45 protein-coding genes (1 of these 45 running past the window's edge) are annotated in these 57,671 nt (G+C 72.3%); 14 read left to right on the top strand and 31 right to left on the bottom strand.

Features of this window, described 5'->3' with window-relative positions; all coding sequences use genetic code 11:
* Window positions 1-1,086 carry the 3' portion of a DUF349 domain-containing protein gene (locus tag KBX34_RS16455; protein WP_099851371.1) on the top strand. It extends 123 nt beyond the left edge of the window, so the window shows 1,086 of its 1,209 coding nt (coding positions 124-1,209); its start codon lies beyond the left edge, outside the window; the stop codon is at window positions 1,084-1,086.
* 505 nt (window positions 1,087-1,591) lie between these two features.
* Window positions 1,592-3,181 carry a cellulase family glycosylhydrolase gene (locus KBX34_RS16450; RefSeq protein ID WP_210925703.1) on the top strand — a complete coding sequence of 530 codons (1,590 nt, stop codon included), beginning with the start codon at window positions 1,592-1,594 and terminating at the stop codon, window positions 3,179-3,181.
* Window positions 3,182-3,292: 111 nt separating this feature from the next.
* On the opposite strand, the gene miaB is transcribed toward KBX34_RS16450, so the two are convergent.
* Complete coding sequence (miaB, locus tag KBX34_RS16445) at window positions 3,293-4,786, bottom strand: tRNA (N6-isopentenyl adenosine(37)-C2)-methylthiotransferase MiaB (protein WP_210925701.1); 1,494 nt, start codon at window positions 4,784-4,786, stop codon at window positions 3,293-3,295.
* Between the two features lie 220 nt (window positions 4,787-5,006).
* Here miaB and KBX34_RS16440 point away from each other — a divergent pair, with 220 nt between their 5' ends.
* Window positions 5,007-5,915, top strand: a complete 909-nt coding sequence (locus tag KBX34_RS16440) for an alpha/beta hydrolase (RefSeq protein ID WP_307871417.1) — start codon at window positions 5,007-5,009, stop codon at window positions 5,913-5,915.
* A 65-nt stretch (window positions 5,916-5,980) separates the two neighbouring features.
* On the opposite strand, the gene fxsT is transcribed toward KBX34_RS16440, so the two are convergent.
* From fxsT to KBX34_RS16415, 5 genes are read right to left on the bottom strand one after another with little or no spacing between them, the layout of a single operon-like run.
* Window positions 5,981-9,850 carry an FxSxx-COOH system tetratricopeptide repeat protein gene (gene fxsT / locus KBX34_RS16435; protein ID WP_210925699.1) on the bottom strand — a complete coding sequence of 1,290 codons (3,870 nt, stop codon included), beginning with the start codon at window positions 9,848-9,850 and terminating at the stop codon, window positions 5,981-5,983.
* Window positions 9,847-11,118, bottom strand: a complete 1,272-nt coding sequence (locus KBX34_RS16430; protein ID WP_210925698.1) for a TIR-like protein FxsC — start codon at window positions 11,116-11,118, stop codon at window positions 9,847-9,849. Before KBX34_RS16430 ends, fxsT begins: the two co-directional genes overlap by 4 nt.
* The gene (locus tag KBX34_RS16425; RefSeq protein WP_158240881.1) at window positions 11,115-11,774 is read right to left on the bottom strand and encodes a TIR-like protein FxsC; all 660 of its coding nucleotides are present in this window, start codon (window positions 11,772-11,774) and stop codon (window positions 11,115-11,117) included. Before KBX34_RS16425 ends, KBX34_RS16430 begins: the two co-directional genes overlap by 4 nt.
* Before the next feature lie 46 nt (window positions 11,775-11,820).
* Window positions 11,821-12,645, bottom strand: a complete 825-nt coding sequence (locus tag KBX34_RS16420; protein ID WP_307871416.1) for an AAC(3) family N-acetyltransferase — start codon at window positions 12,643-12,645, stop codon at window positions 11,821-11,823.
* Complete coding sequence (locus tag KBX34_RS16415; protein WP_307871415.1) at window positions 12,629-14,902, bottom strand: FxsB family cyclophane-forming radical SAM/SPASM peptide maturase; 2,274 nt, start codon at window positions 14,900-14,902, stop codon at window positions 12,629-12,631. The genes KBX34_RS16420 and KBX34_RS16415 overlap by 17 nt, the downstream gene beginning before the upstream one ends.
* A gap of 404 nt (window positions 14,903-15,306) precedes the next feature.
* Here KBX34_RS16415 and KBX34_RS16410 point away from each other — a divergent pair, with 404 nt between their 5' ends.
* Entirely contained in the window at window positions 15,307-15,555 is a 249-nt protein-coding gene (locus KBX34_RS16410; protein WP_088946765.1) for a DUF2277 family protein, read from the top strand.
* Window positions 15,556-15,620: 65 nt separating this feature from the next.
* Here the strand turns inward: KBX34_RS16410 and KBX34_RS16405 are convergent, their stop codons facing one another.
* Window positions 15,621-16,100 carry a hypothetical protein gene (locus KBX34_RS16405; protein ID WP_088946764.1) on the bottom strand — a complete coding sequence of 160 codons (480 nt, stop codon included), beginning with the start codon at window positions 16,098-16,100 and terminating at the stop codon, window positions 15,621-15,623.
* A gap of 251 nt (window positions 16,101-16,351) precedes the next feature.
* Window positions 16,352-17,341, bottom strand: coding sequence for a selenide, water dikinase SelD (gene selD, locus KBX34_RS16400; RefSeq protein WP_210792261.1), 990 nt, complete (start codon window positions 17,339-17,341; stop codon window positions 16,352-16,354).
* A gap of 195 nt (window positions 17,342-17,536) precedes the next feature.
* Here selD and KBX34_RS16395 point away from each other — a divergent pair, with 195 nt between their 5' ends.
* The 4 genes from KBX34_RS16395 to KBX34_RS16380 all read left to right on the top strand — a co-directional run bounded on the left by KBX34_RS16395 (window position 17,537) and on the right by KBX34_RS16380 (window position 20,937).
* On the top strand, window positions 17,537-18,292 hold the full coding sequence (locus KBX34_RS16395; protein ID WP_210792259.1) for an amino acid ABC transporter ATP-binding protein: 756 nt from the start codon (window positions 17,537-17,539) through the stop codon (window positions 18,290-18,292).
* Between the two features lie 57 nt (window positions 18,293-18,349).
* Entirely contained in the window at window positions 18,350-19,285 is a 936-nt protein-coding gene (locus tag KBX34_RS16390) for a glutamate ABC transporter substrate-binding protein (protein ID WP_099851352.1), read from the top strand.
* A gap of 79 nt (window positions 19,286-19,364) precedes the next feature.
* Entirely contained in the window at window positions 19,365-20,021 is a 657-nt protein-coding gene (locus KBX34_RS16385) for an amino acid ABC transporter permease (protein ID WP_099851350.1), read from the top strand.
* Between the two features lie 43 nt (window positions 20,022-20,064).
* A complete protein-coding gene (locus KBX34_RS16380) occupies window positions 20,065-20,937 on the top strand; it encodes an amino acid ABC transporter permease (RefSeq protein WP_099857129.1) in 873 nt (290 codons plus the stop codon).
* Window positions 20,938-21,316: 379 nt separating this feature from the next.
* Here the strand turns inward: KBX34_RS16380 and rny are convergent, their stop codons facing one another.
* From rny to KBX34_RS16340, 8 genes are all read right to left on the bottom strand, one after another.
* Window positions 21,317-23,083 carry a ribonuclease Y gene (gene rny, locus KBX34_RS16375; protein ID WP_210792257.1) on the bottom strand — a complete coding sequence of 589 codons (1,767 nt, stop codon included), beginning with the start codon at window positions 23,081-23,083 and terminating at the stop codon, window positions 21,317-21,319.
* A gap of 570 nt (window positions 23,084-23,653) precedes the next feature.
* On the bottom strand, window positions 23,654-24,412 hold the full coding sequence (locus tag KBX34_RS16370) for a 3-keto-5-aminohexanoate cleavage protein (RefSeq protein ID WP_210925696.1): 759 nt from the start codon (window positions 24,410-24,412) through the stop codon (window positions 23,654-23,656).
* Between the two features lie 30 nt (window positions 24,413-24,442).
* The gene (locus tag KBX34_RS16365) at window positions 24,443-25,132 is read right to left on the bottom strand and encodes a regulatory protein RecX (RefSeq protein ID WP_210792250.1); all 690 of its coding nucleotides are present in this window, start codon (window positions 25,130-25,132) and stop codon (window positions 24,443-24,445) included.
* A 14-nt stretch (window positions 25,133-25,146) separates the two neighbouring features.
* The gene (gene recA, locus KBX34_RS16360) at window positions 25,147-26,193 is read right to left on the bottom strand and encodes a recombinase RecA (RefSeq protein ID WP_053656326.1); all 1,047 of its coding nucleotides are present in this window, start codon (window positions 26,191-26,193) and stop codon (window positions 25,147-25,149) included.
* A gap of 183 nt (window positions 26,194-26,376) precedes the next feature.
* Window positions 26,377-26,577 carry a DUF3046 domain-containing protein gene (locus tag KBX34_RS16355; RefSeq protein WP_030489422.1) on the bottom strand — a complete coding sequence of 67 codons (201 nt, stop codon included), beginning with the start codon at window positions 26,575-26,577 and terminating at the stop codon, window positions 26,377-26,379.
* Window positions 26,578-26,582: 5 nt separating this feature from the next.
* Complete coding sequence (locus KBX34_RS16350; RefSeq protein ID WP_210925695.1) at window positions 26,583-27,974, bottom strand: MFS transporter; 1,392 nt, start codon at window positions 27,972-27,974, stop codon at window positions 26,583-26,585.
* Between the two features lie 228 nt (window positions 27,975-28,202).
* Window positions 28,203-28,907, bottom strand: a complete 705-nt coding sequence (locus KBX34_RS16345; RefSeq protein ID WP_210925693.1) for a UdgX family uracil-DNA binding protein — start codon at window positions 28,905-28,907, stop codon at window positions 28,203-28,205.
* A gap of 298 nt (window positions 28,908-29,205) precedes the next feature.
* Window positions 29,206-30,546 carry an aminotransferase class I/II-fold pyridoxal phosphate-dependent enzyme gene (locus KBX34_RS16340; RefSeq protein ID WP_210925691.1) on the bottom strand — a complete coding sequence of 447 codons (1,341 nt, stop codon included), beginning with the start codon at window positions 30,544-30,546 and terminating at the stop codon, window positions 29,206-29,208.
* A gap of 36 nt (window positions 30,547-30,582) precedes the next feature.
* Here KBX34_RS16340 and KBX34_RS16335 point away from each other — a divergent pair, with 36 nt between their 5' ends.
* Window positions 30,583-31,824, top strand: coding sequence for a bifunctional pyridoxamine 5'-phosphate oxidase family protein/GNAT family N-acetyltransferase (locus KBX34_RS16335; RefSeq protein ID WP_210925689.1), 1,242 nt, complete (start codon window positions 30,583-30,585; stop codon window positions 31,822-31,824).
* Window positions 31,824-32,495: a leucine efflux protein LeuE gene (gene leuE, locus KBX34_RS16330; RefSeq protein ID WP_210925688.1), complete on the top strand. Its 672-nt coding sequence runs from the start codon at window positions 31,824-31,826 to the stop codon at window positions 32,493-32,495. Before KBX34_RS16335 ends, leuE begins: the two co-directional genes overlap by 1 nt.
* 13 nt (window positions 32,496-32,508) lie before the next feature.
* Here the strand turns inward: leuE and KBX34_RS16325 are convergent, their stop codons facing one another.
* The 10 genes from KBX34_RS16325 to KBX34_RS16280 form a co-directional block, all read right to left on the bottom strand.
* A complete protein-coding gene (locus tag KBX34_RS16325) occupies window positions 32,509-33,441 on the bottom strand; it encodes a sporulation protein (RefSeq protein WP_210925686.1) in 933 nt (310 codons plus the stop codon).
* Window positions 33,442-33,573: 132 nt separating this feature from the next.
* Window positions 33,574-34,638, bottom strand: a complete 1,065-nt coding sequence (locus tag KBX34_RS16320) for a hemolysin family protein (protein WP_088946749.1) — start codon at window positions 34,636-34,638, stop codon at window positions 33,574-33,576.
* Between the two features lie 52 nt (window positions 34,639-34,690).
* Window positions 34,691-36,046 (bottom strand): hemolysin family protein, encoded by a 1,356-nt coding sequence (locus KBX34_RS16315; RefSeq protein ID WP_088946748.1) that lies wholly within the window; start codon window positions 36,044-36,046, stop codon window positions 34,691-34,693.
* A 230-nt stretch (window positions 36,047-36,276) separates the two neighbouring features.
* Window positions 36,277-36,636, bottom strand: coding sequence for a monovalent cation/H(+) antiporter subunit G (gene mnhG / locus KBX34_RS16310; RefSeq protein ID WP_141912432.1), 360 nt, complete (start codon window positions 36,634-36,636; stop codon window positions 36,277-36,279).
* Complete coding sequence (locus KBX34_RS16305; protein WP_088946747.1) at window positions 36,636-36,899, bottom strand: monovalent cation/H+ antiporter complex subunit F; 264 nt, start codon at window positions 36,897-36,899, stop codon at window positions 36,636-36,638. Before KBX34_RS16305 ends, mnhG begins: the two co-directional genes overlap by 1 nt.
* Window positions 36,896-37,507, bottom strand: coding sequence for a Na+/H+ antiporter subunit E (locus KBX34_RS16300; protein WP_210792242.1), 612 nt, complete (start codon window positions 37,505-37,507; stop codon window positions 36,896-36,898). Before KBX34_RS16300 ends, KBX34_RS16305 begins: the two co-directional genes overlap by 4 nt.
* Window positions 37,504-39,009, bottom strand: a complete 1,506-nt coding sequence (locus KBX34_RS16295) for a Na+/H+ antiporter subunit D (protein ID WP_141908297.1) — start codon at window positions 39,007-39,009, stop codon at window positions 37,504-37,506. Before KBX34_RS16295 ends, KBX34_RS16300 begins: the two co-directional genes overlap by 4 nt.
* Complete coding sequence (locus KBX34_RS16290; RefSeq protein WP_210925684.1) at window positions 39,009-39,488, bottom strand: Na(+)/H(+) antiporter subunit C; 480 nt, start codon at window positions 39,486-39,488, stop codon at window positions 39,009-39,011. The genes KBX34_RS16295 and KBX34_RS16290 overlap by 1 nt, the downstream gene beginning before the upstream one ends.
* On the bottom strand, window positions 39,485-42,319 hold the full coding sequence (locus KBX34_RS16285) for a Na+/H+ antiporter subunit A (RefSeq protein ID WP_210925682.1): 2,835 nt from the start codon (window positions 42,317-42,319) through the stop codon (window positions 39,485-39,487). Before KBX34_RS16285 ends, KBX34_RS16290 begins: the two co-directional genes overlap by 4 nt.
* A gap of 100 nt (window positions 42,320-42,419) precedes the next feature.
* The gene (locus tag KBX34_RS16280) at window positions 42,420-42,806 is read right to left on the bottom strand and encodes a hypothetical protein (RefSeq protein ID WP_088946742.1); all 387 of its coding nucleotides are present in this window, start codon (window positions 42,804-42,806) and stop codon (window positions 42,420-42,422) included.
* A 177-nt stretch (window positions 42,807-42,983) separates the two neighbouring features.
* Between KBX34_RS16280 and KBX34_RS16275 the strand changes: the two genes are divergently transcribed.
* Window positions 42,984-47,630, top strand: a complete 4,647-nt coding sequence (locus KBX34_RS16275; RefSeq protein ID WP_210925680.1) for an ATP-dependent helicase — start codon at window positions 42,984-42,986, stop codon at window positions 47,628-47,630.
* Window positions 47,631-47,784: 154 nt separating this feature from the next.
* Here KBX34_RS16275 and KBX34_RS16270 read toward each other — a convergent pair whose 3' ends face one another.
* On the bottom strand, window positions 47,785-48,351 hold the full coding sequence (locus tag KBX34_RS16270) for a hypothetical protein (protein ID WP_210792232.1): 567 nt from the start codon (window positions 48,349-48,351) through the stop codon (window positions 47,785-47,787).
* A gap of 344 nt (window positions 48,352-48,695) precedes the next feature.
* Here KBX34_RS16270 and KBX34_RS34270 point away from each other — a divergent pair, with 344 nt between their 5' ends.
* Complete coding sequence (locus KBX34_RS34270; protein WP_088946738.1) at window positions 48,696-48,938, top strand: CPCC family cysteine-rich protein; 243 nt, start codon at window positions 48,696-48,698, stop codon at window positions 48,936-48,938.
* 27 nt (window positions 48,939-48,965) lie between these two features.
* On the opposite strand, the gene KBX34_RS16260 is transcribed toward KBX34_RS34270, so the two are convergent.
* Window positions 48,966-50,231, bottom strand: coding sequence for a hypothetical protein (locus tag KBX34_RS16260; protein ID WP_210792229.1), 1,266 nt, complete (start codon window positions 50,229-50,231; stop codon window positions 48,966-48,968).
* A 109-nt stretch (window positions 50,232-50,340) separates the two neighbouring features.
* On the opposite strand from KBX34_RS16260, the gene KBX34_RS16255 reads away from it, so the two are divergent.
* A complete protein-coding gene (locus KBX34_RS16255; protein WP_210792227.1) occupies window positions 50,341-51,177 on the top strand; it encodes a DNA-formamidopyrimidine glycosylase family protein in 837 nt (278 codons plus the stop codon).
* Window positions 51,178-51,343: 166 nt separating this feature from the next.
* Window positions 51,344-54,949 (top strand): hypothetical protein, encoded by a 3,606-nt coding sequence (locus KBX34_RS16250; RefSeq protein ID WP_210925678.1) that lies wholly within the window; start codon window positions 51,344-51,346, stop codon window positions 54,947-54,949.
* A 32-nt stretch (window positions 54,950-54,981) separates the two neighbouring features.
* On the opposite strand, the gene KBX34_RS16245 is transcribed toward KBX34_RS16250, so the two are convergent.
* From KBX34_RS16245 to KBX34_RS16235, 3 genes are all read right to left on the bottom strand, one after another.
* Window positions 54,982-55,770 carry a hypothetical protein gene (locus KBX34_RS16245; RefSeq protein ID WP_088946734.1) on the bottom strand — a complete coding sequence of 263 codons (789 nt, stop codon included), beginning with the start codon at window positions 55,768-55,770 and terminating at the stop codon, window positions 54,982-54,984.
* A gap of 23 nt (window positions 55,771-55,793) precedes the next feature.
* Window positions 55,794-56,666, bottom strand: coding sequence for a PspA/IM30 family protein (locus KBX34_RS16240; RefSeq protein ID WP_088946733.1), 873 nt, complete (start codon window positions 56,664-56,666; stop codon window positions 55,794-55,796).
* 199 nt (window positions 56,667-56,865) lie between these two features.
* Entirely contained in the window at window positions 56,866-57,306 is a 441-nt protein-coding gene (locus tag KBX34_RS16235; protein ID WP_088946732.1) for a helix-turn-helix domain-containing protein, read from the bottom strand.
* Between the last annotated feature and the right edge of the window lie 365 nt (window positions 57,307-57,671).

Below are 57,671 nucleotides of genomic sequence, written 5' to 3'. Positions count from 1 at the left end.
TTCGCGCGCCGCTTCGCCGATCTGGTCACCGAGGTGGATCTGACCGAAGCGCGGCTCAAGTCGGGTGCGGCGGATGCCGGGCACTCGCTGAGCACGATCCGGCGGATCCGCGCCACGCTCCCCGAGGCCAACGTCGTCGGCGACATCGACGCCCTGGCCGCTCGCCTGGACAAGCTGGCGACCCTGGCCGAGGAGAAGGCCGGTGAGGCGCGCGCCGCCCGGGACGCCGCTCGCGGTGAGGCCCTGGCCCGCAAGACCGCACTGGTCGAGGAGGCCGAGAAGCTCGCTGCCGAGTCCACCGGTTGGAAGACCGCCGGGGACCGGCTCAAGGAGATCCTCGACGAGTGGAAGACCATCCGTGGGGTCGACAAGAAGGCCGACGGTGAGCTGTGGAAGCGGTTCGCCGCCGCCCGGGACGGTTTCACCCGACGTCGGGGCGCCCACTTCGCCTCCCTGGACTCGCAGCGCAAGCAGGCGCAGACCGTCAAGGAGGAGCTGGTCGCCGAGGCGGAGAAGCTCCAGGAATCCACCGACTGGGCCGCCACCGCCAACCAGCTCAAGGATCTGATGACCCAGTGGAAGGCCGCGCCGCGCGCCTCCAAGGAGGCCGAGCAGAAGCTCTGGGAACGATTCCGGGGTGCGCAGGACGCCTTCTTCAGCCGGCGCAGTGAGGTCTTCTCCGCCCGGGACAACGAGCAGCGCGGCAACCTGGAGCGCAAGCAGGCCCTGCTCGCCGAGGCCGAGGCGCTGGACATCGACGCCGACCCGAAGGGCGCCCAGGCCAAGCTGCGGGACATCCAGGCACAGTGGCACGAGGCCGGCCGGGTGCCCCGCGAGGCGGCTGCCGGGCTGGAGCGCCGGCTGCGCGCCATCGACGACAAGGTCCGCGACGTGATGGACTCGGCGTGGCGCCGCACCACCAAGGAGGACAACCCGCTGCTCGCCCAGATGCGGGCGCAGGTGGCGGAAGCCGAGGACCGGCTGGCCCGGGCGCAGAGCGCCGGGGACGCACGCCGGATCAAGGAAGCCGAGCAGGCGCTCACCGCCAAGCGGCAGTTCCTCCAACTCGCCGAGCAGGCCGGCTGAGCTGACGTCTTCCGGAGCCCCCGGTCCCTGCGAGGGGACCGGGGGCTCCCGCATGTCCAAGGCCCTCGCGCCTCGCGCCTCGCGCCTCGCCCAAGATCCTCGCAACTTCCCCGAAACTGCTGCCTCAGATGCGCCTGAGGCAGCAGTTTCCCTGAAGTTGCCGGCTTGCCGGGGCGCGGGGCGAGCGCGGGGCGAGCGCGGGGCGGGGCGCGGGGCACGGGCGTGGGACGGTGGGCGGGGCCAGCCGGACGGCTGGTTGACGCATTGAAGACTGCTGATCAGAATGAGCGACAGAGCCAGGTCGGGCATCGACGCGAGGGCGCTGACGGCGGTACGACGTCGTCGGGGATCGTCGGTGTGCGTTACGCGAGTGACCACGTCCGCGTGACATGGGTCGTTCCGCGCTGTGCGCGTACTCCTGAGGGAGCGTGACGGGCGGACGGCCTCCCCCGGTCTTCCGCCCGCGCCGCCGACGGCGGCGTCGGGCATCCGAAGTGGAGCTCGCATGCACCGTCCCACCTCTTTCGGCGGCGCGCTGGCCGCGCTCGCCACCGCCGCGGCTGGCGCGCTCGTCGCCGTCGCGGTCAGCACCGGTCCGGCGGTCGCCGCGCCGGGCGGCACCGGCACCGGTTACCTGCACACCAGCGGCAATCAGATCGTGGACAGCACCGGCGCCACGGTCCGGTTGACCGGTATCAATTGGTTCGGCATGGAGACCGACAACAAGACCTTCCACGGGCTGTGGTCGAACAACCCGTGGCGGGGGCAGCTCGACACGATGGCCCGGCTGGGTTACAACACGTTGCGGGTGCCGTACTCGAACGACGCGCTGAAGCCGGGCGCGACCGCCAGCGGGGTCAACGACTTCGTCAACCCGGATCTGGTCGGGTTGTCGCCGTTGCAGATCCTGGACAAGGTGATCGACTACGCCGGCAGCAAGGGGATGCGGATCATCCTGGACCGGCACCGGCCGACGGCGGCCGGGCAGTCGCCGCTGTGGTACACGTCGACGGTTTCCGAGGCGACCTGGATCAACGACTGGAAGATGCTGGCCCAGCGGTACGCGGGCAACCCCACGGTGATCGGCGCGGACCTGCACAACGAGCCGCACGCCGAGGGCACCAACCCGGCGGCCACCGGCGCGTGCTGGGGTTGCGGCGACACCACCCGGGACTGGCGGCTCGCCGCCGAGCGGGCCGGTAACGCGATCCTCGGCGTCCAGCCCAACTGGTTGATCTTCGTGGAGGGGGTGAGCTGCCCCAGCGGTGGCCTCTCCAACGTGTGGGACGGCGACACCAGCAACGACGAGGACTGTGGTTGGTGGGGTGGCAACCTGTCCAAGGCCGGTCAGTTCCCGGTACGGCTGAACGTGGCGAACCGGCTGGTCTACTCGCCGCACGAGTACGCCACCTCGGTCTACCGGCAGACCTGGTTCGACGCCCCGGACTACCCGGCGAACATGCCGGCCATCTGGGACAAGTACTGGGGTTACCTCTACAAGCAGAACATCGCGCCGATCATGATGGGTGAGTTCGGCAGCACCCTGGCGGACCCGAAGGACAGGGTGTGGCTGGAGAAGTTGATGGCCTACACCGGCACCGGGGTGACCGGGATGTCCTTCACCTACTGGTCGTGGAACCCGAACTCGGGGGACACCGGCGGCATCGCGCTGGACGACTGGACGAACATCAACACCACCAAGCAGGCGATCCTCCAGCCGTACCTGATCGCGCCGACCGGTGGCGGCACCACCACCCCACCGCCCGACGGACCGACGGACCCGCCCACCGGCGCCTGCACTGTGAGTTACCGGCAGGTCAACGCCTGGCAGGGCGGCTTCCAGGGTGAGTTGACAGTGAAGAACACCGGCTCCGCCGCGGTGAACCCGTGGTCGGTCACCTGGACCTGGCCGTCCGGGGTGACGTTGGGCAGTGGTTGGAACGCCACGGTCTCCCAGTCCGGCACGACGGTCACCGCGGCCGCACCGGGGCACACCCCGTCGCTGTCGGCGGGCGGGTCGGTCACCGTGGGCTTCACCGCCAACGGCACCGCCAGCGCGCCGGGCACGGTGAAGCTCAACGGCGCCAGCTGCTGAGTTGTCGGGACGGTCGACGCTTCCCGCGTCGGCCGTCCGCCGGCACCGGTCGGATCACGGTCTGAACGAGGGCCCCTTGTCATCGCGCGACGACAAGGGGCCCTCCCGCGCTCAGTGGGTGGCGCAGCCGGCGGTCGGTGCGGCAGCGAGCGGCGGTGCGCCGATCGTGGGCAGACCGAGCAACACCCCGGGGGTACGCGGGGAACGCCCCGCTTCGGCCGCGTCGCCGGCCCGGGTCCGCCGGTGCGCCACCGGCGCGCCGTCGGCGTTGAGGTGGTGCGGCGCGGCGTACGTGATCGTGGTGTGCACGATGTCGCCCGGGCGGATCTGGCCGGCCAGCGACTGCCCGTCCGCGGTGTCGGTCGCGAAGTGCACGAGCCGGCCGTCGCGGGCCCGACCGGACATCCGGCCGGTGCGCTCGTCCTTGCGGCCCTCGCCGACCGCGACCAGCACCTCGACGGTCTCGCCCACCAGGCGCTTGTTCTCCGCCCAGGTGATCTCCTCGACGGTTTCGATCAGCCGCTCGTAGCGCTCCTGCACGACCTGCTTGGGCAACTGGTCGTCCATGGTCGCTGCGGGGGTGCCGGGGCGCTTCGAGTACTGGAAGGTGAAGGCCGAGGAGAACCGGGCCTCGCGGACCACGTCCAGGGTGCGCTGGAAGTCGGCCTCGGTCTCACCCGGGAAGCCGACGATGATGTCGGTGGTGATCGCCGCGTCCGGCATCGCCGCCCGCACCTTCTCGATGATCCCCAGGTAGCGCTCGGAGCGGTAGGACCGGCGCATCGCCCGGAGCACGTCGTCGGAGCCGGACTGCAACGGCATGTGCAGCGAGTGGCAGACGTTCGGCGTCTCGGCCATCGCGGCGATCACGTCGTCGGTGAAGTCCTTCGGGTGCGGGCTGGTGAACCGGACCCGCTCCAACCCGTCGATGTCACCGCAGGCCCGCAGCAGCTTGCCGAACGCGTACCGGTCGCCGAACTCCACCCCGTAGGAGTTGACGTTCTGCCCGAGCAGGGTCACCTCCAGCACGCCCTCGTCGACCAGCGCGCGCACCTCGGAGAGGATGTCGCCGGGACGGCGGTCCTTCTCCTTGCCGCGCAGCGCGGGCACGATGCAGAACGTGCAGGTGTTGTTGCAGCCCACCGAGATCGACACCCACCCGGCGTACGTGGACTCGCGGCGGGTCGGCAGCGTGGAGGGGAAGACGTCGAGGGACTCCAGGATCTCCACCTCGGCGGCGGCGTTGTGCCGGGCCCGCTCCAGCAGCACCGGCAGCGAGCCGATGTTGTGGGTGCCGAAGACCACGTCCACCCAGGGCGCCTTGCGGACGATCTCGCCTCGGTCCTTCTGGGCCAGGCAGCCGCCGACCGCGATCTGCATCCCGGGGTGCTTGTCCTTCACCGGGCGCAGCCGACCGAGGTTGCCGTAGAGCCGGTTGTCGGCGTTCTCCCGGACGGCGCAGGTGTTGAAGACGACGATGTCCGGGGTGTCGTCGGCGGGCACCGCACGCACGTAGCCGGCCTGTTCGAGCAGGCCGGAGATGCGCTCAGAGTCGTGCACGTTCATCTGGCAGCCGTACGTCACGACGTTGTAGGTCCTAGCCACCCTCTTGGTGCCCCTTCCCCTCGGGCTACCAGGGTAGCGGCCCGCTCGGCGGCCCCAACCCACCGGCATTGACCCGGCGGCCCATAGCGGGCATCCACGACGGGCAGTACGCTGCACAACAAGAATGTGTTCTGGGCGGTTTCGGGGGCTTTGCACTCAGCGCCGACAATGCGCGGCTCCATTCACGGGGGAGCACATGACGACCCGCGGGAGGCCAACCGTGACGCGACAAGATGCGGCACAGCGCACCGTCACCACCCCGGACGGGCGGCACCTCGCGGTGGAGACCTCCGGCTCGCCGGACGGGCCTGCGGTCTTCCTGCTGCACGGCACCCCGGGCAGTCGCAGCGGCCCCCGGCCCCGGGGCATCGTCGTCTACCGCCTCGGCGTGCACCTCGTCTGTTACGACCGGCCCGGTTACGGCGACTCCGACCGGCACGAGGGTCGGCGGGTCGCCGACGCGGCCGCCGACGTGGCGGCGATCGCCGACGACCTCGGCATCGAGCGGTTCGCGGTGGTGGGCCGGTCCGGTGGCGGTCCGCACGCCCTGGCCTGCGCGGCGTTGCTGCCGGACCGGGTCACCCGGGCCGCCGTCCTGGTGGGGCTCGCCCCGGCCGGCGCACCCGACCTGGACTGGTACGCCGGGATGGCCGAGTCGAACGTGGAGGACTACGGGCAGGCCGACGAGGACCTGGCCGAGCTCACGCTCAACCTGAAGGTCCGCGCTGAGGAGGCCCGGCGGGATCCGATGACGCTGCTGGACTTCCTGCGCCCCCAGTTGCCCGACGAGGACATCCGGGTCGTCGACGACGTCGCGATCCGCCGACTGCTGACCGACATGTACTCCGAGGCTTTGCGGCACGGCCCCGAGGGCTGGATCGACGACGTGCTGGCGATACGGCGTGGCTGGGGGTTCGACCTGAGCGCCATCCGCGCGGAGGTCCGGCTCTGGCACGGTGAGCAGGACCGCTTCTCGCCGGTGGAGCACTCCCGCTGGCTCGCGTCGCAGATCTCGCGGGCCGAGGTCCAGGTGCAGCCCGGCGCCGCGCACTTCGGCGCTGTGGAGATCCTGCCGCAGACCCTCAGCTGGCTGGCCACGCCGGACCTCGCGACCACCCCGCGGGTCTGACCGACAGTCGTTCAGTGCTCGGCCCGGCGAGGCGGACCTGACCCACCCCGCCGGACCAACCCCGGTCAGATCGTGTGCGGGTCGATCACCCGGACGACGAACCGCCGCTCACGCAGGGTCTGCACCGTCGGATGCTCCGGGCCGATCACCTCGGCCAGCCGGTCCGCCACCGCGCCGACGTCCTCGGCGGGGGCCTCGCCACCGGCCCGCCTCGACACCAGGGAGAGATCACCGCGGCAGCGCAGCGTGTCGGGGTGATCCGCGCCGATCACCGTGGCCAGGCGATCGGCGGTCTCCCGCAGTCGCTCCCGCGCCGAGTCCCACTCCCCCTCCTCGGCGAGGCACACCGCGTGGTTCACGTCCGCGGCAAGGGTGTGCGGGTGGTCGGGGCCGAGCACCTTGCGCAGCTCGCCGGAGGCCCGGGCCGCCGACGCACGGGCATCCGACCTGCGCCCGAGCGCGCGCTCGGCAGCGGAGATGTTGCTCAGCGTCGCCAGCGTGTGCGGGTGCTCCGCGCCGAGGCGCAGCTGTTCCTCGTACGCCTGGCTCACGGCGGTCATCTCCGTGAACGCCCTGGCCGCGTCGCCTACGGCCAGCAGGTTCGCCGCGCGGCTCGACCGGGACGCCACCGTGTCCGGGTTGTCCGGTCCGAAGCGTTCGTCGAGCTCGCGGTAGGCCGTCTCGAACATCGGCGCGGCCTCGGCTCCCCGGCCGGCGCTGCGCAGGGACACCGCCAGGTTGACCTGCGCGGCGAGACTCTGGCCGTCGTCCGGCCCGAGCACCTCGCAGTACGTGTCGTACACGGTGCGCAGCAGGGTGACCGACCTCTCGTACTCACCGGCTTCCCGCAGGTCGCTGCCCAGACGCACGGCGGAGACCAGGGTGTACGGGTGGGTGGGGCCGAGCACCAGCCGCCGCCGCTGGTGCACCTCGTCGTCCCACCTGCGGGCGGACCGGTAGTCGCCGACCAGCCGGTAGGAGACGGCGAGGTTGTTGGCCGCGCTCAACGTCCGGGGGTGGTCCTCGCCGAACACCTGGAGCCAGGAGGCGTACGTGGACCGGTCCCGTTCCAGCGCCTCGGCGTACCGGCCGAGCGCGCGCAGGTCACCGCCGAGGCTGCCGGCGGTCATCAGACTGTGCGGGTGCATCGGGCCGAGCAGCCGGCGTTGCTCGGCCAGCACCGCCTCGTCCAGGTCCCGGGCCTCGTCGAAGCGGCCCAGGCTGCGAAGGATGTTCGCCCGGTTGAAGCGCAGGTGCAACAACTGTCGACCCAGCGCGGACGCCTCCACCTCTTCGTGCGTGTCGCCGAGCCGGGCGGACCAGGTCTCGTCCACCTCCTGACTGAACCCGTCGGCCTGGTCCAGACCGCCGCGCTGCCACAGGTAGCGAACCCGGTCGATGAGCAGCTGACACACCGACTCGTCGGGGCAGTTCAACGCCTCGGAGACCTCCAGGTGCGGCCAGAGCATCCGCAGCCGGGGCCAGGTGGTCGGGTCGTCCACGTCACCGCGGGGCCGGGACGCCGCCAGCACCAGGTGCACCTGGTGTCGGGCCGCGTCGATCTCGTCATCGGTCATCCGGTCGCGTACGACCGCCTGCAACAACCGGTGCACCTGGACCCGGCCGCCCTGGACGTCGAGTTTGAGCAGGGCGAGCCGGTTGATCTGCTGGACCAGCGCACCGCGGACGAGCCGTTCAGACACCGACGGGTCGAACGGCACGAGGGCCGCCGCCATCTCGTCGCTGTAGATCAGCTCCAGCGCGATCTCCGGGGCCAGCACCGAGCAGAGCTGCAACAGCCGGTACGCGGCGGGCGCCTGGTCGAGCAGCCGGTTCAGCGACAGGTCCCAGGTCGCCTCGACGGAGAGCGCGCTGGGGCCGTGCCGCTCGATCTGTCGCAGGTAGTCGGCGACCGACGTGCCGGTGTCGGCCAACCACGCGCCGGCAGCCGCCACCGCGATCGGCAGGTCGCCGAGCGCCTCGGCCACCCGGTCGGCCTCCTCCGCGCTGATCGTGGGCACCCGCTGGGCGAGGTGCGCGACGCTCTCGGTGCGGTTGAAGACGTCCACCTGGATCGGGTTCGCCCGGTCACCCCAGGCGCGGTTGCGCGAGGTCAGCAGGACGTGCCCCGGGCCCTGGGGCAGGAAGGGCTCGATCTGGTCGAGCTCCTCGGCGTTGTCGAGCACGACGAGCCACCGCTCGTACGGCTCGCCTCGGCCCAGCACCTGCAACACGGACCGGACCGTGTCGGGCACGGTCGGCCCGGCGAGGATGCCGAGGCGGCTGGCGAGGTCGGCCAGGGCGGTGTCGACGAACTGCGGCGGGTCCGCCACGATCCACCAGACCACGTCGTACGCGGTCTTGTAACGGTGCACGTACTCCAGGGCCACCTGTGTCTTTCCGACGCCGCCCATGCCCTGGAGGGCGACCGGCAGCACCACCGCGCTGCCCCCGCTCTGCAGTTGCGCGCGCAGCTGGGCCAGGTCGTCCTCCCGGCCGGTGAACCGGGCATTCCGGTTGGGGGCGTTGAAGATCAACGGTTCGGTGCCGGGAAAACGGGTGCTCCCGCCCGCCGGGCCGTCCGCAGACGACGGCACCGGCCGGCCGACCAGCCGCAACACCCGCTCCACGGCGGTCGCCGCGCTCACATTGACCAGGTTGGTGGAGCTCTGGGAGGGGAACTCCGCCAGCGGGCGCAGGTCGGCGACATACACGGCGAGCGCCGTGGAACCGGTGCTGGTGTCCCGGTCCGGCAGACCGCCGGACGGCGTTGCCACGTAGGCCGGCGAGACCACTGTCAGCGTGCGCGGCGCGGGCGTGCCCGCGGACCCGACGGCGGCGGTGGGCTCCACCACCCGCAACCCGGCCGAACTGAGCACCCGCTCCAGCCACTCGGCCCAGATGGCGTCCTCCGGCGCACACCGGAGCACGATCTGGTCGTCGATCGCCTCGGTGCGTCGACGGAAACGGGCCTTGCCCCGCTCCCGCACCGACTCGTCCATCAGCGGCAGCGCGGTCACCGCGCCGTCGGTGAGGATCCCCGTCAACGTCTCGAACGCGGCCAGCAGAGACGTCGGCGAGCCGGGCGGGTCCCCGAACGTCGCCAGTGTCTCCTCGTACGCGTAGAACGGCCGGTACGGGACCTCGACGGCAGCCCAGTAGCGCCGCCGTTCGGCCTCGGTCATGCCCGCGGGCAACCCGGCGAACCGCCGCATGGCCAGCAGACGACCCGCCTCGGCCCGCTCCTTCTCAGCCTGGTCGACGCGCATCGGCACCGGCAGGACGCGGATGTCGCGCCGCCGGTACCTGTCGCGTACCGAGTGCGCCACCCGGGCCGCGCCGTCGATGCCCTGGTCACTGAGCGTGAAACAGTCGACCAGCGTGTCCGGAAGGTGCAGGGTGCAGATGTCGGCGACGTCGCTCAACCCTGTCCGGCTGTCGATCAGGGTGAAGTCGTACTGGCGCTTCATGTCCGCCCGCAGCGCTTCGAAGAACTGCGCACCGCCCAGCCGGTTGTAGAAGTTGTCCCAGTCCAGCCCGCTCACCGAGACGGCGTAGTCGCTGTTCTGCCGGCCCGCGGAGAGGAAGTCCAGACCCCCGCCGTCGGGGAAGTTCCAGCGCAGCGAGAAGGCGTGCCGCCCGACCCGGGCGTACTGCTCCATCCAGCGGTCCGGCCGGTCGTCGACCCGGGTGGTCTCCCACTCGTAGTCGCGGATCATGTCGATCACACCGCTGGTGCCCTGGATCGCCTCGGCGTCGAGGAACGGGTGGAAGAAGCGGTGCAGGCCGGGTGACTCGAGGTCCCAGTCGGCGACGAGCACCCGCCGGCCACTGGCCGCGAGGATCCAGGCCACATTGGCCAACGCCATCGTCCGGCCCGTCCCACCCTTGAACGAGTAGAAGGTGACGACCTGGCCTTCGCGATCGTTGTTCATCGGTTTTCTCCGTGGGGACGCAATGGTGCCGGATCGTCAGGCGTGGACGTGGGATCGGGGGTGACGGTCGAGCCGGCCGGCGGCAGGCCGTCACGCAGGCTCGGCACCGGCTCCGGTGGCGGTTCGAAGGGAACCACCGGGCCGTACTTGAGGAACTGACGGCGAGCCTCGGTGACCAGCGCCGGCATCAGGTCGACGAACTCCGGCATGCTGCACGCCCGCTTGACCTGGGGCAGGCCGGCGTCGTGCAGCAGTTGCGTCACCTCGGTCGCCCACCGGCTGGCGTCCTGGGTGTCGTCGTCGTCGGTGACCACCAGTGGAACCACCCACTCCCGCAGGCCGTGCAGCTGGCTGGCGAGCATCGCGGCGGCGTCCGGCGAGGCCGCGATCCACGGGTCGACAAGCAGCACGGCCGGTCGGCGATCGAGCAGCCCGGCGGCCTGCGCGAAGTCCGCCGTGCGGGCGGACAGCCCGAGCCGCTCGGCGGTGCTGGCCGCGTACTCGGCGGCGGGCAACTCCTGGCGGCGCCCGTACGGTCGCCACAGCCGGCCGCTGGCCGCGTAGCCGGCGGGGTCGCGATCGGTCGGCAGGTGGTCCCGGGTCGGCGCCAGGACGGCGACGACGAAGTCCGGGTCGGTCGGCCCCGGGCGGACGACCTCGTCGAGGCCCGGCGCGCGGGACGGGCCCAGCGGTCGCCGCTCGGCGGTGTGCACGATCCGGCTGGCCAGGCGGCTCAGCAGAAGCTCGTACTGTGCCCGGTAGGAGGCCAGCATGCAGAACGCCCGCAGGCCGTCCTCGGCGTACGCCGGGACGTCCCGGCCCAGGTCCAGGGCGCCGTCCAGCTCCGGATGCGCCTCCCACGGTGGGAACGGGATCCACAGCACCGGGGTGAGGTGGCCGGCGGTCAGCCGGGCCGACCCGGCGGCGGTCAGCCGGGCCCGGAAGGACTCCTGCTCCCCCAACGCCCACGGGCGACTGAAGTAGCCGGGCGAGTAGAGCGGAACGAAGACCTCGGCGTCGCCCAGCGCCTCCGCGAGAGCCGCCTTCCAGTCGGCACCCAACGGGATGTGCTGGTCGAAGAAGCCGATCCGCATCCCCGCCACCGGTCGCGCCTGGCGCCGCACCTCGTCGGACAGGTCGGCGAAGAACTGGCCGACCCAGACGTCGGCGTCGGCGCGTGCGCCCGGCGGGGGCGCCGAGTGGGCGTAGCTGAGGAAGAAGTACGTCCCGCGCGCTGCCGGTCGGCGCCGGTCCGTCGGCGGGCTCATCCCGGCTCCTCGGTGAACCGGTTGCACAGCTCGTCCACGCTCGCCGGCACCCAGGGCTGCACCACGTACGACCGGTGGATCGCCACGATCCGCTGGGCGAGCCGCCAGACCACCGCCCGGTACGCGTTCTCCCACTGCATGGTCAGCAACCCATAGACCCCATCCCGCTGGTAGTGCACCGCGATGTCGGGATCCGGCACGGCGGTCGGGGTGAACCGTTGGATGTCGCGGAGCACCCGGGGCAGCGCCGTGCCGTTCGTCGGCGACCAGGTGACCGGCACGATGGCCGTCTCGTGGGGCGAGGCGGAGCTGTGCCGCGGGACGATCGTCCGGCGGGAGAACGCGTCCCACTCCCGGCCGCACCAGTCACTGCCGAGCAGCGCGCTGGACACCAGCGGGACGAAGACCTGGCAGGTGCCGGCGGCCTGGAGCAGCTCCGGGCTCCACCGTTCACCGCCGGCGATGGAGCTGTCCAGAAAGCCGGCGTCCACTCCGGTCACCGGGCCGACCAGCTCACTGACGTGGACGGAGAGGTCCTCGAAGAACCGGGAGACGTACTCGGCGGGTTTGCCGGTGGCGCGGCCGACCGGGGCCCGGGAATAGCTGATGAAGAAGAGCGGGGCGCGCAGTCTGGAGGGTGCGTCCACTGTGCTCACCCCTCCGCCCTCCCCACGCGGCCGGAACATCAGCGTAGTCCCCGCGTCAACGCTGCGCCGCCAGGCGATTCGCGGCGAACCAGCCGACCGCGAAGTCCACGGCGGCTCGTGCCGGCAGCAGGCGAGCCTGGGCCCGCCCGACCCGCCCGTGCCGGACGATCGGTGTGCCGTCGAGCGCGGCACCCACCCGGGGAAAGTCGCTGTCGTCCAGGTCGAGCCCGCGGAAGTCGAGGCGTACGCGGCGGCCGTCGACGAGCCGGAAACAGTGGTAGTCGCGCTCCGGCGTCGGCACCGGCAGCCGGTACTCGGCCAGGTGCAGGGCGCTGCACGCCTCGTAACCGAGGCCGAGCAGCAGGATCTGCCCGTCGGCCGCGTACAGGCCACCCACCGGTGAGCGTTCTCCCAGGTGGCAGGTGAGGTCGTGGCCGCCGGTGAGCTGCCGGGCCCGAGGGCCGAGCGCGGCGAACGAGGTCTGCGGATGGTCACTGCGCACCGCACCGGGGGCACAGCGGACGTACTCGGCGAGCACGCCCATCCGCTGCGAGGGCGTGGTCTGGCGGTCCCAGCCCGGCAGCGCCGCCTCGTACCGCTCGCGTTGCGCCCGGTCCATCCCGGCGACGGCCGCCAGGTGGGCCCGGGAGGTGGTCGAGTTGCCGTCGGTCTGGGTGGGCACCAGCAGCGTGCCGGCCGGGCCGAGGACGTCCCGCAGGGCGCCGGCGAGGGTCGCGGGGCCGTGCTCCAGCGGGCCCACCCGGCGCAGACCGCAGTGCACCAGGAGGCACACACCCGGGCGTACGCCCAACGCCCGCAGATCGTCGGCGAGGTGAGGGCGGCCCAGGGCGGGCGGATGACGTTCATCGGGACCCGACACGGGTCTCCTCCAGGGCGTGGCGCAGCTGACCGACGAACCGCTCACCGGCCGCGGTGAGCGACCGGCTGGCCAGCAGCGCGTCGGCGCCGTCCCGGGTCCACGCCAGGTAACGGGCGGCGTGCGCCGACGCTTCCCCGCCCTCGGTCGCCGCCCGGGCCCGCCACACCTGGGTGACGGCCAGGTGGGCGTACACCCCCTGGAGGACCCCCTCGGGTGGCCGCGGGTCGGGGCGCCACGGCACCGTGATCCGGGGGCTGTGCCCGGGTGCCACCAGGTCGTACCGGTCGAGCACGGCACCGAGTTTCGCGTGCTGCCACTCGTGCACGAGCAGCACCGCCATCGTCTCCGGGTCCGGATGGGGGGTGACGGCGACCGCACCGAACGCGTGCCGGGCGGTCGCGCTGCGCAGTGGTCGCGCCGGGTCGGGTGCCAACGGCACGACGGCGCGCAGACCGCCGTCGAGCGCCGCCGCGTGCGCCGGCACGTCCCGGCGCACGATCTGCCAGGCCTCGACCAGGGTACGGCCCAACGCCTGCGCGGCCGGGGTGTCCAGGCGCGATGCCACCGGCTGGCCGTAGCAGTCCCGGTACGGGTCGCCGTCCTCGATGGACAGCCGGCCAGCCGGCGTCGGCACGTCGCGCACCGGTCGCCAGCCGGCCGACGGCTCGACAGTGTCGAGGAGGACGGTCCGGTCCGCCGACCCGCCCCGAACCCGGAACCCACCGGGCAGGACTGTCACCTCGGCGCGCTCCCCCAGGCCGGGCAGCAGCAGGCTGCCGAGCGTGGGCACCGTGATCGCGTCGGCCCGCACCGGGACGTCCACAGTGACGGGGACGCCCACCCGGACGGCCGCGGCGACGGCGAGGGCCGGCAGGGGGTCGGCAGCCGCGCGGGCGCCGGACCGGGCCGACGGGTCGAGGCGGTGCACCAGCCACGGGCGGACGAAGGGGTGCTCCAGGACCGCTCGGACCGCCTCCGGCGCCTTCAGCTCAAGGTCGGCGAGCACCTCCCAGGCGGCCGCACTGTCGGACAACTCCCGACAGGCCGCCAACAGCATCCGGGTGATGGCCAACTGGTCGTCGGCGAGTCGTCTCACGGTCTGCGGCGACCCGTGCCCGGTCGCCAGGTCGTCCAGCAGGTCGTCGACCGGAGAGGCGGCGGACCACAGGCTCGGCGCGGCGCGGCCGGGCGCCGGGTAGGCGTCCACAGTGTCGATCAGGCTGAGCAGGTCGGCGCAGTAGACCGAGGGGTTGTCGAAGCCGGAGCCGGTGCGCCAGCGGTGGGCGTACAGGCCTCCGCCGCACCGGTCGACCACCGGGCAGGCCCGGCAGGTGGCACAGAGCCCCTGCACGCCGTCCTGTCGGATGGCCACCCCGGGATGCCGGGCGGCCTCGTCCACCGAATGGTCGAACACGTCGAACCCGGTGCCGGCCGCGCCATGGTATGCCGTCTTCAGCGAGTCGACCTGCTCCCAGGTGCCGTCGGCCTCGACCACCAGCACGTCGGCCGGCGCGAGGCCGAACGCCTCGGTGCCGCCGCCACCCGGCATCAGCGCCTCGAACAGCCGGATCGACCCGGGGCGCCCGTCATCCACCCACCGCCGGTGGATCCGCCCCAGCCAGTCCGCGTACGGGGTGGAGCCGGGGCCGGGACGCTCCGGTGGGTGGTCCCAGGTGGCGTGGGGCAGCAGCAGGTCGACCCGGGGCGGGCTCTCGGCCAGCAGCGCCTCGTAGACCCGGTCGGGATCGTTGCGGACGTCGACAGTGCAGAGGATGCCGGCGTAGCTGCTGCGGTACGCCGGTCGCCGGAGCAGGGCCAGGGCCCGGCGGACCTGGCCGTGGCTGCTGCCGCCGTGGGCGAAGACCCGGTGGCGGTCGTTGGCGGCACGGTCGCCGTCGAACGACACACCGACCCGCACGTCGTAGTCGACGAGCAGTTGGCACAGCTCCTCGTCGAGCAGCACACCGTTGGTCTGCATGCGCAGGTCGAGCCGCGTCCACGGGGTGATCGCCGCCCGCAGCTCGGCCAGCACCTCGCGCAGCCCGGCGGCACCCAGCAGCAGCGGCTCACCGCCGTGCAGCACCACGTGCACGTCCGGCACCTCGTGCTCGCGGGCGTGCTCGGCGATGCGCTGTGCGGCGGCGCGGACCGTCGCCGGTGGCATCCGCACCGGTCGGCCCCGCCAGGTCTGGTCGGCGTGCTGGTAGACGTAGCAGTGGTCGCAGCTGAGGTCGCACCGACTGTGCACCTTCAGCACGAACTGGCTGATCGGCCGGCAGGATCCGCCCGTTCCGGGCGCACCGCACCGGCAGGCCATCGCTCAGATGGACGAGTTGAAGGCGGCGACGGGCACGCTGCCGGACGGCACCGATTGGCCCGCGACGACGCGCCTGCGGATCGCCTCGATCAGATCGGCGTGCTCGACGGCGATCCGATCCAACGGGGTGTGCAGGCTGCGTGCGAGGTCATCTGGGTCGGGACGGGGTGAGCGGGTGGGGGCATGGTCCACAATGAGTCTCCGGGGGCCCGGGGCGCTGGGGGCGCGAGCGGCGAGAATGGCTCGAAAGGCTCTGGTCCGTGACCAGGATAGACAAATATCGACCCAGTGTCACCGTCGGTACAGCCATCGGCACCACGAGTGGCAACCCGAGAGGAGCGCACATGTGCCGGAGCATCAAGACCTTGCGTGAGCCGTTCACCCCGCAGGTGACCGACGCGGACGTCGAGGCGGCGGCGTTGCAGTACGTCCGGAAGATCTCTGGCTTCCGGGCGCCCGCCGCGCACAACGCCGCCGCGTTCGACGCCGCGGTGGCCACCGTGGCCGAGGCGACCCGCACCCTGCTCGACCAGTTGGTGGTGCGGGGTGCCGGCTCGGGCACCCCGGACCGGCAGGCCACCGCCTCCCACTGATTGCCAGCCCTGTCCGACGGACCGGCGCGGCACCCCGGCCGACCGGGACCTGACCCTGGAGAGGGTCAGGCCGCGGCGAGCGCCGGGGCGACCGTGTCGGGCGCCCAACGTGAGCGGTGACACTGCGACCAGCCCCGGCAGCCCGGGTCGCCCAGCGTGCAGAGCCGCCACCTGCTGAGCACCTCACCGTCATCGGTGTCCCGCACGTCGAAGTGCACCGGACGGACCGTGCCGTCCGGAGCCACGAGCAGGTGCCGGCCCGCGTCGAGCGTGTCGTCGCGCAACAGGCAGTTGCGGCCCAGCAGTCGTGCGAGCGCGGCGATGCTGGCGTGCTCGGGGAGCTGATCGGGCACCCCGTAGCAGTCCACCACCGTCGCGAACTCGCCCGGCGCCTGCCAGACGTCACACACCACCGCGTACGCCGGCAACCGGGCCGGGTCGGCCACCGCCAGCGGCATCACCACCCGGCCAAGCGCCTCGGCCAGCGCCGGGTATACCTCCACGGGTTGAGCCCCGTCGATTCTCCAGTTCCACAGCTCGGTCATTCCGCCTCCTCGCTGCGTTCGTCCCCACCGGCCTCCGAATCGGGCCTTACACACGATGGTGGGGGGCATTTGACCCCAGCCGGGGGCAAGTTACCGGTCTGTGACCATTCCGGGCAAAATTTCCCTGAGCGGCATTGCTCGGAGTAGCGGGAAGGTGACAGTTTATCGGGTATGGTGCCCGATCCGCACCATCGCAGCCGCGTGTCCGACGACCACAACCGCAGGTCGAACGATGTGCCGGCCGGGTTCGGTCAGCGCAGGACGACGAGGTGCTCGCCCCGGGGCAGCAGCTCGCCCACCACTGGCGCGCCGGGCACCTCTCCGGCCACCAGCAGGCCGCCGGAGGTCTGCGCGTCGGCCAGCAGCAGCCGTTCGTCCTCGCCCGCCGCCCCGAAATCGGTCCACGGGGTCACCCACTCCAGGTTGCGCCGGCTGCCGCCGCTGACGTGGCCGTCGCGCAGCGCCTCCCGCGCCCCCGCCAGATAGGGCACCCGGGCCGTGTCGATGGCCACGGTGACCTGGCTGGCCCGGGCCAGTTTCGAGGCGTGCCCGAGCAACCCGAACCCGGTCACGTCGGTGCCACAGCGGATGCCGGCGGCGACCGCCGCACGGGCGGCGTCCCGGTTGAGGGCGCTCATCGTGGCCACCGCCTCCGGGAAGCTCTCACCGGTGGTCTTGTGCCGGGTGTTCAGCACACCGACCCCGAGGGGCTTCGTCAGGGACAACGGCATCCCAGCCCGCCCGGCGTCCAGGGTGATGAGCTCGTCCGGCCGGACCGTGCCGGTAACCGCGAGGCCGTACTTCGGGCCGTCGTCGTCCACGCTGTGCCCACCCGCCAGGTGGCAGCCGGCCTCCCGGGCCACGTCCTGCCCTCCGCGCAGGACCTCGCCGGCCAACTCCATCGGCAGCACGTCGCGCGGCCAGCAGAGCAGGTTGAGCGCGATAAGCGGGGTGCCGCCCATCGCGTACACGTCGGAGAGCGCGTTAGCCGCGGCGATCCGACCCCAGTCGTACGCGTCGTCGACCACCGGGGTGAAGAAGTCGGCGGTGCTGACCAGGCCGGTCCGCTCGTCCAGGCGCACCACCGCCGCGTCGTCGCCGTGATCCAGCCCGACCAGCAACTCGGCGGTGCCGGTTGCCGGGCCGAGACCGGCCACCATGATCTCCAGCTCGCCCGGCGGGATCTTGCAGGCGCAGCCGCCGCCGCGGGCGTAACGGGTCAGCCGTACCGGTTCGGTCATCCACCCATGATCGCGACAAGGCGCCACGATCGCCACCGTTGTGGCCCTTACGGTGACCAGAATCGGACGACCGAGGCCGATCACGGCCGGTGTTACCGCTCCGTGACCCGCTGAGTTGCATTCCGCCACATCAGGCCGCCTACAGTGGCCGCACCGGGGGTCAACCGACCCCGATCCGGGAGATGACAGGGGACGGTGGACGACGTGACGACGGGCGAACCGCTCATCGTGCTGGACGCGGTCAACAAGTGGTTCGGGCCGCTGCACGTGCTGGACGACGTCTCGCTGTCGGTGGGTCGGGGCGAGGTGGTCGTGGTGATCGGCCCGTCCGGCTCCGGCAAGTCGACGCTGTGCCGCGCCATCAACCGACTGGAGCCGATCAGTTCCGGCACCATCACCTTCGACGGCCAGCCGCTTCCGGCCGAGGGCAAGCCCCTCGCGAAGCTGCGCAGCGAGGTGGGGATGGTCTTCCAGTCCTTCAACCTCTTCGCGCACAAGACCATCCTGGAGAACGTCACCCTCGGCCCGATCAAGGTCCGCAAGGAGAAGCCGGCCGCTGCCCGCGAGCGCGGCCTGGCCCTCCTCGACCGGGTCGGCATTGCCAACCAGGCGGACAAGTTCCCCGCCCAGCTCTCCGGCGGTCAGCAGCAGCGGGCGGCCATCGCCCGGGCGCTGGCCATGCAGCCCAAGGCGATGCTCTTCGACGAGCCGACCAGCGCGCTGGACCCGGAGATGGTCGGCGAGGTGCTCGACGTGATGACCTCGCTGGCCAGCGACGGCATGACGATGGTCGTGGTCACGCACGAGATGGGCTTCGCCCGGCACGCGGCGAACCGGGTCATCTTCATGGCCGACGGCAAGCTCGTCGAGGACGCGTCCCCGGCCGAGTTCTTCGAGAACCCGCGCAGCGACCGGGCCAAGGACTTCCTCTCCAAGATCCTCACGCACTAGGCGTCCGTAGTGGAGCATGCCGAACCTTGGTGGGCTCCGTTGAAGAAGGAGAAAAGTATGCGTATGAAGCGCGTGGCGGCGGTCGCCATGATGGCCTCCCTCGCCCTGTCGGCCGCGGCCTGCGGCAAGGAGGGCGAGCCGACCCCGAGCGCGGGCGGAAGCGCCTCCGGTGGCGCCCAGTCCGACACCTGCCAGGCCTCCGGTGCGACCTTCACCCCGAAGACGGACGCCGCTGTCGCCGGCAGCCCGACCTTCGAGAAGATCAAGACGGCGGGCAAGGTCTCGGTCGGCGTCAAGTTCGACCAGCCGAACCTCGGCTACAAGGACGCCCAGGGCAAGCGGTGCGGCTTCGACATCGAGATCGCCCAGTACGTGGCGAGCACGCTGGGCATCGACCCGGCGAAGATCGAGTACAAGGAGATCGCGTCCGCCAACCGGGAGACCGCGATCAAGGGTGGTGAGGTCGACTACTACGTCGGCACCTACTCGATCACCGACAAGCGCAAGAACGACATCTCCTTCGCCGGCCCGTACTTCGTCGCCGGCCAGGACCTGCTGGTCCGCAAGGACGAGACGTCGATCACGGGCAAGGACAGCCTCAAGGGCAAGAAGGTCTGCTCGGCCACCGGCTCGACCCCAATCCAGAAGATCCGGGACGAGGGACTGACCGAGGCGAACAACATCGTCGAGTTCAAGACCTACTCGGAGTGCGTCTCGCAGCTGCTCGACAAGAAGGTCGACGCCGTCACCACCGACGACGCCATCCTCAAGGGCTACGCGGCGCAGAGCCCGACCGAGCTCAAGGTGGTCGGCCAGCCGTTCAGCACCGAGAAGTACGGCATCGGCCTGCCGAAGGACGACAAGGCGCTGCGCGATTACGTCAACAACCAGATCGAGGCGTCGTTCGGCAACGGCACCTGGCAGAAGATCTACGACGGAACGCTCGGCAAGTCCGGCTCGGCGGGCACCCCGCCGACCCTCGAGCGGTACTGACCGACCGGCTCGACACGAGTTACGGCGCCGGGCGGGGCTCGTCCCCGTCCGGCGCTCGTCCGAGGACTGAGAGCGAGGCATGGGCGAGTTCTTCCGCGTACTGACGGACAACGGGCAACTGTTCGTTGACGGGTTCACCAACACCGTCAAACTTTTCCTGATCGCAGCGGTCGGCAGCCTCGTCCTCGGCACGCTGCTCGGCGCGATGCGGGTCTCCCCCGTGCCGGCGCTGCGGGCGTTCGGCGCCACATACGTCAACCTGGTGCGCAACACCCCTCTGACGCTGGTCTTCGCGTTCCTCGTGTTCGCGGTGCCGAAGCTGGACGTCAACATCGACTACTTCGCCAGCGCCGCCATCGCGCTGACGGTCTACACCTCGGCGTTCGTGTGCGAGGTGATCCGCTCCGGCGTCAACACGGTCGCCGCCGGCCAGGCCGAGGCGGCCCGCGCGCTGGGCATGACCTTCGGTCAGGTACTCACGCTCATCGTGCTACCGCAGGCGCTGCGGGCGATGGTCCCGCCGATGATGAGCGTGTTCATCGCGATGCTGAAGAACACCACCATCGCCGCCGGTTTCTCGGTCCTGGAGGCCGGCGCGATCCCCGCGTACATGGCTGAGCGGGGCGAGCCACAGTTCGCCGTCCTGCTCTGGATCACCATCGGCTTCCTGATCCTGATCCTGCCGCTCGTGACCCTGCAGCGGTTCCTGGAGCGCAAGTGGAGGATCGCCCGGTGAGTGAGCTTGCGACCCCCGCAGTCGCGAACGAGAGGTGGCTGAGTTGAGCCAGGCGTCGATCCTCTATGACCTGCCCGGGCCCCGCGCCAAACGGCGTAACGCGATCCTGGGCGTGGCCTCCACCGCCGGCATCATCGCCCTGCTCGCCTACATCGGCTACAAGTTCGCCGACACCGGCCAGTTCGAGTCCCGTAAGTGGGAGCAACTGCAGTACGCGTCGGTGCAGCGCGAGCTGCTGGGCGGACTGTGGGCCACGCTCAAGGCTGCCGGCATCGCTGCGATCCTGGCACTGCTCTTCGGGGCGGTCTTCGCCAGCGCCCGACTGAGCGACAAGTGGGTTCTGCGCACCCCGGCCACCTTCGTGGTGGAGCTGTTCCGGGCGATTCCACTGCTGATTCTGATCTTCTTCGGGTACTACGTGCCGCTGCAGTACGGCTGGTCGATCGACAAGCTCTGGGCGTTGGTCATCGGGCTGGTGCTCTACAACGGCTCGGTGCTCGCGGAGATCTTCCGGGCCGGCATCAACGCGGTCCCGTACGGGCAGACCGAGGGGGCGTACGCGGTCGGTCTGCGCAAGAACCAGGTGCTACGGCTGATCCTGCTGCCGCAGGCGGTCCGGGCGATGCTTCCGGCGATCGTCAGCCAGCTCGTCGTGCTGCTCAAGGACACCGCGCTGGGCTTCATCATCACCTACCCCGAGCTGCTCTTCGTGGGTAAGCAGATTGGCGGCCGATTGCCGTTCGGCCTGCCGTACGTGCCGACCTACCTCGTCGTCGGAGCGATCTACATCGCCATCTGCGGTGCGCTGTCCGCCCTGGCCTGGTGGTTGCAGAAGCGGATGGCCCGGACTCCACGGACGGCGGCAAAGGTGCTACCCGCACAGGACGCGGGCGAAGACGCCGCCCGGATGGTGTGACCAGTTGGTCCTGTTTCCGGTCCGCTCAGGACCGGGCGTTGGTATCTGCCGAAGCGGCGCAGGGATGTGACCACAGGTCATCCCCTGCGCCGCTTAGGTACGAGCTGTGGATGTCAGTCGTCCTGGCCCTGCTCCACGCCGTAGCTGGAGATGCTCTTGGTTGCGCCCGAGCCGCACTGAACCTTGGACACGGAGGTCCCTCCGGCGTAGTTGCCGTCACGCACTGGGACTTAGCGCCCCAGGTGTAGGTCCAGTCCCGTGATGCGGTGCAGGGAGCCGCCTGCGCAGGAGTGCTTTCCACCACGACGATGCCCGAGCTGATCGCCGCCAGAACGAGACTTCACCCCAGGTCTCGCCCCGCCGCCCCCTTATCGAGACATCAACGGGCGATCTCGGTGACCCGGGACTCGCGGACCACGGTGACCCGGATCTGACCCGGGTAGGTCAGCTCCTCCTCGATCTGCTTGGCCACGTCCCGGGCCAGCACTGCCGCCCCGATGTCGTCCACGTCGTCCGGCTTGACCATCACCCGGATCTCCCGGCCGGCCTGCATGGCGAAGACCTTGTCCACGCCGAGCTTGCCGGCCGCGATCTCCTCGATCCGCTCCAGGCGCTTGACGTACGCCTCAAGACTCTCCCGACGCGCGCCCGGCCGACCGCCGGAGCAGGCGTCGGAGGCTTGGGTGAGGACGGCCTCGATGGTCTGCGGGGGCACCTCGTTGTGGTGCGCCTCGATGGCGTGCACCACGTCCTCGTGCTCGCCGTACTTGCGGGCCAGGTCCGCGCCGATGATGGCGTGGCTGCCCTCCACCTCGTGGGTGAGCGCCTTGCCGATGTCGTGCAGGAACGCCGACCGTTTGATGATGGGCACGTCCAGTCGCAGCTCGGCGGCCATGATGCCGGCGATGTGCGCGGTCTCGACCAGGTGCTTGAGCACGTTCTGCCCGTACGAGGTGCGGTAGCGCAGGCGGCCGAGCAGGGTCACCAGCTCCGGGTGGATCTCGGTGATGCCGACCTCGACCAGGGCGTCCTCGGCGGCGCGGAGGCAGAGCTGCTCCACCTCCTGCCGGGCCAGGTCGTAGACCTCCTCGATCCGGTGCGGGTGGATCCGCCCGTCCAGCACCAGCTTCTCCAGCGTCAGCCGACCCACCTCCCGGCGGACCGGGTCGAAGCAGGAGAGCAGCACCGCCTCGGGGGTGTCGTCGATGATCAGGTTGACGCCCGTCACCGACTCGAAGGCGCGGATGTTGCGCCCCTCCCGGCCGATGATCCGCCCCTTCATCTCGTCACCGGGCAGGTGTAGGACGCTGACGACGCTTTCCGCGGTCTGCTCGCTGGCGACCCGCTGGATGGCGTCCACCACGATGTGTCGGGCCCGCTGCTCGGCGGTGTTGCGCGCGTCGGACTCGATGTCCCGCACGAGCAGCGCCGCCTCCCGCTTGGCAGACGTCTCGATCGCCTCGACCAGCTCCAGTCGCGCCGAGTCGGCGGTGAGCCCGGCGATCCGTTCCAGCTCCCGGCGGCGCAGCTCCTCCGACTCGGTCAGCTCGGCCTCCCGCTGGGCGAGCGCGGACTCCCGGGCCGCGAGGGCGGCCTTCGCCGCGGTGAGCTGCCGCTCCCGCTCGGCGAACCGCTCCACCTCCTCGGTGTGCATCCGTTCCCGCTCGTCCATCCGGGCGGCCCGGCGCTCCACCTCCGCGGCCTGCTCCCGGGTGGTGGCGGCGAGCACCGCGACCTCCCGCTCACCGCTGCGCCGGGCTGCCGTCCGCAACTGCTCGGCGTCCGCCTCGGCCTGCTTGTGGGCGCGCTCCAGAACGGTGTCCGCCTCGGCGCGGGCGTCGTCGAGGACCCGGCGTGCCTCGGCGCGGGCCGCCTTCGCCTCGGCCTTCGCCGCCGCCGCCTCGGTACGGGCCGCCGCAGCGGCGGACTTCGCCACGTCGATCGTGCTGTTCACCTCGTCGGCCGCGGTCCGCAGGGCAGCGAGGGACTGCTCCTGACGGTCCTTCTCGGCGATGAAGGCGGGATCCTCCGGAGCCGGCGCGGCGCCCATCCGGCGCAGTGTCCGGATGCCCACCAGCACGGCCCCGATCACCACCACCGCGAGGACGAGGACGGCCGCGAGGAGCACGACGTCGAAGGCGTTCATGCCGGGACCCCGTCGGGTCTACCGGTGAACCTGTGCCGCCGCCCCGCCATGGCCGCCTCCCCTAAGGTCGAGACCGCAGCGACCGTGCCGGGGCACACTCCTGCGGCTGTGGACGCCCGACCGGAGCGGCTGGCCGTGGGTAGCTCTCTCCGCCGGCGGTGCCCGCGGGCAACGTCGGCGACCGGGTGCAGTTGTCGCGGCGTTCCGGAACGGCCTGTCCGGAGTTGCCGCCAAAGGCCGCGGAGCCGGCCAAAGTGATGCTGTCTTGTTACGCGATCTATGTTGTGCGCTTAGCCTGCAATGGTCGGGCAATGTGAGCCTGTATGGCGAGGCTAGGTCGCCGGGGGTGCTCTGGTCAAGGACTCATGATCAAACCCCCCGAACGGAGCGAAGTTGCGGTGTCACTCCGAGCTGATGCCGTGTCGGACACGACGGGACAAACACGGCGAGTCACTGGCGCTGATCCGGATGTCGTGCCTGATCAGCGACGGCATCGCCCCGCGCCGAGCCGACTTTTGTGACACCAGCGACCCTGCTGACCCGAACGCCCGGGCTGGTGGGAATCTCAGCTCAGTGAGCGCCGGCGGCCAGCGCGGCGGTGACGAGCGCGGCGTTGCCAGGTGCCGGCGTGCCGTCGGGCAGCAGGAGCGTGTCCTCCAGCCCGATGCGGGTGTGCAGCCCACGGCTGACCGCCTCGGCGAGCACCGCCCAGGTGGCCGGGCCCTCGGCGTGCAGCAGCACCGGTGGCGCCACCGCGTCCTGCGGTGAGCGTGCCGCCGACGGCGATCCGGCGGGCGCCCCCGTCGACGCAGGCAGCGCGGCGAGTATCCGCGCCGCGTCGGCCATCGCGACCGGCGCCTCCTCCGCCATGCACTCGACGAGGATCCGCCCGACCGGCACCCGCCAGGACCGGTACGCCTCGACGGCGTCGAGCGTCCAGAGCCCCACCTCGACGAGCACACCCCGCTCGTGCAGGGCGGCGGCGACGGCCTCGGCACCGGCCTCGTGCGCGTTGACCGAGGCGAAGTCGGGCAGCACCGCCCAGGCTCGGATGGCGGCCACCCGGGCGGCCGGATCCGGCTCGATCCACGCTCCGGTGCTCACCCCCACCGGCAGCCCCGGCCGGGCGGCGCGGATCGCGGTGAGCGCGTCGGCGATGACCTCCGGGCGCAGCGACTCGACACCGGACGCGTCGCGGGGATGGACGTGCACAGCCGCGACGCCGAGCGAGGCGCAACGGGCCGCGTCGGCGGCCAACTCCGCCGGGGTGACCGGCACCGCCGGGTGGGCGTCACTGTTGCGCCCGCCGTTCAGACACGCCTTCAACATCGGACCACCCCACAGCACCCAGCGCGACTCTCAGTCGACCGGACGGTTGTCGCGGTCCAGCTCACCCTCGGCGTCGGCGAGCGCGTCGGCGTCGATCTGCTCGGCGAACTCGGCCGCCTCGGCGCTCTGCGCGGCCAGCGCGTCCTTCACTGCCCGGATCGCCACGCCAGGCGGGTAGCCCTTGCGGGCCAGCATGCCCACCAGCCGACGGAAGATCGCGTCGGGCTCACCTCGGGCGGTGCGCAGCTTGCGCTCCACGAGGGTGCGGGCGGTGTCGGCCTCGGTCTCCTCGTCCAGCTCACCGAGCGCCTCGGTGGCCACCTCGCCGTCCACACCCTTGCGGCGCAGCTCGTTGGCGAGCGCCCGGCGAGCCAGGCCTCGCCCGGTGTGCCGACTGGACACCCAGGCTCGGGCGAACGCGGCGTCGTCGATGATGCCGACCTCGTCATAGCGGTCGAGCACCTCGGCCGACACCTGCTCGGAGATGCCCCGCTTGGCCAACGCTCCGGCCAGCTCGGCCCGGGTGCGTGGCCGGACGGCGAGCTGGCGCAGACAGATCTCGCGGGCCATCTCCGACTCGTCGCGGGGTGGGGACGCCGGTTTGTCCGCCTGCGGCTCGGCCTGGCGGCCCCGTCGAGGACGGGGTGGGTCACTGGCGTCGCCCGTACGAGGCGGACTGGCATCCCAGCCCCGCCCCGTACGAGCGCGTCGTCCTGCCATGGGTCAGCGACCGATCAGAAGTCGACCGGCGGCAGCTCCGGGCCACCGGCGGCGTCACCCGCGCCGACCCCGACGCCGAGCTTCTCCAGGATCTTCTTCTCGATCTCGGCGGCCACGTCCGGGTTTTCCTTCAGGAACTCCCGAGCCTTTTCCTTGCCCTGGCCGAGCTGGTCGCCGTCGTACGTGTACCACGCTCCGGACTTGCGGATGATCGCCTGCTCCACGCCGACGTCGATCAGCGAGCCCTCACGCGAGATGCCCTTGCCGTACATGATGTCGAACTCGGCCTGCTTGAACGGTGCGGCGACCTTGTTCTTCACGACCTTGACCCGGGTGCGGTTGCCGACCACGTCGGTGCCGTCCTTGAGGCTCTCGATGCGTCGCACATCGAGCCGGACCGAGGCGTAGAACTTCAGCGCCCGACCACCGGTGGTGGTCTCCGGGCTGCCGAACATGACGCCGATCTTTTCCCGCAGCTGGTTGATGAAGATCGCCGTGGTGCCGGTGTTGCTGAGCACACCGGTGATCTTCCGGAGTGCCTGGCTCATCAGCCGGGCCTGGAGGCCCACGTGGCTGTCGCCCATCTCGCCCTCGATCTCGGCGCGTGGCACCAGGGCCGCCACCGAGTCGATCACGATGATGTCGATCGCGCCGGAGCGGATCAACATGTCCGCGATCTCCAACGCCTGCTCACCGGTGTCCGGCTGGGAGACGAGCATCGCGTCGGTGTCGACCCCGAGGGCCTTCGCGTACTCCGGGTCGAGCGCGTGCTCGGCGTCGATGAAGGCGGCGATGCCGCCGAGCCGCTGCGCGCTGGCCACCGAGTGCAGCGCCACCGTGGTCTTACCGCTGGACTCCGGGCCGTAGATCTCGACCACCCGGCCGCGCGGCAGGCCACCGATGCCGAGGGCCACGTCGAGCGCGATGGAGCCGGTCGGAATGATTGCGGTCTGGACGACCGGCCGGTCACCCAGCCGCATCACCGAGCCCTTGCCGAATTGCTTGTCAATCTGAGCGAGAGCAAGGTCGAGTGCCTTCTCCCGGTCAGGCCCTGCTGCCATGTTTGCCACCCCTGCCTTCGCCGGCGTCTTTGCTGAGCTTCGCGTCACGCGGACACGCTAGGCGCTAGGTCCGACAGAAAACCAGCCGACGGGCCGCGAGCTGTGGACGAGCACCCAGCTGTGGACAGTAGCCGAACAGGTGTACGACTCGGCAAGCGACACGCGGAAGGGCGAAAAGGCTGCTCAGCGTAGTCGGGCGGGCACTCGATCGGGGTACGCGGCGCAGACCGCCCGCCACACCACGTGCGTCTGCTCCCCCGACGCCAGTGCCTGTTCGATGGTCCGTCCGCCGAGCTGGGACAGCACCTGGTCGCGGGCGATGCTGGCCGCGTAGCCGGGCCCGAACGCCTCATCCAGCCGCGTCCAGAAATCGGTCAGCCGCACAGTGATCAGCCCTCCTCGTCCGGTGCCCCGGTCGGCACCGGGCGCAACGCTAGCGCCACCAGGGGCACCGCGGCGACCGCCGCGAGCAGGGTGAGGACCGGATAACCGGCGAACTGCATGACAAACCCGCTCACCACTGCGGCGGCGGCCCCGGCCAACCCCATGATCAGGTCGGAGAACCCCTGGACGCTCGGCCGCACACCGGCCGGCACCGACTCGGACAGCAACGTCGAACCGGCCACCATCGTCCCCGACCAGCCCAGCCCGAGCAGAACCAGACCCACCGACAGCCGGGGTGTGTGGTGCCCGGCGGTGCCGGCGACCGCACAGGCGGCCAACAGCAGCCCGACCCCACCGAGGATCACCGCCCGCCGGCCGAACCGGTCGGTGAGCCAACCCACCACCGGGGAGAACGCGTACATGCCCGCGATGTGCAGGCTCAGCACGATGCCGACCAGCCGCAGCACGTCGGCGTCGGCGTGCGACTCGCCGAGCCGGACCGGGGTCATCGCCATCACCGCCACCATCACCAGGTGACCCACCGCCACGGCGGCGATGCCGAGCCGGGCTGCGGGCCGCCCTCGTACCACCGACCAGGCCGTCCGCATCCCGGCGGCACGCGGCGCGCGCACCTTGACCGGCGCGGTGGCCGGCGTCACACCAGCGCCGGCCGCCGGCGCCTCGGCCGCCACGGCGGTCGCCGGCGCGTCGGCTGCCAGCGGCGGGCCGGCGGCCGGTGCGTCGGCCGCCGCGAGCCTGCGCGCGGTGAGCAGCGGGTCGGGCCGGAGCAACCCGAGGAGTACGACGGCAGCCAGCACGAACGCCGCCGCGCTGAACGCGAACGGGCCCGCCAGCGGAGGCAGCCCCCAACCGGTGGTGACCCGGTCGGCCAGCGCGGCGAAGTTCGGCGCGGCCACCGCACCGATGGTGGTGGCCCAGACGATGAGGGAGAGCTGCCGGCCTCGACGGGCCGGCTCCGCGAGGTCCACAGCGGTGTAGCGGGCCTGGAGGTTCGCGGCGGTGCCACCGCCGAAGAGCAGCATGCCGAGGAAGAGCAGCGGCACCCAGCGGGTGGCCGCGGCCAGCACCACCAGCACGCCGCCGACGGCACCGATCGCGTACGCCAGCACCAGGCCCGGCCGGCGACCGTGCCGCGCCATGATCCGGGTGACCGGGACGGCGAGCAGCGCGGCGCCGACCACCCCGGCGCTCTGCGCGACACCGGCCACCGCGGTCCCGGCGATCCGTGCCGCGAGCAGCGCGCCCACGGCGATGCCGATGGTCACACCGATCCCACCGATGATCTGGGTGGTGAAGAGCAGCCGCAGGGTACGCCGCTGGATCGACGCGACGTCGGGTCGGGCGACGGTACGCGGCGCGGTCAGGTCGGTCGCCATCGGCGCTCCTCAGGAAGGGATGACCCATCCTCGCGCACCCGCACCGACCAGCGGCAGTGGGTTTTGCCGACAGCAAAACCCACCGCCCGGCGGCCGGCCCGCCCCAGGATCTGCGCAACTTCGGTGAAGTTGCTGTGTCAGCGCGCCCGGAAGCAGCACTTTCCCCGATGTTGCGCGGGCCGTGGTTCTACTCGCGCGGTCGCGGCGGCGGTCGGCAGAGCCGTCGGGCTAATCGGGCAGGGCGCGGGTGACGATGCTGAGGTCGGCGACCAGGCCCTCGTACGCCTTGTCCTGGTCGTCGGCCCGCAGGACGGCGGACGGGTGGATGGTGGCCAGCAGCCGCGCCTGCGGCGCGTCGGCCCGCTTTCCTGCGTTGTCTACCGGCACCTGCTCGAAGTCTGCGGGGTGTTGGGCCGACTCCGGCCAGGGCAGCAGCTCGCCCCGCTGCCGGGTGACCCGGAAGGACGGGCCGAGCAGCGCCTTGGCGGCGGTCGCGCCGAGCACCACCACGATCTCCGGACGCAGGCGGGCGAACTCCGCGACCAACCAGGGGCGGCAGGCGGTGATGTGCGACTGGTCCGGGGTCTGGTGGATCCGCCGCTTGCCACGCAACTCAAACCGGAAGTGCTTAACGGCGTTCGTCAGGTAGAGGTGACCCGGGTCCAGCCCGGCGTCGTCGACCGCACGGCGCAGCAGCCTGCCGGCGGGGCCGACGAAGGGCAACCCCTTCTGGTCCTCCATGTCGCCGGGCTGCTCGCCGACCAGCACCACCCGGGCGCTCTCGTCGCCCCGACCGAAGACCGTCTGCGAGGCGTCCCGATAGAGCTCACAGCCCCGACAGCCGCCGGCCGCGGTCCGCAGGTCGTCGATGGTGTCGGCGTCGGGCGGGATGAACCGCTGGGCGCCCGGGGCGCTGTCGGTCTGCTCAGCCATGCGGACTGTTATATACCTGTTCGATGCTTCGTGCCGGGTACGCCCCGGCGCGGTGTCGCCCGCCGACGCGCGTCAGTACCCGTTGCCGCCGCCGTCGCCGCCGGAAGAGATCGCGATCAGCACGATGACGATGATGATGATCGCCAACGCCACCGCGATCCAGATTCCCTTGCGCGCCCCACCTGAAGCCATGACCCCCACCTCCGGCGGCCCGCATACCCATCCCGTCCGCCCCGAATCACCGCAACCGTGCGCTTTCTGCCGCAACCTGCCGGCCGCGCCTCGGGACGAGGTCTGGTCAGGTGGGGAAGCCCGGCGGCGGGGTGGGGTTGGTGGCGTGGGCCAGGGCGGCGGCCAGGGGTGCCAGGTCGTCGGCGTCCAGGGAGCTGACGGTGACGCGCAGGGCGGGCGGGGCGGCGATCCGGTAGAGGGCGCCGGGGGCCACCGCCCAACCGGCGTCACGCAACGCGGTGACCGCGCTGGTCTCGTCCTGCACCGGCAGCCAGACGTTGATGCCGCTGCGGCCGTGCGCGCTCAGGCCGTGCTCCGCCAGCGCGGTCAGCAGGCCGTCACGCCGCTGCTCGTAGCTCTGCGCCGCCCGCCGCACCAGCTCGTCGACCGTCGGGTCCCGCCAGAGGGCGAGGACCAGCCGTTGCAGCACCGTGGAGACCCAGCCGGCACCGACGCGCGTCCGGCCGGCCACCCGGGCCACAGTGGTCTCGTCGCCGACCAGCACCGCGAGCCGCAGGTCGGGGCCGAAGGGTTTGCTCACCGACCGCAGGAAGGCCCAGCTCGCGGTCGCCCCGGCCAGCGGGTGCAGGGGTACGCGGGCCAGCTCTGCGGCGTGGTCGTCCTCGATCAGCAGCACGTCCCGCCGGCCGGCGAGCAGCGCCCGCAGCTCCTCGGCGCGGGCGGCGGAGACGGCTGCGCCGGTCGGGTTCTGCGCCCGGCTGGTGACCACCAGCGCCCGCGCTCCGGCGGCGAGCGCGGCGGCCACCCCGGCCACCAGCGGACCCTCGTCGTCCAGCGGTACGCCGATCGGGCGCAGCCCCAGCGCGGCGACCAGGTCCAGCAGGTTGGCCCAGCCCGGGTCCTCCACGGCCACCGCGTCGCCGGGACGCAGATGGGCGCCGAGCAGCCGCTCGATGCCGTCCAGCGCGCCGCCGGTGAGGGTGAGTTCCCCGGCCGGTACGCCGTCGGCGCCCAGTCGGGCGCGAGCAGCCTCGGCCAGCTCGGGCAGGACGCCGGCATGGGAGTAGCCGACCGGCGGGCCGGCGTCGGCGGCGAGCGCCGCCAGGTGCGGGCCCAGCGGCGGGAGCAACCGGGGATCGGGTTCCCCCCGGGACAGGTCACGGGCTCCGGGTAACGGGGCGGGGCGCAGCGCGGAGCGGCGGGCGGCCACCGGTGGGCGGGGGCGCACCCGGGTGCCGTGCCGACCGGCGGTGGCGAGCAGACCACGCTGGCGCAGCTCCTGGTAGGCGCGGGCGACGGTGGCCGGGCTGACGCCCAGCTCGGCGGCGAGTGCCCGCACCGGTGGCAGCGCGGCCCCCGGAGGAAGGGCGCCCGTACGGATGCCTGACTCGATGCTGGCCGAAATCTCGACGGCCGTCGTACCACTGAGCTGATAGCGTGCTGACACAAACAGGAGATTGTACTAGAACAAAGGGGCGCGCGCATGTATCCACCCACCGCCCGGACCACACCCCACCGTTCCCGCGACCGGATGAGCTACGACCGGGCCGCCGCACACGCCGTGCTCGACGAGGCGTACGACTGCGCGCTCGGCTTCACCGTCGACGGCCAGCCCCGGGTGCTGCCCACCCTGCACGTCCGCATCGGCGACACGCTCTACCTGCACGGCTCCACCGGCAGCCGGCCACTGCTCGCCGCCCGGGGTGAGGGTCTCCCGGTCTGCGTCGCGGTGACAGTGCTCGACGGGCTGGTCTACGCCCGGTCCCAGTTCCACCACAGCGCCAACTACCGCTCGGTCGTCGCGCACGGCACCGCCCGACTGGTCACCGACGAGCGAGAGAAGCTCGCCATGCTCACCGCGCTGGTGGAGAAGGTCGGCGCGGGACGCAGCACCCAGACCCGCCCGCCCAGCCGGCGGGAGTTGGCGGAAACCGCCGTCTTGGCGTTGCCCCTGCACGAGGTGTCCGTCCGGGCCCGCAGCGGCGGGGTGCGCGAGGACGAGGACGACCTGCACCTACCGCACTGGGCCGGGGTGCTGCCGCTGCGGGTGACCGCCGGGCAACCCGAGCCGGACGCCGGAGTCACCGCACCACTGCCGGCGTACCTGCGGACGGCCCGCACGCCCTGGCACGACCCCGTGACGCTGCACGGCGAGCACGTCCGGCTGGAGCCGCTGGACCCGGCGCACGCAGACGAGCTGCACGCCGCCACCGACGACGCGGAGGTGTGGCAGCACCTCGGCAGCACCCGGCCCAGCACACCGGGTGAGACCGCCAAGGTGATCGGCACCGCCCTGGCCGCCCAGCACCGGGGCGAGCGGGTGGCCTGGGTGCAGCGGTGTGCGGCGACCGGAGCGATGGTCGGCACCACGTCCTACTACGAGATCGATCCGGAGCGGCGCTCGGTGGCGATCGGGTACACCTACCTCGGCCGGCCCTGGTGGCGTACCGGGATCAACACCGAGGCGAAGCTGCTGCTGCTCAGGCGGGCCTTCGACGACCTTGGGGCGGTACGGGTGGCGTGGCACACCGACATCCGCAACGTCCGCTCCCAGGCGGCCATCGAACGCCTCGGCGCGACCCGGGAAGGGGTGCTGCGGATGCACCGGCAACGCCCGGACGGCTCCTGGCGGGACACCGTCCAGTACGCGATGACCGTCGACGAGTGGCCGAACGCACAGGCCACGCTGCGAGAAAGACTTCTGCGGACGGCACCGGTGGCGTGATGATGGCGGGCGTGCTGGGGATCACCGACATCTGGACGTACGTGCTGGGCACCGTGGCCATCATTCTGCTGCCCGGGCCTAACTCACTCTTCGTGCTCTCGACCGCAGCCAAACGGGGTGTCGCGGTCGGCTACCGGGCCGCCGCTGGCGTGTTCGTCGGCGACTGGGTGCTGATGTTCCTCTCCGCCGCCGGGGTGGCGTCGCTGCTCAAGGCGTACCCCCCGTTGTTCATGGTGATCAAGTACGTGGGTGCCGCGTACCTCGGTTATGTCGGGGTGACGATGCTGCTCGGCGCCTGGCGGCGCTGGCGCGACCGCAACGACCCGAACACGCCCCGGCTCATCGACGCCGCGGAGCCGGCGGCGATGCGCAGCCCGTTCCGCAAGGCGCTGGTGATCAGCCTGCTGAACCCGAAGGCGATCCTGTTCTTCATCTCGTTCTTCATCCAGTTCGTCGACCCCGGCTATGCCTGGCCGGCGCTGTCGTTCCTGCTGCTCGGCCTGATCGCCCAGGTGACCAGCGCGCTGTACCTGACCGCGTTGATCTTCGCGGGCACTTTCCTGGCCGCGCAGTTCCGCCAGCGCCGCCGCCTGGCGGCCGGCGGCACCACCGCCGTGGCAGCCCTGTTCCTGGCCTTCAGCCTCAAGCTGGCCACAGCCAGCGCCGGCTGACCCGGCTGCGGCGTCAGGTGCCGTCGCCGCCGCCGGAGCCGCCGCCTCCCACGCCGGCACCGCCAGCGGTGCCGCCGAGGCCGTAACCGGGTCGGATCGGCTCGTCGGGGTGGCGGCTGACGTGGGCGGACCCCGCGATCTGCGCGGACCAGTCGGCGTGCGCGGCCGCGGCGGCGTGCCGGTTGATCGCCTGCCGGATCCAGCCGTCAACGGTGGCGACCCAGTCCCGCCGCTCGGCGTCCTCGTGCCAGATCCGGACCCGGCTGATGCTCTGGTGGGTGATCCCGGCCAGCGCCAGCCGACGATCCATCCAGAGGATCGCCTCCAGGCCCGCCGAGTTCGTCACGAAGATCACCTCCAGCTCGGTGATCGGGCCGGCGTAGAGCGGCCCCACCCAGTAGCCCCAGCGCTGGTGCAGGGGCAGGGTGTGCTCCACCCCGGGCAGCCCACCCTGCAGCAACCCGGACTGACGGATCATGAAACCGAGGGTGTCCAGCGCCGCCAGCACGTGCTGCTGCGTCGGGAGCGGATGCACGAAGACCGGCACCATGGCGCCCTGGTCGAGATCGGGGTCGAGGGACACCTCGGTCCGCAGACCCATCCGCAGGCTCAGCAGCGGCACCCCACCGAACGTGGTCACCGGGGTCTCCCAGGGCAGCGGCAACGCGAAGTCGACCGCCCGCCGCCGACCAGCGGGCACGACGAACCGGCCGGCGATCGGTAGTTGGTGGAACTGCATGAGACGCCGGGGGGCGGCCGGGTCGTCCGGTTCGACAGTGGTGACGAGACCGAGCCGGATGTGCCGCACCAGCACGTCCTCCGGGCCGGCCGCGAGGGTCACCCGCCCCGGCAGGCGCAGGCCCGGCCGGGTGCTCGGGTTGGGGAGCGTGGTCTGCACGGACAGCCCGGTCCCACCGGACTCCGGGGACACTCCCGTCAACCGCACCGCGCGCCCCCTCCCGGGACGGGGCCCCGCCGGCCCCACCAGGCGCGCCTACCCGGTCGGGGTCCGCTCAAGCCCGCTGCCGTGCCGACCGCTGACCCGGCCGCACTTCGTGAGTGCGGCCGGGTCGGCAGGTCAGCGCAACCGACGCCCGCGCGGGACGGTGTCGGTCTCGTCGTCGAACTCGCCGATGACCTCCTCCAGGAGGTCCTCCAGCGCGACGAACCCGATCGGCCGGGCCGGGCCACCGCCGTTGCGCACCAACGCGAGCTGCGACTGCCGCGCCCGCATCGCCGCCACCGCCTCGGTGACCGAGGACGTCGCCGGCAGGGTGAACGCGGGTGTCATCAACTCGCCGGCGGTGGCGACGCGACCAGTGGTGACCACCCGCACCGCCTCCCGGACGTGCACGAGGCCGCAGACGTCGCCCGCCTCGTCGAGCACCGCGAGCCGGGACCGCCCGCTGTCGCGGCTGACCTCCTCGATCCGCCCGGCCGGGTCATCCCGACGGACGGTCACCATGGTGGCGAACGGCTCCATCACCTGCGCCACCGACGTGCCCTGCAACTCCAGCATGCTGGTCAGCAGCTGGTGCTGCTCGGCGCCGAGCAGCCCGTGCTCACGGGACTGCTCCAGCAGGATCCGCAGCTCGTCCGGGCCGTGCACCTGGGCGAGCTGGTCCTGCTGGTTGACCCCGAACAGCCGCAGGATCGCGTTGGCCAGGGCGTTGAGCGCGGACAGCACCGGCCGGGACACCCGGGCGAAGGCGCGGAACGGCAGGGCGAGCAGCGTCGCCGAGCGCTCCGCGTCGGTGATCGCCCAGGACTTCGGTGCCATCTCCCCCACCACCAGGTGCAGGAAGGTGACCACCCCGAGGGCGAAGATCAGGGCGATCAGGTGACTGGCCGCGTCCGGCAGGCCCACCGCGTGCAGCAGGGGGCTGAGCAGGTGCTCGATCGCCGGCTCGGCCAACGCGCCGAGACCCAGTGTGCACAGCGTGATGCCGAGCTGCGCCCCGGCCAGCATCAGCGACAGCTCGCGGACGCCATCCAGCGCGGCGCGTGCCGCCCGACCACCGTTCGCCGCCGCCTGCTCCAGGCGGTAGCGCTTGCTGGCCACCAGGGCGAACTCGGCGGCCACGAAGAACCCGTTCAGCGCCAGCAGGACCACCGAACTGAACAGCGCGATCCCGGGGCTCATCGGTGCCTTCCTTCATTCGCGACTGCGGTGCTCGCAAGCTCACTCCTCGCGCTCACGCGCTCACCCCCGGTTTGGTGAGCTGAAGCCGCACCGAGTCGGCCACGTGCCGGTCCACGGCCAGCACCTCGACCAACGCGCGGGGCTCCGCCTCGTCGACCTCGCCGTCCGCTCCCTCGGGTTGCAGGCTGATCTCCAGCCGGTCACCGACCTCCGGCACCCGACCCAGCTCCCGCATCACCAACCCGGACAGGGTGTCGTACTCCGGGGCCTCGGGCAGGGCGATGCCGGTGCTGTCGGCGACCTCGTCGATCCGCCAGCGGGCCGGCACCACCCAGGACCCGTCGTCCTGCCGGGCGGGTGCCCGCTCCGGTGGGTCGTCCTCGTCCCGGATCGGGCCGACCAGCTCCTCGGCGATGTCCTCCAGCGTGATCACGCCGGCGAAGCCGCCGTACTCGTCGACCACACACGCCATCTGCCGATGACCGGACCGCAGGCGGTCGAGCACCGTGGGCAGGGGCAACGTCTCCGGTACGAGCAGCGGCGGCCCCGCCACCGCACTCACCGGGGTGGTCGCCCGCTCCCCCGGGGGTACGCCGAGCACGTCGGCGATGCCGACCACGCCGATCAGGTCGTCGACGCCCTCCGTACCGCGTACCGGGAAGCGGGAGTGACCGGTGTCCAGCAGCTCGACCACCCGGCTGACCGGCTCGTGCGCCCGTACGGTGTGCACGTCGACCCGGGGCACCATGGCCTCCCCGGCGGTCAGCTCCCGGAAGTCCAGACCTCGGTCGAGCAGCGTGGACATCTCGACGTCGAGGCTGCCCTCCTCGCGGGACTCGGCGATGATCTGTTCCAGGTCCGCCGGGGTGGCGCCGCTGGGCAGCTCCTCGATCGGCTCGATGCCGATCCGGCGCAGCAGGCGTACCGATGCCCGGTCGAAGAGGTGGATCAGCGGACCGGCGACGGCCAGGTAGATCAGGGTGGACCGGCTCAGCGCCCGGGCCAGTTGCTCGGCCCGCGCGATGGCCAGGTTCTTCGGGGCCAGCTCGCCGAGGACCATCTGCACGATGGTGGCGATGACCAGGGCCAACGCCACCGAGAGCGGCAGGCTGACCGCCTCGCTGACGCCCGCCACGCCGAACAGGTCGGCGAGGCCGCCGCCGAGGAACGGCTCGGCGACGTAACCGACCAGCAGGGCGGTGACCGTGATGCCGAGTTGGGCGCCGGAGAGCATGAAGGAGAGCCGGCTGGTGACGGTCAGGGCCCGGGCGGCGGCGGCGTCGCCGTCATCGGCAAGCTGGCGCAGCTTGCCCCGGTCCACGGCGACATAGCCGAACTCCTGCGCCACGAAATAGCCGGTGGCGGCAGTGAGGAGAGTAATCAGAAGAAGACCAACGACGATCAACACGGGTCGCTCAGGGCTCCCGGGGTCGTCGGTACGGGGATATGCCGGGCACGACCCGGCTGGCTACTGCTGCCCTCCTGGGCAGAAGAGTCGATCATGCCGCTATTTTATCGGCGCTGGCTGGGACTCCGCTGGGGGTGGGCCGAAGGAGCGGATCGTCCGGTTCGCCGACACCATCCCAGGCCGTCACGCCGGCCCCGCCGCACGCCTTCACGCGGCCCCGCCCCAGGCCGTCACGCCGGCCCCGCCGGCCCCGTGCCGGAACCGCGTTCGGCCAGCTCATCGGCGTCGAGGAGACTCCGATCGAGTCGCCCCGACCGGTACGCGGCCCGCCCGATCATCTGGGCCGCGACCGGTGCGGTCGCCAACTGGAAGACCGCCACCAGCAGGATCATGCCCAGGTCCGCCGGGGACCGCAGCCGCAACATGATCCCCAGCAGCAACAGCAGCACCCCGAGCACCTGCGGCTTCGTGGCCGCGTGCATCCGGCTCAGCGCGTCCGGGAACCGCAGCACGCCGATCGCGGCGGCCAGGCCGAGCACGGCACCGGCCACCAGACAACCGGCGCCCAGCCAGTCCGCGATGGTGGCGATCACTGCTGCTCCCGGACCGCGAAGCGGACCAGCGACACCGAACCCACGAAGCCGAGCAGGGAGAGCACCACCAGCACGGGCAGTGTAGTGGCGTGCCGGTTGACCGCCGCCTCGGCGCCCACCGCGCCGACCATGGTGGCGAGCAGCATGTCCGCGGCGATCACCCGGTCCACCAGTGACGGGCCCCGGTAGAGGCGCACCAGCGCGAGCAGCGCGGTCACCGACAGCAGGACGGTGAGGACGACGGCCAGGAACGTGGTCACGAGCGGGTTCCCTTCTCGGACGGGTCGGTCTCGATACGGCGCAGTTCGGCGGCCGAGCCCACCGCACGGACGATCCGCCGCTCGATGGTGAGGGTGCGTTGCCGGGCCACCTCCAGGTCAGCCGGCCCGTGGGTGTCCAGCACGTGCAGGTAGAGCGTTCCGGAATCCCGGTCCACCTCGAGGATCAACGTGCCCGGCACCAGCGAGACCGCCTCGGCGGTGAGCGCCAGGTTCAGGTCGCTGGGCACCCGCAACTGGACCCCGATGATCGCGCCGCGCGGCCGGTAGCCGGGTTGCACGGCGATCCGGGCGACGTGCAGGCTCGCGCTGACCAGCTCGACGACGAACCGGCCGGCGAAGACCAGCAGCGCCCCGGGCCGCAGCCGGCCGCCGAAGCTGACCGCCGGCAGCGGGTAGAACACCAGCACCGCGCCCCCCACCAGCAGGCCGCCGATCAGGTTGCCCCAGCTGACGTCGCCCCAGAGCAGGTTCCAGACCACCACCAGCCACCCGAGTGCCACCACCTGGTCGCGCCAGCGCCCGAGCCGGCCACGCCCCACCACGGCGGGCCCGGGGGCGTCGGGAGCCGGCTCGGGGGTGCCGGTCACGGCACACCGCCCGGCAGCACGGCATGCACGTACGGGGTGCGCAGCCGCAGGTCGGCGGCCGCGTCCGTGGTGACGTCGAAGAGCGGACCGGCCAGCAGGGTCAGCCCCAGCCCTAGGGTGACCAGGGCAACTGTCGCCCCGATCATCAGCCTCGGCAGTGGGACGGCCGGCTCGCTGGTGGCCAGCCGGGGCGCGCGCCAGAAGGCGATGTTCCACACCCGGGACGCCACGTAGAGGGTGAGCAGGCTGGTCACCGTGCCAGCCGCCACCAGCACCCCCGGCAGCGGCCCGCCGGCCGCCACGCCGGCCTGGAGCAGGCCGAGCTTGCCGAGGAAACCGGAGAACGGCGGCACACCGGCGAGGTTCATGGCCGGCACGAAGAACAGCACACCCAGCAGCGGCGCCACCCGGGCCAGCCCGCCGATGCGGCGCAGGTCGGTGCTGCCCGCGCGCTCCTCGACCAGCCCGGCGACGAGGAACAACGTGGTCTGGATGGTGATGTGGTGCACCACGTAGAAGATCGCGCCGGAGAGCCCGGCGACAGTGCTCAACGCCACCCCGAAGATCATGTAGCCGATGTGGCTGACCAGGGTGAACGAGAAGAGCCGCTTCAGATCGGACTGGGCCACCGCGCCGAGGATGCCGATCACCATGGTCAGACCGGCGACGACCATGAGCAACGTGTCCGCGTGCCCACCGGGAAACAGCAACGTCTCGGTGCGGATGATCGCGTACACGCCCACCTTGGTGAGCAGGCCCGCGAAGACGGCGGTGACCGGGGCCGGTGCGGTCGGGTAGCTGTCCGGCAACCAGGCCGACAGCGGGAAGACCGCCGCCTTGATCGCGAACGCCAGCAACAGCATCAGCTCCAGGGCGAGTCGGACGCCGTCGGGCAGGTCGTCGAGACGCTGGGCGAGCTGGGCGAGGTTGAGCGTGCCGGTGGCCGCGTACACCAGACCCACCGACGTCAGGAAGATCATCGAGGAGAGGATGCTGACCACCACGTACGTCGACCCGGTGCGGATCCGGGTCTCGGTGCCTCCCAGCGTGATCAGCACGAAGCTCGCGGCCAGCAGGATCTCGAAGCCGACGAAGAGGTTGAACAGGTCACCGGCCAGGAACGCGTTGGTGACGCCCGCGGTGAGCACCAGGTACGTCGGGTGGAAGATCGACACCGGGGCGGACTCGCTCGTCTCGCTGCCGCCCTGGCCGATCGAGTACAGCAGCACGCAGAGGGTCACCGCCGACGAGACCACCACCATCAGCGCGGCCAACTGGTCGGCGACCAGCACGATGCCGACCGGTGCCGGCCACCCACCGACCGCCACCACCACCGGCCCGTGCCGGTACGCCTGCACGAGCAGCAGCAACGCCACGGCGAGAGTGCCGCCCAGGCAGAACACGCTGATCGCGCGCTGGAGTCGGGGCTTCCCGGCCAGCAGCAGGGTCAGCGCCGCACCGAGCAGTGGCACCACCACCGGCAGCGGCACCAACGCGCTCATCACGACTCCTTCCCCCGTCGGAGCCGACGGCGGGCGGGCTCGGGATCGACCTGCTCCGGATCGGCGTCCGGGCCCTCTCCACCGTGGTCGACGGCGCCCGCCTCGTTCCGGCCCGCCCGGCGGATGATCTGCCGGTCCTCCAGGTCGTCGGGCACCTCGTCGTCGCCGGTGAGATACCAGCTGCGGTACGCCACCGCGAGCAGGAACGCGGTGAACCCGAAGGTGATCACGATGGCGGTCAACACCATCGCCTGCGGCAGCGGATCACTCATCTGCCCCACCGCACCGGTGCCGACGATCGGCGCCCCACCCGAGCGCCCACCCAGCAGGATCAACAGGTTCACCCCGTTGCCGATCAGGATCACCCCGAGCAGGATCCGGGTCAGGCTGCGCTCCAACAGCAGGATCACCCCGCACCCGACCAGCACCGCGACGGCCAGCACCAGCACCAGCGTCGGTCCCGCACCGCTCTCCGTCATGCCCGGTCCCCCTTGTCGACGGCCAGGCCGCCGGTGGCCGTTCCGGTGGCCTCGATGTGCCGGTCCACCTCGGCGCCGAGGCTGCGCAGGATGTCCAGCACCAACCCGATCACGACCAGGTAGACACCGATGTCGAAGAAGAGCGACGTGACCAGGTGGACGTCCCCGATCAGCGGCAGGGACCGGTCGACCTTGGCGCTCTCCAGCACCGACCCGCCGACCAGCAGCGCCACCACTCCGCTGCCCACCGCCATGGCCAGGCCGGCGCCGAGGATCGGACCGGCGCCGACCGGCGCCGCCTCGGTCAGCTCGTACCGACCGCCGGCCAGATAGCGGACCACCAGGGCGAGACCCGCCACCAGACCGCCGGCGAAGCCACCGCCCGGCGCGTTGTGCCCGGAGAACAGCAGGAAGAGGGAGAACAGCACCACGGTGTGGAAGATCAGCCGGATGACCACCTCCAACACGATCGAGCGGCGCTCCTCGTAGAGGGTGGGACCGCCGCGCAGCCACACCGGCCGGCCGGGTTCGTCCACCCGCTGATCGGACTCCGGTCGGCGCGGCCGCGGCCCGGTCCGGGACCGCTCGAAGATCAGGCTGGCCACCCCGGTCGCGGCCACCACCAGCACCGACAGCTCGCCCATGGTGTCCCAGGCCCGGATGTCGACCAGTGTCACGTTGACCACGTTGCGGCCGTACCCCTCCAGCACCGCCAGGTCCGGGAAGGCGGCACTGATGTCCGGTGCCCGGCGGGCGCCGACGGCCGTGAGGGCCAGCCCGGCGGCCACCACACCCACCGCCACCCCGATCGCCCGACGAACCCAGCGGGTCCGCCGCAACGGACGGGCCGAGAAACGCTCCGGCAGGCGCCGCAGCACCAGCACGAAGACCGCTATCGTCGCGGTCTCCACCAGGAACTGGGTGAGCGCCAGGTCGGGCGCGCCGTGCAGGACGAACAGCATCGCGGTGCCGTAGCCGGTCATCCCCACCAGCAGCATCGCGGTCAGGCGACGGCGGGCACCGACCGCCAGCACCGCGGCGACCGCGATCACCAGGACGACCACCGGTTGCAGCAGGTTGTCCCAGAGCGGGATCCGGGCCCTCCACGGGCTGGCGGAGACCATGGCCGTGCCGGGCACCAGCACGAGGGTGACCAGGATGATGCCCAGATACTGCGGCAGGGAACCGCGCTGGGTCGCGCCGGTGACCTCGATGGCCAACCGGTCGAACCGGCCCACGATCCACTCGTACCCCTGATTGCCTCCCACCGGCGAGCGGAGCCGGGCCAGCACCGGGGCCAACGGCCCGCGCACGGCGAACAGCAGGCCGCCACCGACGAGCGCCACCACGGACAGGGCGAGCGCCGGGGTCGGCCCGGACCACAGCGCCAGGTGCGCGTCGACCCCACCGAGCAGATCGGCGTACGGACGCAGCAGCTTGTCCAGCACACCCGCGGCCGGACCGGCGAGCAGACCGACCCCGGCGAGCACCGCCGGCGGGACCAGCAGGGACGCGGCGATGGGTTCCGACTGGACCGGTTCCACCCCCGGCCGGTCGGCGAACGCGCCCCAGAGGAAGCGGGCGCTGTAAGCGACGGTGAGCACCGTCCCGGCGACCAGGCCGGTGAGGAGCACCGGCTGATCGGTGAACGCCCCGAACACCGCCTCCTTGGACACGAAGCCGACCAGCGGCGGCACACCGGCCATCGACGCCGCGGCCAGCACCGCGACCACGAACAGCGGCCTGGACCAGTGCCGCAGCCCGGACAGCTCGCGCAGGTCACGGGTGCCGGCGCCGTGGTCGATGACGCCGACGACCAGGAACAACGCCGACTTGAACAACGCGTGCGCCAGCAACATCGCCGCGCCGGCCAGAGCGGCGTCCGGGGTGCCGGACCCGGTCACCGCGATCAGGAGGCCGAGCTGACTGACCGTTCCGTACGCCAGCAGCAGCTTCAGATCGGTCTGCCGCAACGCGGCCCAACCGCCGAGCAGCATGGTGGCCACGCCGGCGATCTGCACCACCGGTCGCCACGGACCGACAGTGGCGAGCGCCGGCGCGAGCAGCCCGACCAGGTAGACGCCGGCCTTGACCATGGCGGCGGCGTGCAGGTACGCGCTGACCGGCGTGGGTGCCGCCATCGCGACCGGCAGCCAGGAGCTGAAGGGCAGGATCGCCGACTTGGACAGCGCACCGGCCAGGATGAGCAGCACGGCGCCCACCAGGTAGCCGCCGCCAGGCAGTGGCTGGGCGACGATCCCCGACCAGCGGTAGGTGCCGGCGTGCTCGCCCAGCATGATGAACCCGACCAGCATGGCGAGCCCACCCAGCGTGGTGACGGTCAACGCCTGCGCCGCCGCCCACCGGCTGGAGCGCCGTTCGGTGCTGTGCCCGATCAGCAGGTACGAGAAGATCGTGGTCAGTTCCCAACCGACGTAGAGCAGCAGCAGGTCGTCGGCGAGGACCAGGACGAGCATCGCGCCGGCGAACGCGACCAGGACCCCGGCGAACTGCGCGAGGCCGGTCGAGCGGGCGTCGAAGTAGCGGGCACTGTAGACCAGCACCAGCGCACCGATGCCGCCGATCAGCAGCGTCATCAACCAGGACAGCGTGGTGAGCCGCAACGCGATGTCCAGGCCCAACTGCCCGATCCACGGGTACGTCTCGACCACGGCCCCGCCGTCGCTGACAGCCGGGGTGCGGGCCAGCGCCCAGCAGAACGCGGCGGCTGGCGCCAGCGCCAGGGCGTAGCAGGCATTGGATCCCCACCACCGCACGAGCAGAGGCGCGGCGAGAGCCGCCACGAGGTGGAGGACGAGCAGTACCAGCACCTGCGCTCCCGATCGAGGTGGCCGACGCCCGTGCAGCGGTGGCGCCTAGCAGCGATCAGACGCCAGTTCGTGGCCCTCCGGGCGGTTTTGCCAGAATTCGTCAGTGAAGCAGGGTGTTGGCCAGGGGTTGGGCATCGTCGGGTGCGGGGCGGTCGCGGCGCAGCTCGGCCAGCAGGTCGAGGCGGCCGAGCTGACGCGCGACCCGGTCGACAACCCGTTCCGCGGCGGCCAGTGAGCGCACCGACAGCAACCGGCCTCGGCTCTCCCGGCGCAGCACGAAGTAGTGGACGGCGACGCGCACCTGGCCGCGATCGGCGGCGCTCGCCTGGGCGGTGCAGAGGACCAGCTCCCGCAGGCAGTGGGCGAGGCGTTCGGCAAGGTCGAGCTCGGGGCCGTGCAGGCCGCCACGGAGTGCGGCAAGGTGGCTGTCGACCTTGCGAATCAGCACGTCGGTGCCCGGTTCGATGGTGCGCTGCTCGCCGGCCATCAAATCCCCTCACCCCGGTTCGCGTTGCGGGTGAAGTTACTTTATGTTGCTCCGTACAAGCAAGCAGTTAAGTGAGACTTAACGGATCAAGCGCACCTTCCACGCTTTTTGCTAGTCTCGGGGCGCATTCCCCCGGGGTCGCTCGTGGTTGTCGTACCGGCGGGGCACGATGGATCGGTGACCGGGGCAGACGCAGACGCCGGCGCGGTGCTCGCCGGGTTCGGTCCGGCCACCCGCGCCTGGTTCGACGCCGCCTTCGCCGCTCCCACCGCCGCACAGACCGGCGCCTGGCGCTCGGTCGCAGCCGGTCGCAACGCCCTCGTGGTGGCACCCACCGGCTCGGGCAAGACGCTCGCGGCCTTCCTCTGGTCGCTGGACCGACTCGCCCGCGAGCCGGCACCGGCCGAGGCCCGCCAGCGGTGTCGCGTGCTCTACGTCAGCCCCCTCAAGGCCCTCGCCGTCGACGTGGAGCGCAACCTGCGCGCCCCACTGGCCGGGATCCGGCAGGCAGCGACACGGCTGGGCGTCGCACCGCCCGACATCACCGTCGGCATGCGCACCGGCGACACCCCGGCCGACGAGCGGCGCGCCTTCGCCCGCACCCCACCGGACATCCTCATCACCACTCCCGAGTCGTTGTTCCTGCTGCTCACGTCCGCGGCGCGCGATTCGCTGCGCGGCGTCCAGACGGTGATCGTCGACGAGGTGCACGCGGTGGCCGGCAGCAAACGCGGCGCCCACCTCGCCCTCTCCCTCGAACGCCTCGACGAGCTGCTGCCCGCTCCGGCGCAGCGCATCGGGCTCTCCGCCACCGTCCGCCCGATCGACGCCTGCGCGCAGTTCCTCGGCGGCGCCCGCCCGGTCGACGTGGTGCAGCCGGCCACCGCCAAGACCATCGAGGTCAGCGTGCAGGTCCCGGTGGAGGACATGACCCGCCTGGACGAGCAGGAGCAACCGGAGGACGACCTCGGCGGCCTCGGGCCACGCCGCGCGTCGATCTGGCCGGCCGTGGAGGAGCGGGTCTTCACCCTCATCGGGCAGCACCGCTCGACCATCGTCTTCACCAACTCGCGCCGCAGCGCCGAGCGCCTCTGCGCCCGGCTCAACGAGCTGGCCGCCGAGGCGGTGGCCGCCGCGTCGGACGACGGCGCGATCGGCGTACCGGAAGGGTTGCCGGCCGGCGACGACCCGGCGGGTGGCGCGCAGCGGTGGGGTGACCCGGCCGGTCCGGTGCGCAACCGGCCGCCGGCCGAGGTGATGGCCCAGTCCGGCGCGGCCACCGGCGCGGCGCCGGTGATCGCTCGCGCCCACCACGGCAGCGTCTCCCGGGAGGAGCGCAAACACATCGAGGAGGCGCTCAAGTCCGGCCAGTTGCCGGCGGTGGTGGCCACCTCCAGCCTGGAGCTGGGCATCGACATGGGCGCTGTCGACCTGGTGGTGCAGATCGAGGCGCCGCCCAGCGTGGCCTCCGGCCTGCAACGGGTCGGCCGGGCCGGGCACCAGGTGGGCGCGATCTCGCGCGGGGTGGTCTTCCCCAAGCACCGCGGCGACCTGCTCTCCTGCGCGGTGGTCGCCGAGCGGATGGCCGACGGCGCGATCGAGGAGCTGCACTACCCACGCAACCCACTGGACGTGCTGGCCCAGCAGATCGTCGCGATGGTGGCACTGGAGCCGTGGCCGCTGGGCGACCTGGCCGTGCTGGTCCGCCGGGCCGCGCCCTTCGCCGAGCTGCCCGACTCCGCGCTGCACGCCGTGTTGGACATGCTCTCCGGCCGTTACCCGTCCACCGCCTTCGCCGAGCTACGCCCCCGACTGGTCTGGGACCGGGCCACCGACCTGCTCACCGGCCGTCCCGGCGCGCAGCGGCTCGCCGTGACCAGCGGCGGCACGATTCCCGACCGGGGCCTGTTCGGGGTGTTCCTGGCCGGCGCCGAGCGGGCCGCCCGGGTGGGCGAGCTGGACGAGGAGATGGTCTACGAGTCCCGGGTCGGCGACGTCTTCCTGCTCGGCTCCTCCTCCTGGCGCATCGAGGAGATCACGCCCGACCGGGTGCTGGTCTCGCCCGCCCCCGGTCAGGCCGCGCGGATGCCGTTCTGGAAGGGCGACCAGCTTGGCCGGCCGGTGGAGCTGGGCCGGGCCATCGGCGCCCGGGTGCGCACCCTGCTGCGACAGACTGACGAGGCGGCCCTGGCCGCCCTGCGTGACGGCGGTCTGGACGACTGGGCCGCCAGCAACCTGATGGCCTACCTGCGCGAGCAGCGGGAGGCCACCCGCTCGCTGCCCGACGACCGCACGGTCGTGGTCGAGCGGTTCCGCGACGAGCTGGGCGACTGGCGGCTCGCCGTGCACAGCGTCCTCGGCGCCCGCGTCAACGGGCCGTGGGCGCTCGCCGTGGGCCGCCGGCTCGCCGAACGGTACGGGGTGGACGCCCAGGTGATGCCCTCCGACGACGGCATCGTGGTCCGACTTCCGGACACCGCGGACGAGCCGCCCGGCGCCGACGTGGTGGTCTTCGAGCCCGACGAGATCACCCAGCTCGTGGAGGAGTCGGTCGGCACCTCCGCGCTCTTCGCCGCCCGCTTCCGGGAGTGCGCCGCCCGGTCGCTGCTGCTGCCCCGCCGCGACCCGCGCCGCCGCCAGCCGCTCTGGCAGCAGCGCCAACGCGCCGCGCAACTGCTCGACGTCGCCCGCGAGTACGCGGACTTCCCGGTCACCCTGGAGGCTGCCCGGGAGTGCCTCCAGGACGTCTTCGACCAGCCGGCGCTGGCCGGCCTGATGCGCGACCTGGCCACCCGCAAGGTGCGGCTGGTCGAGGTCGAGACCAGCGCGCCGTCGCCGTTCGCCCGGTCGCTGCTCTTCGGCTACGTCGGCGCGTTCCTCTACGAGGGCGACGCGCCGCTCGCCGAGCGTCGCGCCGCCGCGCTCGCCCTGGATTCCACCCTCCTCGGTGAGCTGCTGGGCCGGGTCGACCTGCGCGAGTTGCTCGACCCGGCCGTGCTCACCGAGACCGATCGGCAGCTGCGCTGGCTGACCGAGCAGCGCCGCCCCCGCGATGCGGAGGACGTCGTCGAGCTGCTGCGGGTGCTCGGCGACCTGAGCGACGCCGAGTTGACCGAGCGGGGTGTGCCGGAGGCCTGGCTGACCGAGCTGGAGGCGACCCGCCGCGTGCTGCGGGTCCGCATCGCCGGCGAACAGCGCTGGGTGGGTGTCGAGGACGCCGCCCGTCTGCGCGACGCCCTCGGCGTGGCGTTGCCGGTCGGGGTAGCCGAGGCATACCTCGCCCCGGTGGCCGATCCGCTCGGTGACCTGGTAGCCCGCTACGCCCGCACCCACGGGCCGTTCGCCGCGGCCAGCTGCGCGGCCCGCTTCGGGTTGGGCGTGTTCGTCGTCGAGCAGGCGCTGCGTCGGCTCGGTGCCACCGGGCGGGTGGTCTCCGGTGAGTTCACCCCGGATTCGGCCGGCGCTCAGTGGTGCGACGCCGAGGTGCTGCGGATGCTGCGCCGCCGCTCGCTCGCGGCGCTGCGCCGGGAGATTGAGCCGGTGCCACCCCGGGCGCTGGCCGCGTTCCTGCCCCGCTGGCAGCAGGTCGGCTCGTCCGCCCGAGGTGTGGAGGCGCTCGCCGCGACGGTGGAGCAGTTGCAGGGCGCTGCGGTGCCGGCGTCCGCCCTGGAGCGGTTGGTGCTGCCCGGTCGGGTCGCCGACTACTCCCCTGCCCAGCTCGACGAGCTGTGCGCCAGCGGGGAGGTTCTCTGGGCCGGGTCGGGAGCGATCTCCGGCGGCGACGGTTGGGTCACCCTCGCGTACGCGGACGCCGCACCGCTGCTGCTCCCGCCGCCCGACGAGGCGCTGACCCGCACTCCGCTGCACGACGCGGTGCTCGACGCGCTCGGCGACGGGCAGGCGCTGTTCTTCCGGCCGCTGGCCGACCGGGTCGGCTCGACCGACGACGCGGCGTTGACCACAGTGATCTGGGATCTGGTGTGGGCCGGGCACCTCACCAACGACACCCTGGCGCCGCTGCGCGCGGTGCTCGGTGCGGGCGGGGCACACCGCTCGCGGCCCTCCGCGCCGCGCACCCGTTACCGGCGGCCCGGTCGGGTGGCGCTGCCCACCCGGGGTGGTCCGCCGACCGTCGCCGGTCGCTGGTCACGCCTCCCGGAACGGGACGTCGACCCGACGCGACGTGCCGCCGCGCTCGCCGACGTCCTGCTGGAGCGGCACGGGGTGGTCACCCGCGGCGCGGTGATGGCCGAGCAGGTGGTCGGCGGCTTCTCGGCGGTCTACCCGGTGCTGTCGGCGTTGGAGGAGCGTGGCGCGGCCCGTCGGGGTTACTTCGTCGAAGGGTTGGGCGCGGCGCAGTTCGCGGTGCCCGGCGCGGTGGACCGGCTGCGCGCCTTGGCAGAGCCCGCCGACGGTGCCCGGGGCCGGGGCACCCCAGCCACGGTGCTCGCGGCCACCGACCCCGCCAACCCGTACGGCGCGGCGCTGCCCTGGCCGGAACGGGTGCTCGACTCCGGCGACGGGGCCGCCCCGGCGACCGGGCACCGGGCCGGCCGCAAGGCCGGTGCGCTGGTGGTGCAGGTTGCTGGCGACCTCGTCCTCTACGTCGAACGCGGCGGCCGCACGCTGCTCTCCTTCAGCGACGACACCGACACCCTGGCCGCGGCCGGCAAGGCGCTCGCCGACGCCGTTCACTCCGGGGCGTTGGGCGCGATGTCGGTGGAGCGGGCCGACGGCGAGGCGGTGCACTCCTCACCGCTGCGCGACGCGCTGACCGCCGCCGGTTTCCGGGCCACCCCCCGCGGCCTCCGCCTGCGCGGCTGACCCGCCAGCCCGCCCGGCCGCGCCCGACCGCCCGCTCGGCGCTTGTCGGGCGATGCCACACAGACCCTGATGCCTGTGAGTCATCAAGATGACTCACAGGCATCACACCGAGAAGAGCGACATGCCCCGGCCGCGCCGACGCCAGGCCCGGTGCTCAGCGCAGGCCGTCGAGCACCTTCTCGTAGCGCGGGCGGTCAGCCGCCGGGGTCTTCGCCTCCAGATAGTTCAGCACCACCGCGCCACGCTGGTACGACTGGCCGCCCCAGGTTTCCGCGATGTCACTGGCACTGGTGTCGTCCGGGAACACGTAGACCGTGACCGCGTCGGTGGCGATCAGCTCGGAGCAGCCCAGACCGAGGCCATCCGGGCCACAGTCGACGGAACGATCCTTCGGGCGCGGTACCTTCAGGCCAGCGGCCCGGAAGGCGTCGACGACCTGCTTCGCACCGGGCGCACTGGCCGGCCGTTTTGGCAGCACCACCGGTGGCGGGCTGGCCGGTCGGCGCTGGGTCGGACCCTGCGCCCCGGCGGAAGGTGACACCGGGGCGACCAGCGCGCTCGTGGTGGGGGACGTCGGCGCGCTCGGAACGCCGGTGGGGGTCACCTCGGACGAGGCGGATGGGGCTGCGCTCGACCGGCCGTCGTCGTCACTGCCGCAACCGGCGGTGAGGGCAACGGCGACCAGCAGGGCTCCGACGGCGGGCAGGCTCCGAATTGTCACCAGGGCAGTCTGCCCAACGGCTTCCGGCGACGGGAGGGGCCGGTCGGTCACTGCGCTGTCCCGTATCCGCCACCCACCGCTGGACCACTCGACGCGGGTACGATCCCGGCCGGCAGGGCGGCGACGGCGACGAGCGGAGGCCGGGGCGTGGGTGGGTTCGAGGTACGGGCGATCCGACCCGACGAGCGGACGGCGGTCGACGCGCTGCACGAGCGCGAGTGGGGCGGCCCGTACGAGTGGCGGCCCGACGCCGGGCGTTAGCCCACGGTGGGCCTCCCCGGGGTGTCTCCCGAGGGACCTCCTGCGGGTATCGGGCCGATGTTCGACTGTGGAATGCTGCCCCGGTGGGTGAACAAGTGGTTCCCGTGGGTTGTCCCTGCTGTGCATCCCGGACCGGCGGGGGGACCTGCCCGGTCTGTTTCTGGACCGACGACGGCCAGACCGACGCGGACGCCGACGCCGTCCGGGGTGGCCCCAACGGCGACCTGAGCCTCTCGCACGCTCGACTCAACTACGCCGTCTACGGTGCCAGCCACCCGCGCTACCAGGACATGGTGCGCCAGGCCCGCCCCGACGAGCGCCCCTGACGCAGCACTCGACGGGGCGGGCACGGGTCAGCAGACCGGCACGCTGCCGCCGTACACGCTCGAAATGTAGGCGTGGCTGACGTACTGGCCGGTGGTCAGGCGGTTCCAGCGGGTGGTGGTGCGGTACGGGCCGGCCACCGACTGACCGGTGACGTAGCACTGGATCGGCACGTGGGCCAGCCGGGCGGCGAGACCACGGGTCGCGTACGACGTGCTGGCCCCGGAGCGGATGTTGAGCGGGCCGTCACCGACCACGCCACGCGGCCCGCCGCCGGTCCACAGGTAGGCGACGTCCACCCAGGCGTTCGTGGTCAACCGCAGGCCGTCCCAGAAGGTGCCGTCGGCCAGGTCGATGCCAGCCGGGTTGAGCACCGTACGCCCGAACTGGTCCCGCCCGCCGTTGTAGCCGGACTGGTACGCGGCCTGCGCCTCGGGCCGGCCCTGCGGCAGGTTCTTCCAGTTCTCCCGCACCGACGAGGGGTTCCAGTAGTCGTCGCGGGTGTTCCACGGACCGACGTCCCAGACCGGGGCGTACTCGCAGCGGGCGCCGCTGGTCGTGCAGACCCGCACTGTGTAGTCGCCGGTGTTGAGTGGGGAGAGACCGCGCCGCGACGGGAGTGCCACGAAGTGGTCCCGGGGTTGCACGGTACGGCCGTTGGCGGTCACCTCGCCGACCAACCCGATACGGGTGGCGTACACCCGGTAGGTGCGGCCGGGCGTGGCGGCGGAGACGGCGGCTGTCGCGTCGGCGGTGAGCCGCACGCCGCTCACGGTCGCGGTGGCCCCGCCGTTGGGCGCGGTCAGCACCACCCGGGTCTGCACCCGGGTGACCGGCCGGTCGAAGACCGCACCGCCGGTGGCGGCCTGCCACTCCGTCCAGCCGGCGGTCCGCCAGCCGCGGACCTGCGCCTCCACTGTCGCCCCACCGGGGACCGAGGCGCTGATCTCGGCGCGGACCCGGGTGGCCGGTCGGGCCAGGGTGCGGGGCGTGGTCAGCAGCATGCCTTCGGCGACTGCGCTGTGTGGGCTTCGGGCGCGGTGGCCGGTGGCCCTGGCCTCCCGCAGTCGCAGCCCGGCAGAGGTGCGGCGGACGTTGACGTCGTCGCGGTCGACGACCGAGACATCGACGTCCCACCGTTCGCCACCGGGCGCCCCGGCGGTGAGGATGATCGGACTGCCGGCGACGGGTGTGGCCCGGTCTGCGCTGGTGGCGGGCAGGAACGCGGCGGCGAGCAACAGGGAGAGAGTGGCGACGAGGGCGACGGATGGAATACGACAACGAGGTCGCGTCATGGGCATTCTCCTCAGAACCCCCTGACCTTCGCATGTCGGGAGATCATGAGGAAGCTGTGTACAAATAGCGACACATGCGAATATTGCTCAAAAGAGGGAGGATGGCAGGGTGCCCGAAGGCGACACCGTCTGGAACACCGCGCGCGTGCTGCACCGCGCGTTGGCCGGCGCGCGGATCACCAAAAGTGACTTCCGGGTGCCGCAACTGGCGACCACCGATCTCAGCGGCTGGACCGTGCGCGAGTCGGCCAGCCGGGGCAAGCACCTGCTGCTGCGCCTCAGCGCCCCCGACAGGAGTCCCGCAGGGCGACCCGCGCCCGACGCCCTCTGGACCCTGCACTCGCACCTGCGGATGGACGGCGCCTGGCGGGCGTACGCCCCGGGGGAACGGTGGGGCGGACGGCCCGCGCACCTGATCCGGGTGGTGCTGCACAGCCCCGGCGCTGTCGCGGTCGGCTACCACCTGCACGAGATGACCCTGCTGCCGACCGCCGAGGAGGACCGACTGGTCGGCCACCTCGGCCCCGATCTGCTCGGGCCGGACTGGGACCCGGCCGAGGCGGTCCGCCGGCTCGCCGACCACCCGGAGCAGACCATCGGTGAGGCGCTGCTCGACCAGCGCAACCTGGCCGGAGTGGGCAATCTCTACAAGTGCGAGGTGCTGTTCCTGCGGGGTGTGTCGCCGTGGACGCCGGTCGGCGCGGTGCCGGACCTGCCCGGCATGGTGGCCCTCGCGCAACGGTTGCTCGCGGCCAACCGGGGACGGTGGACGCAGAGCAGCACCGGCTCCCTGCACCGGGGGCAGACCAGCTACGTGTACGGCCGCCGCGCCCAGCCGTGCCGCCGCTGCGGCACCGCGATCCGCAAGGAGGAGCTGGGCGAACGGGTCACCTACTGGTGTCCGGTCTGCCAACCCGAGCACCCGGACCGGCCTGAAACCGGCTGACCAGGCCGGCCATTCACCAACGCCACGCCAGAAACGGACGATTGGGTAATTCCTATCCGGCCGCCGAAGTCGCATGCTGCGGTTGAACCCTCACCGACCGTCAGCACAGTGCCGAGGTCCGCCACGCCGGGGTGGCGGACGTCGCGCCCCGACCCCGGGGAGAGTCATGGCGATGTTCCGCAGGCTCCGCTCCACCTTCTTCGAGCGGACCACCCGCCAGACCAACGGCCGGACGGCGTCCGTGCCGGCCGCGCGTACCGCCGAGGAGACCACGCCGGCACCGAGTCTGGACCCGGCCGTGGTGCCGCGCAGCTTCGGTGCCGTGCCGAACTTCGCCCACAGTCCCCGCCCGGCGCGTGACCCCGCAGGGCGGGTGGTGCCGGGCAGCGGGCTGCGCAAGTTCGTCGACCCGCTGCCCGTTCCGGGCCAGCAGAGCCGCACCGACCTCGGCAGCCACCTGCCGGTGGCAGCCCCGGACACCATCAGCTACCCGGGATGCGACTACTACGAGATCGGCCTCCAGGAGTACGCGCAGCGGCTGCACCGGGACCTGCCGGCCACCCGGCTGCGCGGCTACCGGCAGCTCAACCTGGGCACCGACGAGACGGGCCACAACACGGTGGCACCCCCCGAACGGCCCTGGCACCTCGGCCCGATGATCCTCGCCCGCCGGGGTCGACCGGTCCGGATGAAGTTCATCAACCAGCTCCCCACCGGCCGGGCCGGCGAGTTGTTCCTGCCCGTGGACGACACGATGGAGGGTGCCGGTCCCGGCCCGCTGGACGGGCCGGCCCCGTACCCGCAGAACCGGGCGGTGCTGCACCTGGCCGGGGCGCAGACCGGCTGGACCAGCGCGGGCAACCCGGGGCAGTGGATCACTCCGGCCGGGGAGATCACCCCGTACCCGACCGGGGCGGGCGTGACGCCCGTGCCGGACATGCCGGCGCCGGGTGCCGGGGCCACCACCCTCTACTACCCGAACGAGCAGAGCGGCCGGCTGCTGTGGTTGCACGACAACACCCTCGGCCTGGCCCGGCTCACCGTCTACGGCGGTCAGCTCGCGCTCTACCTGCTCACCGACCCGGCCGAGGACCAGCTCGTCGCCGACGACGTGCTGCCGGCCGACCAACTGCCGCTGGTGATCGAGGACAAGACGTTCGTGCCGGACGACACCCAACTCGCCGCCGAGGACCCGACCTGGGACCGGGAACGCTGGGGTGCCCGGGGAAGCCTCTGGCATCCCCACGTGTACCAGCCGCGGCAGAACCCGTACCGGTCCGGCGGACGCAACCCCACCGGCCGGTGGGACTACGGCCCCTGGTCGCGCAACCCCACCCCGGGCGGCACCCGCACCGACGGGTGGGCCCCGAACCCGCACCACGACCCGGTGGACGCGCCGGACGAACCGCCGCTGAGCCCGGGGCTGCCGCACCCGTCGGCGGTCCCCGAGGCGTACGGCGACACCCCGCTCGTCAACGGCGTCGCCTACCCGTACCTGGAGGTTCGGCCGCGCGCGTACCGGTTCCGGATCCTCAACGCCTGCCTGGACCGCAGCCTCAACCTCCAGCTCTACCGCGCCTGCTCCGACGCGGCGATGTGGACGGCCGACGGCGCGCTCGCCGACGCCGACGCCGGCGAGGTGCCGATGGTGCCCGCCGTGCGGGCCGCGGACCGACCGGCCGGGTGGCCGACCGACGGACGCGACGGCGGCGTGCCGGACCCGCGCACGGCCGGGCCCGAGTTCATCCAGATCGGCAACGAGGCCGGGCTGCTGCCCGCCCCGGTGGTGCTGCCGAACCGGCCGATCGGCTACCGGTACGACCGGCTCGACCCGACAGTGCTGAACGTCGACGGGCACACCCTGCTGCTCGCCCCGGGTGAGCGGGCCGACGTGCTGGTCGACTTCTCCGCCGTGCCACCGGGCAGCACGCTGATCCTGTACAACGACGCCCCCGCTCCGCTGCCGGGCTACGACCCCCGCTACGACCAGCACACCGACGCAGCGGACCGGACCGCCGAGGGTGGCCCGCCGCCCACCGAGCCGGGGTACGGCCCGAACACCCGCACCCTGCTCCAGTTCCGGGTCACCGGGACACCCGCGCCGCCGTACGACCTGGCCCGGCTACGGGAGAGGCTGCCCCTGGCGTACGCGGCCAGCCAACGCCCGCCGATCGTGCCGCAGCCGGCGTACGACCCGGCGTTCGGCACCCGCACAACGTCGGAGACGGCGGTGCCGGTGCACGCCACCACTGTGACGTTCACCCCGGCGGGCGGTGCCGGCCCGGTGACCCTGCCGATCGCGGTCAAGGCCGCCCAGCAGGTCTTCGAGCCGGAACACGGCCGGTGGGCCGGCCGGCTCGGCGTCGGGCACCCGCACGCCGGGCCGCTCAACCCGACGACGTTGCCGCTGGGCCCGACCGATCCGGTGACCGAGGTGCTCTTCGCCACCGATCCCGCCGTACCGGTGGGCACCCCGACCGATGGCACCCAACTCTGGCGGATCAGTGGCAACGTCCGGCAGACCGAGCCGCTGCACTTCGGCGGCTGCGACGTGCAGGTGGTCAACCGGGTCGGCTGGGACGGCACGCTGCGGCCGCCGCACGGCACGGAGCTGGGCTGGAAGGACGTCGTCCGGGTCAACCCGCGGGAGGACGTCGTGGTGGCGTTGCGCCCGGTCGCCCCGGTGCTGCCGTTCAAGCTGGGCGACAGCGTCCGGCTGCTCAACCCGGGCCTCCCGGCCGGGGCGCGCACCGGGTCGACGCCGGTCAGCCCCGCGGACGGGCGGCCCGCCACGGTGGTCAACCAACTGGTCAACCTGGGCTGGGAGTACCGCTGGCACAGCCACCTCGCCGGCCACCGCGACGGTGGGATGACCCGGCCGCTGGTGCTGCGGGTGGCGCCGAAGGCACCGACCGGGCTGACCGCCACACCGGCGCCCGGCTCGGCCACCGCGCTACCCGCGATCGTCCTGGCCTGGACCAGCAACGGCGGGCGCCCACCTGCCACCAGCCACCTGCTGCAACGGGCCACCGACGCGACCTTCGGCGGCGAGGTCACCACGATCACCGTCGCGGCCGCCGCCACCCGGTACACGGACGCGACAGTCACCCCCGGGGTGACGTACCACTACCGGATCCGGGCGGAGAACGCCGTCAGCTACTCGTCCTGGTCGAACGGGGTGCCCGCCTCGGTGCACCTGGCGGCACCGAGCGGCCTGGTCGCGGCCCTGCCGCCAGCCGCGCCGCTGCGGGTGGCGCTGCGCTGGTCGAACCGGTCGTTCGCCACCGGCATCGACGTGCAACGGGCGACCAACCCGACGTTCACCAGCGGCCCGGGCACCACGGCGATCGGGGTCAGCGACAACCACCTGGACGTCACCGTCGCACCGGACACCACGTACTACTACCGGGTTCGGACCACCTACCTGGGCGCCGCCTCGGCCTGGTCGACAGTCGCCACGGTGAGCTGCCCACCCGCACCCGGCACCCCCAGCGGGGTGAGCGCCACGGCCAGCGCTCCCGGGCCGGACACGGCGACGGTGATCCTGGCCTGGGCGGCGAGCACACCCACCGGCCCCGGGTCCGGGTTCATCGTGCAGCGGGCACTCGACCCGGCATTCGACCGGGAGGTCGCCACCTTCACCGTGACCGGTCGAGGCTTCACCAACACCGGGCTGGCCCGGGGCGTGACCTACCACTACCGGATCCGGTCGTTCAACGTCGTGGGCAATTCGCCGTACACCGGCCTGGTGCTGGTCACGACGCCACCGTGAGGGGCCCGACGGGCCGGCGGTCGGCGCTGCTCTCAGCGGGTCGGTGCGCGCAGCGGCGTGCCGACGGCGCGCAGCTCGGCCAGGGCGCCGGCGACGCCGTGCAGCAGGTCGGTCGCCTCGGTGAGCCGGTCGGCGGCCGGGTGGGCGGCCTCCGGTCGGGCGTCCTCGGCCAGGTAGCCGGCGGCAGCGACCACCAGCCGCTCGTAGGCCGCGACCCCGCTCTCCAGTTGGCCGGTCAGCACGGCGTGCGCCTCGGCCAGCGGCGCCCGGGCGTCGGCCGGGGCCAGCCGCAGCGCACGTTCGACGCTGGCCACCCGTGCGGCCAGGTCGCGCAGCGAAGCATCGGCGGTGGCGGCCTCCTGCACGGCCGGCCCGGCCAGCCCGGTGAGTCGGGGGGCCATCCCGGCCAGGGTGAGTGCCGCCCGATCCAGTCGGGCCCACTGCTCGCCCGCGCTGGTGCCGCGCAGGGCGATCCGGGAGCGGACCCGGCGAACCTCGGCCAGCACGCCCGGGCCGACCGGCAGCCGCTCGACGGCGGCGATCAACCGGGCCCGCGACCGGGCCGCGGCCTCGGCCGGGTCGAGTGCGGGAGGCGCTGGCTGGGCGGCCAGGGCGCGCGCGTCGATCCACCGCCAGGCGGCGAGCGCCACCGCGCTGCCCGCGGCGCCGGCCCAGGCCGCGTCGGGCAGACCAAGGCCGGCGTACGGGGTCAGCACCGCCGCCGCGCCGCCGAGCCCACCGGCCAGCACGCTCCACCGCCGGGCGGAGCGGCGAAGCCGGTCCAGCCTCCGGAAGTATCGAGTCCGCTCGTCTGCTGCCACCCTGACCCCCTCGGTCCGGTCGTTCAGCCGGCGGCGGTCGGGTCGCCGGTGCCGCGCTCGCGAGCCATGCTGGCGCGCAGCTCGTCCAGCCGGGCGGCGGCCGTCGGGTCGGTGGCCGGGCCGGCCTTCTCGCCCTGCGGCACGGCCGGTCGCTGCGACGCGCCGCCGAGCTGCTCCCCCGCCATGCTGGATCGGATCTGCTCCAGCCGGGCGGAGCCGGCCGAGTCGATGGTTGACTTCTGGATCTCCAACATCCGGCCCTCGACGGAGTTGCCGGCCAGCTCGGCGCGGCCCATCGCGTTGGCGTAGCGCCGCTCGATGCGGTCGCGCACCTCGTCCAGCGACGGGGTGTTGGTGGGCGCGGTCAACGACGACATCGACTCCAGCGAGCGGGCCACCGTCTCCTGCATCTTGGCCTGCTCCAGCTGGCTGAGCAGCTTGGTGCGCTCGGCGAGCTTCTGCTGGAGGATCATCGAGTTGTTCTCGACCGCACGGCGGGCCTGGGCTGCGGCACCCAACGCCTGGTCGTGCAGGGTCTTGAGGTCTTCGGTGGCCTGCTCGGAGGAGACCAACTGGGTGGCCAGGGTCTGCGCCGACTGCTCGAACCGCACAGCCTCGGCCTCGTCACCCTTGGCCCGGGCCTGGTCGGACAGCACCAAGGCCTGTCGGGCGTTGCCCTGCAACCGCTCGACCTCAGACATCTGCCGGGACAGCTTCATCTCCAGCTGACGCTGGTTGCCGATCACGGCGGCGGCCTGCTGGACCAGCGCCTGGTGCTGCCGCTGGGCATCCTCGATGGCCTGCTGGATCTGCACCTTGGGATCGGCGTGCTCGTCGATCTTCGCACCGAAGAGCGCCATCAGGTAGTTCCAACCCTTGACGAACGGGTTCGCCATCTCCGCGGTATCCCCTCAGTAGCGTCGCTCCACCACAGCCGGGCCGGATGGACCGACCGACCACGACCGGCCGGTCTCCATCGTCCCAGCCGAACGCCAACGAGGCATCCGTACGGGGCGGTCGACGGCACCGGCAGCTCCTGCGGGCCACCCTACGCGGCCGGGGCCAGCCCGCCCATGGTCAACCGGAAGGACGGGCTCAGGCCGCGCAGACCACGTCCCGATCGCGCTCGTTCGGGCGGACGCGGGCACTGCGCAGCGTGGCCTTGAGCGGCGAATCCTGACGGACCGACACGGCGACCTTGCCATCGGAGGTGACCTGACGCACACCCCGGTTGGTGCTCTTGGACGCGGCCGAGGAATCGGCCTGCTCCTCCTGCATCGAGACGAGCACCCCGGGCATCTGCTCGGCGAGCGCCACGGTGTCGCTCACCTCACGCAGCAGCTCGGACAGGCGCGCGCCGAGGGCGTCGCAGATCGCGGCGAGCAGCTCGCTGGACGGCTCCTTGTGCCCCCGCTCGATCTCGGAGAGGTAACCGAGGCTGACGTTGGCGGCGGTGGAGACCTCACGCAGCGTGCGCTGCTGGCCTTGCCGGCGCGCCCGCAGTGCGTCACCGATCACCCGGCGTAGCAGGATCATCGCACCTCCCCCTGAGGGATACCTCGCGCCCGCCGTTGGGCAGCCGGTCGCGGCGGACCGCGCCGACCCCGAACGTCGGAGCCTTCCCGCAACCGTACCCGTTGCGGGCCCGGCCGACATCCCGCCCCGCCCGTCGGTTCGCCGGCGCGGGCTCACCGGCGCGCGGCATCGGCCGTTCCGGCCCTGTCCCGGGTGCCCCCGGCGGTCTCGGCTGGATCTTCCGGCCCGTCGACTTCTGGGGCCTAGGCGGTGTCTTCAAAGGATTTTTGTTGTCGGATGATGTAGGGCGTGGGTCGTCGCTACGAGTTGTCTGACGTCGAGTGGGATGCGCTATCGCGGTATCTGCCGTCGGTGGTGACCGGTGG

Origin of the sequence: Micromonospora sp. M61, from assembly GCF_018070245.1 — a bacterium.
Classification (GTDB): Bacteria; Actinomycetota; Actinomycetes; order Mycobacteriales; family Micromonosporaceae; genus Micromonospora; species Micromonospora zamorensis.
The sequence above is the reverse complement of the archived record's forward strand: the minus strand, read 5'-3'. Positions and strand labels throughout refer to the sequence as shown.

Coding starts and splice junctions, on each gene's coding strand:
- KBX34_RS16405 (WP_088946764.1), bottom strand. CDS start 16,100: ATGACCGAGCTGTGGAACTGGAGAATCGACGGGGCTCAACCCGTGGAG.
- KBX34_RS16260 (WP_210792229.1), bottom strand. CDS start 50,231: ATGACGCGACCTCGTTGTCGTATTCCATCCGTCGCCCTCGTCGCCACT.
- KBX34_RS16370 (WP_210925696.1), bottom strand. CDS start 24,412: ATGTTGAAGGCGTGTCTGAACGGCGGGCGCAACAGTGACGCCCACCCG.
- KBX34_RS16410 (WP_088946765.1), top strand. CDS start 15,307: ATGTGCCGGAGCATCAAGACCTTGCGTGAGCCGTTCACCCCGCAGGTG.
- leuE (WP_210925688.1), top strand. CDS start 31,824: ATGATGGCGGGCGTGCTGGGGATCACCGACATCTGGACGTACGTGCTG.
- KBX34_RS16430 (WP_210925698.1), bottom strand. CDS start 11,118: ATGAGCCCGCCGACGGACCGGCGCCGACCGGCAGCGCGCGGGACGTAC.
- KBX34_RS16235 (WP_088946732.1), bottom strand. CDS start 57,306: ATGATCCTGCTACGCCGGGTGATCGGTGACGCACTGCGGGCGCGCCGG.
- fxsT (WP_210925699.1), bottom strand. CDS start 9,850: ATGAACAACGATCGCGAAGGCCAGGTCGTCACCTTCTACTCGTTCAAG.
- rny (WP_210792257.1), bottom strand. CDS start 23,083: ATGAACGCCTTCGACGTCGTGCTCCTCGCGGCCGTCCTCGTCCTCGCG.
- KBX34_RS16250 (WP_210925678.1), top strand. CDS start 51,344: ATGGCGATGTTCCGCAGGCTCCGCTCCACCTTCTTCGAGCGGACCACC.
- KBX34_RS16240 (WP_088946733.1), bottom strand. CDS start 56,666: ATGGCGAACCCGTTCGTCAAGGGTTGGAACTACCTGATGGCGCTCTTC.
- KBX34_RS16350 (WP_210925695.1), bottom strand. CDS start 27,974: ATGGCGACCGACCTGACCGCGCCGCGTACCGTCGCCCGACCCGACGTC.
- KBX34_RS16290 (WP_210925684.1), bottom strand. CDS start 39,488: ATGACGGAGAGCGGTGCGGGACCGACGCTGGTGCTGGTGCTGGCCGTC.
- KBX34_RS16280 (WP_088946742.1), bottom strand. CDS start 42,806: ATGGCCGGCGAGCAGCGCACCATCGAACCGGGCACCGACGTGCTGATT.
- recA (WP_053656326.1), bottom strand. CDS start 26,193: ATGGCAGCAGGGCCTGACCGGGAGAAGGCACTCGACCTTGCTCTCGCT.
- KBX34_RS16335 (WP_210925689.1), top strand. CDS start 30,583: ATGTATCCACCCACCGCCCGGACCACACCCCACCGTTCCCGCGACCGG.
- KBX34_RS16450 (WP_210925703.1), top strand. CDS start 1,592: ATGCACCGTCCCACCTCTTTCGGCGGCGCGCTGGCCGCGCTCGCCACC.
- KBX34_RS16385 (WP_099851350.1), top strand. CDS start 19,365: ATGGGCGAGTTCTTCCGCGTACTGACGGACAACGGGCAACTGTTCGTT.
- KBX34_RS16320 (WP_088946749.1), bottom strand. CDS start 34,638: ATGAGCCCCGGGATCGCGCTGTTCAGTTCGGTGGTCCTGCTGGCGCTG.
- selD (WP_210792261.1), bottom strand. CDS start 17,341: ATGACCGAACCGGTACGGCTGACCCGTTACGCCCGCGGCGGCGGCTGC.
- KBX34_RS16295 (WP_141908297.1), bottom strand. CDS start 39,009: ATGAGCGCGTTGGTGCCGCTGCCGGTGGTGGTGCCACTGCTCGGTGCG.
- KBX34_RS16345 (WP_210925693.1), bottom strand. CDS start 28,907: ATGGCTGAGCAGACCGACAGCGCCCCGGGCGCCCAGCGGTTCATCCCG.
- KBX34_RS16390 (WP_099851352.1), top strand. CDS start 18,350: ATGCGTATGAAGCGCGTGGCGGCGGTCGCCATGATGGCCTCCCTCGCC.
- KBX34_RS16365 (WP_210792250.1), bottom strand. CDS start 25,132: ATGGCAGGACGACGCGCTCGTACGGGGCGGGGCTGGGATGCCAGTCCG.